The following is a 57,671-nucleotide window of genomic DNA, read 5'->3' as shown; positions in this document are numbered from 1 at the left end:
GACACGATCCAGAATCTGCGTCGCGAAGGCGCAGAAGGAACGCCGGGCAGCGGCGCCTTCTTCCCCCGCCTGCCGCGCTATCTCAATAGCGAGCAGAAGCAGGAACGGATCGGCGGATCGTTGACCCTGCAATATCAGCCGGACGACCAGACCGATATCTCCGTCGACTTCCTCTATTCGCGGTTCGAAGTGACCCGTCGCGACAATTATATCGCCGCCGTGTCCTTCGCGCGTAACGCCTCGAACCTCGGCCAGCCGATGACGTCGGTGCGCGAGATCGAATTCGACGAGAATGGATCGCTGGTCCATGGCGTGTTCGACGGCGTCGATGTGCGCTCCGAAGGGCTGGTCGATAATTTCGTCTCGACCTTCAAACAGGCCAATGTCAATTTCAAGCGCGAGCTGAACGACAGCCTGACCGTCGACGCGATCGTCGGGTTCAACCGCTCGATCTGGAACGGCAAGAAGCGCCTGCAAACCTTCATGGATGCCGTCGATGTCGATGGTTTCTCGATCGACTTCCGGGATGGCGGCAGCACGCCGGTTTTGGGCTTTGGCACGGATGTCGGCAACCCCGGCAGCTTTGCCTATGCGCCGCCGCTCGCCGATGGCACCGTGCGCGGCGGCTTCAGCTTCCAGGGCAAGCCGTCCCGCAACAAGACCGACAATCTCACCGCTGGCGCGAACCTGACGTGGAAGGCGAGCGAAACCTTCTCGATCCGGGCGGGCGGCCAGTATCGGCGCAGCGACTTCCTCTCCACCTTCCTGCGGCCCTTCAATGCCGACACGGTGGTCCGCGCCCTGCCTGCCGGCACGACGTTGGCAGACATCACGACCACCATCGGCGGCGTCGACAAGCTATGGGGCAATGGTGCGCCCAGTGGCTGGGCAGCCATAGATGCCGAAAAATGGGCTGATACGTTCGGCTTCGATGCAGTACGCTATTGCGGCGTCGAATGTGGCGGTGGCCGCAGCCGGGTCCGCGAAGAGGTGACGAGCGGCTATGTAATGGCCAATTTCGACCTTGAGGATGCCATCGGCTTCAGAGTGCGCGGCGATGCGGGCGTGCGCTATGTCAAGACCGACATGCTTTCGTCGGGCTATATCCAGATCGCCAGCGCCACCACGCCTACCGGCCTTGCCGGCCGGTTCGCTGCTGCCCGCAATGTCTATGATGATTGGCTGCCGTCCGCCAATGTCGTGATCGAGCCGATGCAAAATCTGCTGGTGCGCTTCTCCGGTGCGAAGGTGCTGGCGCGCCCGGAACTGGGCCTGCTGACCCCCACCAGCGGCGTCAACCCGGTCACCCGCGTCGGCAATATCAACAATCCCTTCCTCGACCCGATCCGTGCCAACACGTTCGACGTCGCGGTGGAATGGTATTTCCGTCCCGGCTCTTTGCTGTCCGCCGCCTTCTTCTACAAGGACATCAAGAGCTTCGTTCAGAATGTGAACAGCCTCATTCCGTTCAACCAGTTGGGCCTGCCCAATGGTCTGCTCGAAAACAGCAACACCGACCCCAGCGAACCCTTCAACGTGTCGCAGCCGTTCAATACGCCGGGCGGCCCGCTGAAGGGTATCGAGCTGAATGCGCAGATACCCTTCACCTTCTTCGACGGTTTCCTCGGCAATTTCGGCATGCTGGCGAACTTCACTCACGTTACGTCGAAGATCGACTATATCCTCGCCAGCGTGAACGGCGTGCCGACGGTGACCACCACGGCGGACCTTGTCGGCCTGTCGAAGAACACGGCGTCGGGCACCCTCTATTATGAGGATGAGAAGTTCAGCATCCGCACCACGGGCAATTTCCGCGATAAATTCATCCGCGGCATCCCCGCCTCGCCGGGCAGCGATCTGGTCGGCAATGCCAAGACCTTCTACATGGACGCATCGGCCTCCTTCGCCGTGACCGATCGTCTCAAGCTCATTGTCGAGGCCCAGAACCTGACCGATGAACAGAACCGCCTTTATACCGACAGCGTGCGGCAGGACACTTTGTTCGAAACGCGCATCGGCCGCACCTTCACCTTCGGCGTGACCTACCGGATGTAAAGACACCCTCTCCCCAACCTAAAGGGCGCGATCATCACAATGATCGCGCCCTCATTGTTTTTGCGGGGAGAGTCGCCCGTTCAGCGCGGGCCGCTATACCCCACCGCAGCGCTGATCTGCTCGGCCGACCGCATCACCTGCAGCGCCAACGTCGTGCGCAATTCGTCGGTCAGATAATGGGCGGCGCTGGCGATCGAAATAGCGATGCAGATATTGCCCTTCGCATCGCGGATCGGTGTCGCGATCGATCGGACACCGTCACCCAATTCGCTGTCATGCAGCACTTCGCCTCGCGCCTTGTGGCCTTGCATTTCGACGATGAAAGCATTGATCGCTGCGCGCGATGGCTTGCCGCCCTTGGCCGCGACATACAGCCGCTCCCAGGTCGCTTCGTCCTCGTCCAGCAACAGCGCCTTGCCGAGGCCCGTTTCCGCGATCGGCCGACGATCGCCCGGTGCCGTCGCCACGCGCAACCGCTGCGTCCCCGTCACCCGGTCGAGATGGCGGGAGAAATCCCCCTCGCGCTTGCCCACGAACACGCAAAAGCCGCTGCGCTCGGACAATAATTCCATGAATGGCCGCGCGATCCGCACAAAGTCGATCTGCTCGGTCGCCAGCACGCCTAGCTGCAGCAGCTTCGGCCCCAGCGCAAAGCCATCCCGCGTCACGGCCAGATAGTTGCGCGACTTGAGCGCCTGCACCAGCCGGTGTGCCGTGGTCTTGCTCATGCCCAGTTTACGGGCCAGGTCAGCAGCGCGAATGGGGCCGTCGATTACTTCGTCCATGATGTCGAGCGCGCGCATCAGCGTCTGCGTGCCCTTGACGCCCGGTTCCTTGCTGTCTTCGCTATCGCTCATATCATGTTCGCCATGCGTCCCAGATAAAGGAACGTCTATCCTTCAAATTGGCGCACCTGTCAGCAAATTTGTGCGGTACGCGCTCAAGCCCGATAGTCGAGCGCGCCCCGCTTTGCCAACTCCCCGCTCGCCGGATCGAAGATCATGTTGAGCACCAGCCCCCCCGCCAGCACGGCTGCAAACAGCGTCGCCAGATAGAAGCCATAAATGGCGTCGCCGAAATAATCGCCGATCAACCCCATCGCCAACGGTGCAACCACCGCACTGACGCAGGTGAAGAAGAGGATGACCCCCGAAATCGCGCCATGCTGTGGCTTTGGAAAGCAACTGATGCCCTTGGAATTGAGCGTCGGATACAGCACCGACATGAACAGGCCCGACAAGGGCAGCGTCATCACCGCCATCGGCCGCCCGCCAAAAATGGCCAGCGCAAAGCACACCAGGATGGCAATGCCGCACAAGGCCAGCACCGCCGTCCAGTTGAACCGCTCCAGCAGCCAGAAGCCGGCAAAGCGGCCGATGACGCGCAGGATGAAGAAGATCGACAGCGCATAGGCCGCCCATTGCCAGCCCGGCCCGGCATAGCCCGCCAACAATGTCGGCATCCACACATAGATGGCAGTCTCGACCCCCACGTAGAGCATGATCCCGCTGCTGAAGGCCAGCGCATAGCGATTGCGCATCATCGCCAGCATATCGGCCATCGGCGCGCTGTCCGTTTTCGCCTGCGCCGGCGGGTAGGGGACGCGCCAGGCGAGGATCATGAGCAATCCGCACAGCGCAGCCGCGATCAGATAGAGCCATTTCCACGACGCATCATGCGACAGCAAATAGGCGACGATCGCCGGCCCGATGATCGCACCGATGCCGAAAAACCCCTCGACGACATTCATGGTCGCCGTATGCGCGCGCGTCGATGTCGATATGTCGCCGATCAACGCCAGCGCCGCCGTCTTGAAAATGCCGACCGCAAGCCCGCCGACGAACAGCAGGACCAGGAACAGGCCGAAACTGCTGACCCAGGCGAACAGGGACGCGCTCAAGCCGAACAGCGCGAGGCCCACTAAAATCGTCGGCTTACGCCCGAACCGGTCCGCCATCGATCCCAGCAATACGCCACCCAGCGCGATGCCGCTCATCGTAGCATAGTGGAACGCGCCGCCCGCCGTCATGCCCAGACCGAATTCGCGGATCACCGACGGAATGATCACCCCGACCGATTCCGATGTCATCGCGAACATCAGGAACATCAAATAGGTGAGCCAACGAATGCGTGCCATTTGTCTGCGGTCCTAAACCAGCTTGTACATGCGGATGCGCACGGCGGGAGTGTCCATCTCCGGCACCGGGCCGACCGTCCCTGCAAACACGGCTTCGTTCAGCCAGGCATGCGGCCCATTGGGCACTTCGAACACGGCGCTCGTCCGCGCATAGCCCTTGCCCGCCACGCCTTTGTTGCGGATGTGGATGACGGTGCCGTCGGCCTCCCGCATCAGATAGGCGGCCTCCAATTCGGTCATGCCGTCGGGGCGGATCAATTGCCAATCCATGCCTTCGGGAAAGATGGTGCCGCTGATCCGTGGCCCCTTGAATGTGCCGCCGGTGATGGGAATGCGCACGCGCTTGCCATGGGGCGTCTCGCCAATCTCTTCGGCTGGCCCCAATGTCACGATCGCCTCATAGACGAATTCCGCCTTGGGAATGTCCTCTGCCACGGGCGCAGGCGCGGCCGCTTTCGCCATGAAGGGAACGGCCGCCAGTCCGCCAGCGGAGAGCAACAGGCTACGGCGCGTCTGCGGGTCGTTCTGGAATTGCCTGTCGGCCATGATGCTGCCCTTTCCGAAAAAATGGGACGTCCCCCACGGGACGCCCCACCCTAGCTTAGAATTGCATGCCGAGGCGCACGCCATAAGTGCGCGGCGGATCATAATTGGCGGTGGTGGAACTCCACACCGTCACCAGATTATTGGCCACGCGCTCATCCTCCAGATTGTTGACGAAGCCGGTGATGGACAATTGTCCATCTTCGGTTTCATACCGCAGGTTGAGGTCGGTCTTGGTATAGGATGCGCGGCGGCTCTGCGCATAATTTTGGATGTCGCTGAACGTCCGCGACTGGACATAGAAGTCCACGCTCGGCGTCAGGCTACCCGCACCGCCCAGGTCGAAGATATGCGCATAGCTGACCCGCGCGCTCCACTTTGGCGCATTGGGCAGTTCATTGCCCGATACGTCGCGCACGACGTTGGTGGGCAAAGGCAGGTTACCGAACGCACCGGTGACGCCGTTATAGTTGCCGCTGCCCGAGTTGAGGTTGTCCGATGCCGTCGGGAAGGACCGGATCTTCGCGTCGAGATAGGAGACGAAGCCGCTGATCCGGTCATTGCTCGTCGGTCGGACGATCGCTTCCAGTTCGATCCCGCGCAGCCGCGCCGTCGCGGCATTGGTCGTCACCGCCGACACCTGATTGGTCAGCGGATTGAGCACGATGCTCGATACCTGCAGATCCTTATAGTCCATGTTGAACGCCGTGGCGGCGAGGTAGAGCTTGCCCCCCATCAGCGAGCTGCGCACGCCGATTTCGTAGTTGGTAACGGTTTCGGGCTGATATTCCCGGAACTCCGGCGCGTTGCCGGTGGCTTCTAGGCCACCGCCACGAAAACCCGTGCCGACGCTGGCATAGGCCAGCGTTTCGGGCGTCAGCTCGTAATTCACGCCCGCCTTCCAACTGACATTGGAAAATTTCGCTTCCGGCCGGTTGGTGTCATCGGTCAGGGCATAGACAAAGGGAATGCCGGGACAGGTCGTTGGCGTGATATTCTCCAGCGTGATCGTGTCGCCGGGACAGACCAGTTCGATATTGCGCTGGTTGACCTGCTCCCAGGTCGACCGCACGCCGCCCAGGATTTTCAAACCCGGTGCCAGTTCATAGGTGCCCTGCCCGAACACCGCCTGCGACTTGGTGCCCTGACCGCGATAGGAGGTCACGACATCGACGCCGCTGATGGTCGTGATATTATTGCCCGTGCCTGCGACCTTGGCGAGTCCCGCAGCAGTGAGGATGCTGCCGAACGGCGCAGGCGCTGTATCGCCGGCGTGCAACAGGCGCGTGCCCGATGGTTGCTTATCCTGATAGAGGAAGCCGCCCAGCACCAGGTCGAACCGGCCCGCATTATAATTGACGTTCACCTCATGCGACTGGGTTTCGGTCCGACGGTTGATATTCTGCTGCGTGAACACGCCGGTCGCAGAATCCACGCCGTTATTCTTCAGCACCGAATAACCCGCCAGATAGGTGAGCGAGAGCGCGTCGGTCGCCTGCCAGGTCAGCCGCGACCGGGCGGCATAATATTTCAGGTCCATCTGATTGTCGGTGACCAGATCCTGACCCGGATTGACGACTTCATCATAGATGGTTTGGATCGGGCCGAACGTGCCTGCCGCGATATCCGCATCGGGATAGACGTTGCGGCTGCGCATATAGGTCAGCGGGATGGTGCCCTTATTTTCCCCATAGTTGAGCGAAAGGCGCCAGGTCAGGCTGTCGCCCAGACGCAGGATGCTGTTGACGCGCAAGCCCGCCTGGTCGGTCTTGTTGTAATTCTGCCGGGCGCCATATTTGCTTTCGAACCCGTCATCAACCTGACGATAGGCGGCAATGCGCAGGGCAAAGGCGTCGCTGATCGGCAGGTCGACGGCGGCACGCGCGCGCACTTCGTTGAACCGGCCATATTGGATATCGGCATTGAAGCCCAGATCCTTGCCCGGATCGGCCGTATTGATGTTGACCACGCCCGCGGTCGCGTTGCGCCCATAAACGGTGCCCTGCGGCCCACGCAGAACTTCGACAGAACCAAGGTCGAACAGGCCGAGCGTTAGCACGGCGGCAGACGGATCATAGATGCCGTCAATCTGCGTCGCGACCGTGGAATAGCCGCTGAAGCTGTTGTTGCTGCCGATGCCACGAATGGCAAAGCCGTTCTGGCTCGATTGCAGGCCCGGCACCGTGCTGGTCAGCGCTGCGGCGGAATCCACGCCCTGCCGGTTCAAACTGTCCTGCGACACGACGCTGATGGCGACCGGTGCCTTGGACAATTTCTCGGAGGTTTTTTGCGCGGTGACGATGATGTCGCCGCCATAATTATCGGCCATGTCCGTTTCAGCCTGCGGCGGCGCTACATCCTGCGCCAGCGCGGGGAAGGACAAGGCGGCGACACTGGCGCCGACGAACAGAAATGAGAAATGCTTCACGATACTCTCCCTTTTTATGGAGGCTTGGATCGTCACCCTGTTTCGATCCAAGTCATTGTTTTCATGCTATGATTTAGAAGTTGAAATGGTCCCATGCGGCCTTGGCCATGACGGCATAGCCCGCGTCCGACGGGTGGAGTTTGTCGCCGCAATCATATTGGGCGAGGATATGGTCGGGTGCGGCCGGATCGCGGACAGCGGCGTCGAAATCGATCACGCCGTCAAACTCGCCGCTGGTGCGGATCCACTGGTTGATGGCCTGGCGGATCACTTCCTTGGCGGGCGTCGCATAGCCCGGAAAGGTCGAACCCAGGAACGGCGTCAGCGTCGCGCCATGAACCTTGATCCCCTGTGCCCGCGCCCGCGCGATCATCTGGCGATAGCCCGCGATCAGGTCATCGGCGGTGATCGTGTCATGCAGCCCGTCGGTGCGCGGATTGTCCAGACCGCTCAGCCCCAGATCGTTGATCCCCTCCAGCAGGACGATGTCGGTAACGCCCGGCACAGCCAGCGCGTCCCGGTCGAACCGCGCAAGGCCGCTTGGCCCGACTTCCTCGCGCAGCACGCGATTGCCGCCGATGCCCGCATTGGCGATGCCGACATTGGCGATCCCCTTCGCGTTCAGCATCTTGGCCAACTGCCCCGGCCAACCGCGCAGCAGCGGATCCTTGGCCCCAAAGCCATCGGTAATGGAATCGCCAAAGGCGACGATCGTCCGGGCGTCCTTGTCCGACTGCACCAGGACCGACGTGACGATTTCACGCATGGATACCGATTTAGCACTACGCAGCGTCGCCGCTCCGGTCTGGTCGCCACCAACTGCCCACTCGGCGCTGTGATTGGGGTCGGCCTGCGGCACCGTGACCTTGGCGGGCAAATAGACGCTGATGACTGCGACCGAGCCCGGCTTGACCTGCAAGGGCAGCGGGTCGGACAACAGGGGCGCACCTGCGGGCAGCCGCACCATGCGCGCCCCCGAAAAGGTCAACGGTCGAACGGTGGCGTCGTCGATCCGTCCCTGCGCATCGGCCAGGGCGATGGTCGCTCCGCCAATCTGGACATCGCTGGGCTGGGCTTCACCCGACAGGCGCACCTGGATCATCGTGCCGCCAGCGCTCAGGCGCAGGCGATAGCGGATGGTCCCCTGAACCTCCGGCGCGGGCTGCCAGAAATCGAACGGCAGCTTGGCCACGGGCAGGGAAGGGCTGGATGCCCAGCTCGCCACCCACCGGCCATCGTCCGCCGCCATCGCCTGCATCGGCAGCAACGCCGCCTGCATTGCGATGACCCCAAGGGCAAGTCGACCTATCATCCTCTTACGCATTCGAAGCTTTCCTTTTTCTCGACATCGCCCTGGCCCTTATACCGGGCATAGGCGGGGTATCGGCAGATCGGCCGGGTGCGGCCCGGCCACGGACTGGCCGCCGGGGCCACGGCATTCAGTTGTTCGGGCGCACGGCCCTGTTCGACCCAATCGACCATCGCGGCAAAGGCGTCGTAGCGATCGGTCGATGGCCCGCCCTCGCAATGGTTCATGCCGGGCACAGGGAAGACGCGCACGGTGTCCGCGCCTTTGCCCGCGTAGCGGGCGTCGACCTCCCGATACCATTGCAGCGTGTCGTCCAGCGAAAAGACCGGATCGGCCGCGCCATGCGGCACGATCAGCTTGCCGCCAGCGGCCCGGAAACCATCAATATCGGGAGACCGCGCCGACATCATGTCCCAACCCGAAGCCGGGAAGGGGGCCGCCACCCGATAGATGGCGTCCGCATCGCGATCGAAATCATAGCCCATCTGCCACTGCATCATGCCCTGCGGATCGGCAGCCACCAGCTTGGGCGGCGTCTGGAAGATGGCGGAAAGGGCCGATCCGCCGACGACGATGCTCAGCGCTGGGACACCTTCCTTGGCCAGTCCGACTTTCCACACCGCCCAGCCCGGCTCGCCAACGCCTCCGTCCCAGGGAAAACGGACATAGAGGGGCGACCCATCACTCTTGCGCGGACCGGCCATGGACCGGACAAGCGCATCGATCTGCAAATTGGACAAACACTGTCCGTTTCGCTGTCCGGTACAGGCAAAACTGCGCAACACCGGCAGCACATCTTCATTGCCGCACTGGCCATAATGCGCGACCAGACCATCGGCCACGCCATCCTTGGCGTCGCACGCCTTCAGTATGGCCTGCCGAACGATCCCCAATTCGCTGGTCGAAAATGCGTTCGCCAATTGTCCGAACGGTCGCACGCCATCGGGGCTGGGGGCCACCAGGCGTCCGAATGTCTGCACGTCCCAAGCCTGCGCCAACGCCGCACGCGGCAGCGACATGCCCGGCGCCGCCGCAACGATCCCGTCGAACGCATCAGGATAGCGATGCGCGACCGCCAATCCTTCCTGGCCGCCTTTGGAACAGCCCGCAAAATAGGAATAGCGCGGTGCGCTGCCATAAAAGGTCGCGATCGCAGCCTTGGCCGCATCGGTCACCGCGCCCAATGACGCATAGGCATAGTTGCGCCGCGCTTGCGGGTCGAAGCCGAACGCCACCGCACCGCCTTTGGCCGGATCGCTGTTGACCGCATTGTCATGCCCCGAATCCTGGCTGACCACCGCATAGCCCCGGGCAAGCGCTGGCGTTACCAGACCGACACCGGCCAGCGCGCCCAACGCATTGCCAATGTCGCCATTCGTCCCACCGCCGCCCTGGAACAGAAACCGTCCATTCCACTCCATCGGCAGGCGCAGATGGAATTTGATCGCATAGCTCTGACCGTCCACGCCCTGCCGCTCGGCCATTACCGCCTGCACGTCGCAATGTGCTTTCAGCGGAACCGTGCTGTCATATTGAAAACCGCGCGCATCGGGGGCGGGCGCTGGCCCTTCCGGCACGAACACCGCGCTGGTCACCCGCGTAGAGGCGTCGGGCCAATGGCCTTGCAGTGTCGATGCAAAGGCGGCGCAGCGATCACCGACCGCTGCGGTCGGCGCGACATCGGTCAACGATGTGCAGCCGCTCAGCGCCACGATCGCGGCGGATATGCCAGAATAGCGCCATTCGTTCATGCCTGGCTCCCCCTCAACGCATTCTGCCCCACGATGATCGCCCCCAATGGCCCCGCATCGCGCCCCAAGGCAGGCGGCACGATCAACGTCTCCAGCGCAGCGAGATCCAGCCCCGCCAGATAACCGCCCAGATTGGCGGCGACCGCCACCCGTATCTTCGCAAGCAGGGTCGGACGGTAATCCAGCACCCCGCCGCCGATCACCAGTCGCTGGGGCGACACGCACAGGATCAGCATCGCCACCCATTCGCCCAGTTCGCGCGCCACCCGATCCCAAAGCGGATCGTCATCGGGCATATCCGCCAGCGCGCCGTTCGCCCGCGCCGCCAGCGCCGGACCACCGATCAGCCCCTCCAGGCAATCACCATGGGCAGGGCAGGCGCCTTCGAACATATCGCCCGGCATCCGCCGGATACGCATATGTCCTGCTTCGGGGTGAAGGCGGCCATGCACCGCCTTGCCATCGACCACCAGGCCAAGGCCAACGCCCGTCCCGATCGTCGCATAGCCATGCACCGCACATCCCATCGCCGCGCCCCATTGCCCCTCGGCCAGGGCCGCGCCCCCGACATCCGTGTCGATGCCGACGGGCAGGGCGAAGCGGCGCGCAAAATGGCCATGCACATCCGCCCCCGCCCAGCCGGGCTTGGGTGTGTTCTCCATGTGGCCAAAACGCGGACTGCTGGCGTCCAAGCAGAGCGGCCCGAAGCTGCCGATCCCGATCGCCGCGAACGGCACCTCGTCCTGCCATGCCGCCAAGGTTGCCGAAATCCGATCGAGCGTCTCCGGCCCCTCGGTCGCCCAGCGCTCCTGCCGCAGGATATCCTTGCCCCGCGCCAGCGTCGCGATACATTTGGTGCCGCCCAATTCGACGCCCGCGATCATGGTTTCCAGTGCCATCATGCCAGCCATGCCTTGTCGCCGTCGATCATAAGCCGCAATTCGGGGGCCGGGGTGCCGCCGAAATGCGCCCGCGCCTGCATGACATCGCGCGGTAGCTCCGCCAATCCGACGAGGTCGGCAAAGCTCTGCACGCATAGATCCGGCAGCACCAGCCAGCTATAGGCCTGGAACGGGGCGGAAGGTGGGTTGCCGAACACCAGCCCCGACCCATTGAGCGGTCGCCACGGGCCCAACAGCCTGTCCGCCACCATCCCGTAAAGCCCAGTCGGCCCAGCCGGGCCATCGGCCGCGAACACCTTTGTCTGCGTCGACCAGAACAGATAATAGCGCCCGTCCCGCATGATGACATGCGGCCGTTCCAGCTCATTGTTCAGCCCATCCGCCTCGACGAGCGGCGGCAAGATCTCCCATTCTTGGTCAGCGACATGGCGCGCAATGCCGACGGCCCCATTCCACGCCGAACGCGACCGGGCTATCGATCCGGCAAACAGGATATAGTCTTGATTGTCGGCCGGATCGCGGAAAAAGGCCGGATCGCGAAACGCCTTGATCGTGCCGACCGCACCGCCGCCTGCCATGTCGCGGCTATAATGAACATCGTCCGGCTCCAGAAACTCGACAGGCTCCGACCATGGCGAAAGCGCTATGGCGCCATCCTGCACGGTCAAGGCCGCGCAGGTAAAGAATAGCCGCTGGGCAAAGCTGGTTTCCACCTCGCCCCGAACGCCGGCCACAGTATAATAAAGCGTGATCGTCTCGCCGTCGGGCGAAAGGATGGCCGAACCGGACCATTCGCGACTGCCGGGCGAAAAACCGTCCGGCAAAACCTGCCCCAGATCACACCATTCACCCTCGACGCGATGCAGCAGCCGCATCCGCGCCACGGCATGTCTGGCGTCGGGGTCGGGCAGAATGGGTGCCGACAGAGCTATGAACAGCGTGCCGCCTGCAATATCGGCCGGATGACCATCGACGGTCTGCACCGGCCAATAATCCCACAGGTCCAGCGTCTCGATCACGCGACGCTGCGCCGGGATGACCGGAGCGCAAGGCGCTGTAGCGCGATCGATGCGCTCGACGTCCTTTGCAGTCCAATGGCTGGTGGCAGGCATTTCGCTCATGCGGCGAAGCTCGCCCATGTCATGACCCCCGCCAAAGCGTGCAGTCTTTGGCGGAGGTCCGACTTCGCCCCGGCGGAACGAACGGCCGGAGAAGGCGTTGAAAGAGAGCGCAGGGCAGGATGCTCGTCATGGCCAAATCGACGTGCCGAACCCGGCACAATCCTCACTTCAGCCCTCACCGATCATCCCCTATGCGCAACTATCTTGTTGCCGCCCTGATATTTCCAAAAACAAACGTTTGCAATCTTAAATGCAAACGTTTGCAAAACTTTTTGCTTATCGAGGCAATCGCTTGGTTTCGAAAGGGGTTTAGGCCGAAGCGCGCAACACGAGCGTTGGCTGAAGGGAGACGGAGGCGGCCTCCTCGCCCGCGATCCGGCGGAACAGCAAGTCGACCATCATCTGCGCGCCCAGCACGAAATTCTGCCGAATCGTCGTCAGCGGTGGCGTTGTCTGTTCGGCGATGAACACATCGTCATAGCCCACCACGGCGACATCTTCGGGCACGCGCAATCCATGGTCGGCAATTGCGCGCAGCGCATTGAGCGCAATCACGTCCGACGCAGCGACGATGCCATCCGGCGCCGCATCCTCTTTCAGATATGTCCGTACCGTCGCATAGGCGGCTTCAGCCGTGACATGCGAGGGCAGGACAGCGCCTTGCGGCACCCCAGCCCGCGCGATCGCCGCGGTGAAACCAGCAAAGCGGGCCGCGAATTCCGGCACCGCAGGATTGCCGACGAAAGTCAGCTTTTTCCGGCCTTGCGACAGAAGATGCTGCGCGGCCAGCCGTCCGCCCTCGAAATTGTCCGACCCCACGGTCAACTGGCTGTAACCGGGTATCGACGCCCCCCACACGATCAGCGGCGCATAGCTGGCGGACACTGTTTCGATCACGTCGATCTGGTCCGATTGCCCGACGATGATGACGCCATCCACCTTGCCGGATTCGACAAAGGCTTTGAGCCATTGGTCGTTCGAGGGAATGACGCGCGAGAGCAGCAGGTCATAACCGCGATCGGCCAGTGCGTCGGCCAGTGAGGCGATCAGGCTCATGAAGAAGGGATCGGTCAGATGCTGCTCGGTCTCATGGCCCAACGGCAATATCACGCCCACTGCGCCGGTCCGCTGCAGCCGAAAATTGCGCGCGGCAACATTGATCTGGAAATCATGCTCGCGCGCCAACTGCTTTATCTTGTCGCGGGTAGCGACCGCGACGAGCGGATTGTCGGCCAAGGCGCGGGACACCGTGGAGATGGACATGCCGGCAAGTGCGGACAGGTCGGCAAGGCTGGAGGCTTTCTGGCGTTTCATCCACATATCCCAAATCGACCGCACCCTTGCTTCTGGGCGTCATCGTCCCGCTACGGGCGTTTGCGCTATAGGGCGATTTGTCTGATCGGCGCAAATGGCGCTTTCCTGTCCGCTGTCGCTGGCCATGCCCGCTCAAGCCTCAGAGTCGCCAAACTGTAAGAGAGCGCCACTAGGCGCCGTCCCCGAAATGTCGGCGCGCTGGACCGCAGACATGGGTTGAGCGGACATCATGTGCTGACATCGTCGCGAGCGTCAAAGCAGAACCTGCACCGGCGAACGCCGCTGCGCGAACGGGCAGGGCGCGAAGGTCGGCTGCTCGCTTATTCCTCCGGCAATATGGGTAAGGCGCTGCTCTTTTCCGGGGCCGATCTCACCATCCTGTTTCTCCTGACCGACCTGTTGGGCCAGTCGCCGACCAGCGCGGGTTCCCTGATGCTGGTCGCGGTGCTGGGCGATCTCGTCTTCGACCTGTTGGCGGCAAAGCTGGTTATCCGTCTGCGACGCACTGGGCGAGGTTATCGCTGGATGGTCGCGGCCGCCGCCACACCCTGCGGCGCGGCCTTCGCCTTGCTCTATGCCCTGCCAGCGCTCGGCGTGCGCGATCTGTGGATCGTGGCCGCCGGGCTGCTGCTGTTTCGCGGTGCCTATGCAGTGATCGACGTGCCGCACAATGCACTCATGGCGCGGGTAACATCGGACAGCCGATCGCGGGGCCGCGTGTCGGGCTATCGCCTGTTCTTCAGCACGATCAGTTCCCTGGCGATCGCCATCATCCTCGCGCCGATGGTACAATCCGCCGGGCGGACAGGGGACTTCGATCGGCTTGCCGTGGCCGGTGTCATCGCCTGTATTCTCTTTGCCGCGACCATGATTCTTAGTGCCTTGGCATCGAACAACGGTTCGACGCCCCCACCCGACCCAGCGGTCGAGGGCGACGGCATTGCGATTCCGTTGCGCGACCCCCTGATCCTGGCGCTGGCGCTCCTCGCTTTCATCACCGGCTTTGCCATCCCGATGTTCAGCCGGATGCTGCTCTATATCGGCACCTATGTGGTCCAGCGCCCGGATCTGGTGAAGATGCTGCTGCTGGGCCTGACCACCGGCCAGTTTTTGGGCGTTCTGGCCTGGACGTCGATGACTGGCCGGTTCAGCAAAGCGACCCTGCTGGCTGCAGGCCATGCCGTCTGCATTAGCGGCATCATGCTGTTCGCCCTGTGTCTCGCATGGCCCAATGCCCTGATCGCTTGCACGCTACTGATCGGCTTCGGGTTCGCCAGCATTTTCATGCTGCCCTGGGGCTTGCTGGCCGATGCCGTGGACGTCGTCGCCTGGCGTCACCACCGCCGGTTCGAAACCGGGCTATTCGCCTTCTATCTTGTGGTGGTAAAGGCGAGCGGAGCGGCCTCCACGGCGCTGATCGGCTGGACACTGGGCTGGCTCGGCTATGTGCCCGAAACTGTCCAGCCAGCATTGGTGCAGACAGCTATGCTCAGCCTGGGACTAGCCGTACCGATCGTCGGCAGCCTATGCGCGATAGCACTGATGCGCGCCAACGACATCAGCCATGCCCGCCATGCGCGCTTGCTCACGGCCCTGACGTACAGGCGCCAGCGCGCCGCGCGGCAACAATGTCCCCAGTTGTAAGAAGATCATGCGGCAAATGCAGATATTTGGCGGTGTCGCCGCACGCCACTATGCCAACATTCTCTGATTTGCATGTTCATGATGATGATCGTCGATAGACGCCGTGATGCTCCGCGCCGACGGACGCGCGGCGCTTAGCATTGCCTCGGGTGCGAACCCCGCCATCCTGCAATGGCGGGGTTTGCCTATGCCTTATGCGTTCTGCAGCAGCTTCGCGCCGCGCTGCACGGTCATGCGGTGCGTGCCTGCAAGGTCGGTCGTGCGCGTGCGGATATCCTTCATGAAGTGCCAGGAGCCTGCGACCTGCTGCGGCGTTACCTCTAGCGAGACATAGCCGCGCTGGCTGGTATCGCAGAAGGCCATGCCCGGATTGACCGCGCGGAGGGCGCGGGCGATGTCGGCTGGCGGCACGCCCTTGGCATAGGCTTCGAAACCCGGCGAGGTAACGCTGTGCCCCGCAAATTCCACGCCGACCCTATGCTTGCTGTCGCCCTGGCCAGGGCCGCGCTCACCCAGATTATAGCCCCAGGCATTGTGGCTGTCGCCCGACAAGACGACAAGGTCGGCATCGGCCGCGAGCGCCGCGTCATAGAGGCGGTTGCGCGCCGCCGGATAGCCGTCCCAGCTATCCATATTATAGGGTAGCCCCGCCTGCGACGCGGCGACCGCACCGGCCAGCCTCGTGCGCACGATCGCCGGGGAATTGGTAGGCACCCAATCGGCCGCATTGGTTGGAAAACGGCCATAGCCCATGATCACTTGCTGGGCGAGTATCTGCCAAGCTGTGCCGTCCTTCTTGGACTTACCCAGGCCATCATAGAGCCACTTTTCCTGCTCCGCGCCCATCAGGGTGCGATCCTGCATGCTCCAGGCACCATCGCGGAAATCGGCCAGCGCCTTGGCCAGATCGCCACGCCCGGCGACCGCTTCGCCGACGCTTAATTGCTTGTTGCGCGCTGTGATCCGGGTTTCAGGACGGAAGATGGTCGCCAGCGTACCGATCTGGAAACTGTCATACATCGCATCGGAGACGGGCATCCATTCACGATAGACCTTCTGCGCCGCCGCTTTGCGCACCGCCCATTCGCCTTCCATGTCGGGCTGATGATTCTCCGCGCCATCCTTATAGGCGTCATTGGTCAGTTCATGATCGTCCCATTGGGCGATCATCGGGAAGGCGGCGTGCAGCGCCTGAAGATCAGGGTCGAGCCGGTAGGAGGCGTAGCGCAGGCGATAGTCGGCCAGCGTCACCATCTCGTTCGCCGGTTCGATGATCCGGCCGGGAACGGCGTCTTCCAGACTGGGGTAATGACCGCGATCATATTCATAGAGATAGTCGCCGCAATGGATGACCAGGTCGATATCGTCGCGCACCGCGGCATGGCCATAGGCGTTGAAGAAGCCAAAGGGCATGTTGGAGCAGGAGAAGAGGCCGATGCCGAAGCGCGACACGTCACCTTGCGGCAAGGTGCGGGTGCGACCGATCCGGCTGATCGCGCCATCGGGCGCGATGAACCGATAGAAATACCGTTGGCCGGGTTGAAGGCCAGTGACGGTGATCTTCGCTGTGTGATCGGCATCGGCGCGGGCGGTGACTTCGCCGCCCGACACGACCTTGGTAAAGGCCGGATCGGTGGCGACTTCGGCCCGCAACTTGCTGTCTCCTGACCCGACATAGCGGGTCCAGAGCAGCACGCTGTCCATGCCCGGTTCGCCGCTGGCTACGCCATGGCTAAAGCCGCGCGCGCCCAATATCTGCGCGGCGCCGGGAATGGACAGGGCCCCCAGGCCCAATATGCTGCCCTTGATGAGCAGGCGGCGATCGATGGTGAAGCGCATGATTGTTCCTTCCTCTCGCCGTTCAGAAGCGGCCGGTGAGCTGCACGCCGTAGAAGCGCGGTTCTGCGGGGATGTAGGTCGGGATGCTGAAGCCGCCGCCGGTATTGCCGGCATCGAGCAGATAGTCCTTGTTCGTGAGGTTGCGGATGAAACCTGAAATCTCGTAGCGATCATCCGCAAAGCCGATGCCTGCGCGCAGGTTCGCCAGCATGACAGCCTTCTGGCTGATGGCTTCGGTGTTCGGCACTTCGAAATAGATTTTGCTGCGATAGGTGAGGCTGGGCGTTGCGAAGACGCGCATGCCATTGCCCAGCGGCGCGTCAATGGTGAAGCCCGCCGCCGACTGGAATTTGGGCTGGAGACGGAACTGGTCGCCCGCAAAGCGGCCATTGGCTTCCTTATTGTCGATGCCGCCATCGATATAGCCGCCATTGGCGAAGATGTTCAGCCAGCTGGTGGGCTGGATCGCGACCTCCGCTTCAACGCCCAGATTGCTGGCCGTCCCGGCGCTGACTGTCCGATTGACGCCGTCGGTGCCGGTCACACTGACCTGGAAATTATCATATTTCTGATAATAGACACCCAGCGAACCGGAAATGATGCCACTATTGGCCTTCAGCCCGACTTCATAGTTCCACACATTTTCCCCCGCGATCCGATTGATGCGGGCAACGCCGCCAGCGGCCGCGTCCAGGCTGACGGTCGGTGACCGGCGGCCCTTCGACACAGTGGCAAAGCCGTTCAGATTGGGTGAGAAACGATAGAGGATATTGAAGCGTGGCAGGAAGGCGGCGAAACTGTCTTCGGCACGCAGGACGCGGCCATTGGTGTTGACCTGACCCGGAATCAGCGGCGCGCCGCTCAGCACGGAGTTGGGTACAGTCGTCACGAAGCCCGACCGGCGCTTTTCAATGAGCGCGCGGATGCCTGCCGTCAGTTCCAGCGACGGGCTGGCGAGCCAGGTGCCATCCGCGAACATCGAATAGCTGTCATTCTTGCCCTGATTTTCAAAGACCGAGTTGTAGGGAATGACTGTCGCCGCGCCTTGCGTGAGGATCGCCGTCGCCTGCGATGCCGTGACAGTGCCGTCGGCCGCTACACAGGCGAGGCCGGGGATCAGGCGTGTCGCGCACTGGATATAGGTGCCTTCTTCCGTCGAGAAAGGCACGCGCTGATTGCTTTTCTCACGGAACATATTCCAGCCGAACGCGCCACGGAAATGGTCGCCAGCATACGAAAAGCGGGTTTCATGGCTCGCCTGCCAGCCCTTCGCCTCCTCGCCAAATTCCAGATACCAGGCGGCCGAACCGTCCGCATCGAAAATCTCATTGCTGTCGAAATCGCGATAGCCGTGGACCATCGTCAGCGTCCAGTCGTCGGCGATGTCCCAGCTGAAGGTCAGGTTCGCGTCATAAACGTCGCGGCGCAGGCCCAGCTTGTCACCACGCAGAGCGGAAGACGATAGCGGCGAACCGCTCAGATTGGCCGCGCCAAAGGGGTTGCCCGGCCCCTGCGAGGTCGGCAGTGCGCGCGAGATGAAGGGCGTACCGGAATTGCGCTGACGGTCATAGGTCAGGATGAGATCGGCGGTGAAATTGTCGGTGGGCGTAAGGCGCAGCGAGCCGCGCACACCCAACTGGTCGCGGGCATAGAGATCGTCCTGCGTCGCCGACAGATTCTTCACATAGCCGTCGCGCTTCTTCCAGGCGAAGGCGATGCGGCCGGAGACTTTGTCCGACCCGCCATTGACGAAGCCGCTCAGCAACTTGGCGTCATAATTACCGTATCCGGCGGTCAGTTCGGCGGCGAAACCGGGCTTGGGCCGGGCGGAGATCATGCTGATCGCGCCCACCGCCGACGCGGTTCCGAACAAGGTCGCCTGCGGTCCTTTGATGACCTCGATCCGCTCCATATCGTAGATGTCCTGATAGGAGCCACGCGAGCGGGAAATGTCGACGCCGTTATAATAAAGGGTGACGCGCGGCGCTTGCTGGGCCGATCCGCTGTCCGACGTGATGCCGCGAATGACGATACCCGGATTGTTGGCGCTCTGTTCCTGGATGTTGAGGCCGGGGATATAGTTGGACAATTCGTCCAAGTCGGAAACGCCGATTTCCGCCATCCGCTTGCCGCTGACGGCCGATATGGTGATGGGCACGTCCATCGCCCGCTGTTCGATCTTCTGCGCGGTGACGATGATCTGCTCGCCGCCTGCTGCCTCGACTTCGGGCGCCATGGTCTGGGCCGCAACTGGGAAGGCGGTGCTGCTGGAAAGTAGGGCGACGAAAAACTGCATACGGCGTGTCATGTTGGCGAACCCCTTTTTTGAATGAGGACGCCGATGCCCCAAGGATGTGACTTGCCAGAGGCTAGGAGATGACAATCAGATGAAGCTCGAACTGGATTGATGAAACGAAATCGTCACATTGAGCCGCGCCACGGCGAAGGCTCGCGGAGACAAGCGCCACCCCGGTCTTGTCATTGACCCATCACTACGCACCGAGCCGCCAGCACCGCCGAGCGCCCCGTCAGGGCTTCCACCATCCTACCGCTGCCGGCCTTCCCCGGTTCAGACCGGCAGGACGAATTCGATCGGCGCGGTGAATTCGATCCGCTCGCCGCGCAAATCGCTGGGCGCGGGGGGATAGGGGGATGCACGCCGCATCATCGCCTCGGCCTCTTCGTCCAGCACGGCGTTGCCCGATCCTCGAATGATCGCGCCTTCCACTAACATACCGGTGCGATCGAGGATGAAACGAACCTGTACCAATCCCTCCTGCCGCCGCATCCGCGCGCGGCGGGGGTAGATTTTATGGGCATAGAGCCAGGATCGTATCTTGGCGGCATAGGTCCGGCTGGTGCCAGGCGGTGCCTTGACGTCCAGGCCATCGGCGACCCCGCTACGGGCGGCCGATGTCGTTGGCGATACCGAACCCGAAACGGGCTGGGCCGGGGGCGACGGTGCTGTAGATGGGGTGGCGACCAATACCGTGTGTTGGATCGATGGCGTAGGCGGCAGACTGGAAGCAATTGCGCTGATCGGCGGCGCGATCGAGACGGGAATGACGGGCGCAAGCGCTGGCGACGGGGGCGCGACAGGTGGTGGGTCAGCCGCAGCAGGCTGGGTAGGGGGAGCCGACGCCTCCGCTTCGTCTTTCCCCTGCTCCGTTCCCTTCAACACCGCCAGCGACACGACCGTCAGCACCGGTGAGTCTCTGCGCCGCGCGCCATGCCCCATGCCAAGGTTAAGCAGAGCCGCAATCAGCAGCCCGTTGACCAGCAGCGATGCCGCCGCTGGCCCGCCGATGCGAAAGGAAGGCGTTGCCCGTGCCATGGCGTTAGAACATATTGGCCACGGTGAACTTGAAGCTCTGCCCCTCTGCTGCAAGCGCGGAGAGATGGCGGCGATAGTGTTTGTCGAAGACATTATCCATCGCGATGCGGAACTCGAAACCTTTCGCCGCGCCGCTCTGCGGCCTGAACGCGAAGAAGAGATTATGGACGCTATAGCCCGGCGTCGGCAGGCCGGACCCGGCCGATGAGAAATTGCCCGTCGTCACCCTGTCCTGCCGTTCGGCAAATTCGCCGGACCAGCCGCCGGACAGGCCGGTGGCGGTATCGACATAGCCCAGCGTCAACCGATAGTCGTTGGCCGGAATCGTGTTGAGATAATTATCCGTTAGCCGGTCCTTGCCATCGACGAAGGACGCGTTGGCGCGGGCGAAGAAACCGCCGAGGCCATATTCCGCCTCCACCTCGATACCCTTGAAGCGTGACCGGCCGATATTCTGGAAATAGGGCGTTCCCGACGTGGCCGCCCCCTGGATGATCAGATCCTTGACGTCATTGCGAAACAGGGTCGTCTTGGCCCGAAACCGGTCATTCGAGCCTATCATGTCATCGAAGGACAGGGTGAAGCCCGCCTCGATATTATCCGATTTCTCCCGGCGAAGACCGGAATTGTTGGGACGCCCCAGGGGCGCGGGGGTCGCAGCACGCGTAAACACTTCGTCGACATTGGGCATTCGCACGGTGCGCGCCACCGATCCGAACAGGCCGATCCAGGGGGTGATGTTATAGAGCGCCGCCAGCTTGGGCGAAATGCCGCTATCCTTGACCCGCTCGGTCAGTGTCGTGCCGCCAACCACCGTGTCACCGGGTTTCAAGTCGTTCCAATCGACCCGGACACCCGGCATGATGGTCAGCTTGTCGGACCAGACGATCTCCAACTGCCCGAACAGGCCATAGCGGTCCATACTGCCTTCGGGATGGGTGCCCGCGCCCGGCGTGACCGTGCCGTCGAACGCAACGCGCGGGTTGCGCCGTTCCTGGGTACTCCACTGACCGCCTAGAATCAGGAAGGTCGTCCAGTCGCCGCCCATGGCGAACTCGCTGCTGTTCTGGACCTTGGCCTGCCAGCTTTCATAGGAAAAATCGGAATAGGCGAGGGGGCCAAGGAAAGTGGTTTCGGTCTGATGCACCTTCGATAGGGAATAGGCGATCTGCGCTTCGATATTGAAAATCTTGCTGCCGTCGAAGTCGTTTACATAGCCGAGCACCGCCGTCTTGTCGTGAACGCGGCGGCGCATCAGCGCCGCGCCTGTCGCTGCGGATATCTGATCATAGACCTGCGGCGCATCGCTCACCCAGTCCTGGTAGCTGGCCCAGATCGCATGTTTCTTGTTGCCGCCGATTGCTACCCGGCCCTTGACCAGCCAACTATCCGACAAGGTGGCGGAAGCCGCTACCGTTTCACCATTGCCGCTCTTATAATCGTCGCTGCGCCGGTAATTATAGCTGCCCAGCAGTTCGACCCCCTCGACCGGCTGCACCGCGACGATCCCCGACAGGGTATGCGCCTGCGCGTTGGTTTCGGTCGCAGCCTTCAGCCGCACCGCCAGCGGATCGCCATCGGCCAGAAAGTCGGACGCATCCTTGGTCGTGAAATTGATGACGCCCGCCAACGCGCCCGCGCCATAGAGGGTTGAAGAGGCTGGGCCGCGCAGCACTTCCACCCGCTTGTAGAGTTCCGGTTCGCTGAACAGCGCCCCCATGCGATATTGTTCGTAGAATTTGGTCACGCCATCGACGGTCAGCAGGATGCGATTGTCGCTGTCGCCGATCGCCGTGCCGAGGCCGCGAATGTTGAACCCCTGACCCAGCTGGCCGACGCCGCCCTGGACATTGACGCCCGGCATGGCCTCCAGCAAGTCACCAATCGTCGTTGCCTGGATCTGGTCGATATCGTCCTGATCGAGCGTGCTGACCGCCTGCGGCGTGTCGATCGCGACCTTTTCCGTGCCCGCGGATATCACCATCCGATCGAGCGTCATGCGCGTCGTTTGCGGCGCATCGGCGGCGGTGTCCTGCGCCCATGCCTGGATCGGCGTGACGATCAGCGCGGTCCCCAATGCCAGCTTCATTTTGGTCTTCAACATCATATGCGGCCCCCTTCGGCAGTAGGCGGGCGTTGACCCGCCCGGTCCAGCCAGCACCTAGCAGCAATGAATGATATTGCAAGTGAGTCGCATTAGATATAGTGCTGAGGCTAGAAAGGGGATTTATGAAGATATCGCGATTCCATTCCGCTGCGCTGGGCCTGACATTGTTCTGCACCACCATGGCGCAGGCCCATATGCCCTATATGTTGCCGACCACATTCGACCTGGGGGCCAAGGGCGACCATGTCACTGTCCAGGCGGCCTTTGCCGAGGACGCCTTCCTGCCCGAAGTCGCCATGCGCGACGCACCCTTCCATCTGGTCGCGCCCGATGGCCGGGACGTGCCGACCGGCCCCGTCACCCATTTGCGCGACCTGACTGTCTTTGAAGCGGCGATTCCCGCCGACGGCACCTATCGGGTGACCAGCGGCCAGCGTGCCGGGCGCAAGGGCAAGATGTTCCGGCAAGGCGACAAATGGGCGATGCGCGGTGAAGGCGGGACGCCGCCCGCTAATGTCGAGCAGGTCGATGTGCAGAGCATGACCCTCGCCGAAGCCTATGTGACGCGCGGCCAACCGACCGACACGACGCTCAAGCCATCGGGGCGGGCGCTGGAAATCCAGGCGATCACCCACCCCAACGCCATCGTTGCCGGATCCGGCGCCAGCTTTGCCTTGCTGTTCGAGGGGAAGCCGCTTCCTCAGGCCGACATCAGCCTGTTCCGCAGCGCTGGTCTTTATGACGGGCGCAAGGTCGTCGCGCAGATCAAAAGCGGAACCGATGGGCGCTTCGCCCTGACGCCGCCGGATGCGGGCACCTATCTCATCCTTGTACGCCATCGCGGCGCAGCCCCGGCAGGGTCCGAAACACCCTATCGCAGCTACACCTATACGCTGACCTTCGACGCGGCCTGATCGCCCCGTTCTTCCTTCATCGGAGATAGTATGAAAATCCAAATTTCTCTCGCTGCTGCCTTGCTCGCCATCGCCGGGAATGCCGCAGCCGCCCCACATGAAGGTTCCGCCTTCATCCGCGACTATGATGCCGAGAAGGACGGGCAGGTGACCCGCGCCGAATTCGACGCCGGGCGACTGGTCCGCTTCCAGGCGACCGACACCAACAGCGATGGCTGGGTGTCGGAGGCCGAATATGTCGCGGAATATCGCGCCCGGCTGGAACAGCAACTCGCCAGATCGGACCGCAGCGAGGAAAAAAAGACAGAGGAACGGCAACGTCAGATTCGCCAAACCTATGTCCGCTTCGCTGTACTGGACAAGGATAAGGACGCAAAGATGACCCAGGCCGAATATGACGCCTCCGGCACCCGTGCCTTCGCTGAGCAGGATAATGACAGGGACGACATAGTGACTGCCGCTGACGCGACGGCAACGGCTGCTCGCCAATTGGCGGCCCGTCAGGCTGCGGACAAAGCGGATCGTTGATGGCTGATGGGGGGGGCAGGTTGCGACCGCGAACCTGCCTCCAACGGCATAACCGAAAACGCTCTTCCACTCCAACCGTGCCGCACTAAAACTAACTCGCCACTCCAGTAGTTTTTTATCGCTGATCCATGGGTGATGGCGCTGCTATCTCATCCATAAGCCAATGGCGAAAGCGGCGCATCGCATCACTTTCCGGGCGTGAGATCAGACGAGTGAGCCAGTAACGGCCGACGTCGACCGTGATTGCAAAAGGCTGCATCAGTTGTTCCGAGGCCAGTTCGCGGGTGAACATCGCGAGCGGCACCAGCGCGACACCATGTCCAGCGGCAGCGGCCGAGGCCATCAGCGCTGAACTATCGAAAACGGGACCGCGCAGCATCGGGACAGGTACGGCTGCAGCCTCGAACCACAGCGCCCATTCATCGGGTCGGTACGACCGCAACATTTGTTCATGGAAAAGGTCGATGGGGGCCTTCAACCGCGCGGCAATGACCGGCGCACAGACGGGTGCCATGGGTGCAGCCAGCAATGGCTCGGCATGCGTACCATGCCACGCACCGTCGCCAAAGCGGATCGCGAAATCGAGCGCTTCGCCCGCCAGATCGACACGATTGTTGTTGGTCGAGATGCGCAGATCAATCGAAGGATGCAAACGGGCAAAGGCGTCCAGGCGCGCAATCAGCCAACCGGTGGCGAACGTGCCGACGACCCCGACCTTGAGCGCCTCTCGGAACCGGCCATCAGCATATTGGTCGAGCGTCGCGCCGACACGATCAAAGGCTTCGGCAAGTACGGGCACAAGCGCATGCCCCTCGTCGGTGAGCGCGAGGCCGCGCGGCAGCCTGAGGAAGAGGCGCGTGCCAAGGCGACGTTCGAGCTGCGCGACCTGATGGCTGACCGCGCCCTGACTGACGCACAATTCTATCGCTGCGCGGGTGAAATTGAGATGACGCGCTGCCGCCTCGAAAGCGCGCAGGGCGTTGAGCGGAAGTTGGGCGCGATCCATGGCCTTGCCATCGATTATTCTCATGGCTTTGTCGAGAAATCATGCTTTGTAACGTGCGACGTCGGCGGGCATCCCAGCGGTGAATGGGAGACAGGATATGATCGCAATACTGACAATCGCCGCCCTGGTTTCAGGTCCGCAACCAACCATCGGGCACGGGGCACCGTCTTTGGTCGCTGCCAAGGCCAGCGTCCCCGCACGAGGCCAGATCGATCCATTGACCCGCCCGATGGCCACAGAGCGGGCCAAGGAATGGCTTGCGCCAGTGCCGCCGGAAAAAATCTTCGGGAACACCTATCTCGTCGGCTTTGGGGGACTGAGTATCGCATTGATCGACACAGGTGCAGGGCTGATATTGATCGATGGCGCACTTCCGCAAGCGGCACCGGCGATAATGAATAATGTCCTCGCGCTTGGCTTCGACCCTAAAGACATCAAATTTATTCTGAGTACGGAACCGCATTTTGATCATAGCGGCGGACTTGCCGCGCTCGCCCGCGACACCGGTGCAACCATCGTTGCAAGCGCGCGCGGGGCTGAAGGCTTGCGGTTAGGGGCGCATATGAAAGATGATCCACAACTGGGTTATGGCGGCCGCTGGCCGCGTGTGACGCGCCTGCGCGCCGTCAAGGACCGCGAAGTGCTGAGGCTTGGGCGCACGGCGATCACCGCACACGCAACATCCGGTCATACGATGGGCAGCATGAGTTGGAACTGGAAAGCCTGTGAAGGCAAGGTCTGCAAGGCGATCGTCTTCGCCGCCAGCCTCAATCCGGTGTCAGCCGATGGCTATCGCTACATAGCGCCCTCAAGCGCTGCGATCATCAGGGGTTTTGCGGCGAGCTACGAGCGGATGGACAGATTGCCATGTGACATACTGATCTCGGCACATCCGGATAATGCAGGCCAAGGTCGATATAATGATACGCCTGGGGCCTGCCGCCGCTATGCTGCCCGATCGCGTGAATTGCTTGCGAAGCGCCTCACTCGCGAACGTGCCGGGATCGAGCCATGATGCGCGCTTCCTAAGCCAGGCTGGCTGGCAACGTCGCGCGTAAAGCGAGCGGCTTCGCCGTCTCTTCCCTAGGGCCGTTCACCGGTACGGGGATGACCAAAAGAGGGATATCGTCAGCAGTTTGGTCAAACCCCCTTGAATATTCGCACGCGCCGATTTATCGCGAATAATTCGCATTACTAAGCAAGGGGCGCTCTATAATGACCCGCGGCACAATCCGCGTGTGGTATCTCGTTCATAAATGGACCAGCCTCATCTGCACGCTGTTCCTGCTGATGCTTTGCGTCACCGGACTGCCGCTGATCTTTCACGATGAAATCGACGCGCTGTCAGGCGAACCCGACAGCATGGCGGTAGCGGGACCGCCTTCATCCAGCGATGCGCCCGGCTTGAAATCGCTTGATGCTTTGCTGGGGACGGTTTTGGCAAATGCACCGGGCCAAGTTCCGGTATTCATGGCGTTCGACAATGACACGCCACTGATGACCATCACCACGGCCCCGCAGCCGGACAGCAGTGGTGCGGACATGACCATTCACGTTCTTGATCGCGCGACCGGGGAAGTGACGGGTCGGGAGAGCGAGGAAGGCGTGATGCATTTTCTGCTCCAACTGCATACCGACATGTTTATGGGTCTGCCCGGCATGCTTTTCCTGGGTGCCATGGGCTTCCTGTTTTTCATCGCGCTGCTGTCAGGGACGGTTCTCTACGCGCCCTTCATGCGCAAGCTGGACTTCGGCACCCTGCGCGTGAGCCGTAGTCGGCGGCTGCGGCAGATCGACTATCATAATCTGTTGGGCATCGTTGCCCTGGCGTGGATGGGCGTCGTCGGGCTGACCGGCGTGATCAATGCCGCCGCGACGCCGCTGCGCCAGATGTGGCAGATGGGCGAACTTGCCGAAATGACCCTAGCCTATGCGGGCCAGCCGCCATTGCCACCGTCGCGATACGGGTCGATCGACAAAGCCATGGCGGCGGTACGGGCGGCGCGCCCTGGCAATAACCCGCAATTCATCGCCTTCCCTGGGGGTGGGTTCAGCAGCAAGCATCATTATGCCGTTTTCCTGCAGGGCACGACGAAGCTGACCGAACATGTGCTGACGCCAGCGCTGGTCGATGGCGAAAGCGGCGTGCTGACCGACATCCGCCAAATGCCCTGGTACATGGTTGCGCTATCCTATTCGCAACCCCTGCATTTTGGCGACTATGGTGCGCTGCCGCTCAAGATCCTCTGGGCGATCCTTGACCTTTTCACCCTCTATGTCCTGTGGACCGGCTTGCTGCTGTGGCTGGGCAAGCGGCGTGCGGGTGCTGACGCGCACGTCCGAGAGGTCGAGAGCGGTGGTCTCGTGGCGGCAGCGGAATGACTGGCAAGTCCCGAAATCATGTCCGGTCGCTTCGCCATATTTTCGCGGCGCCGCTGATCATCGCGCTACTGAGTCTGGTCGGGCTGGTGTCTGCGCTGGCCGGTGACGGCGCGGCGGATTGGTTGTCTTGGGCGGCTCTCCTGGTCCCGCCTCTCGCGGTCGTCTGGGCGATGCGGAAACATAGACGCTGATTCAGCCCATCTTTCGATCTTTTATCCTGGGGGATACCATTGTGACGTCCAAATTTTCGCGCCTGATGATCGGCGCATCGCTCGCGACCTTCGCTGTGCCCGCCTTCGCGCAGGACAGTGCCATCATCGTTACCGCGCAGAAGCAGAACCAGACGGCTGTGTTGCGCGGAGGTAATGTCGGCATATTCGGCGACAAGGCTGCGCAAGACACGCCGTTCAGCATCAAGACCTATAATGAGGCGCTGATCCTTAACCAGCAGCCGCAGACACTCGGCCAGGTCTTGGAAAATGATCCCTCGATCCGCACGACGCTGGGCTTTGGGATTGCGGGCGAACTGTTCGTCATCCGCGGCTTTGCTCTGAGCGGAGACGATGTCGGGTTCGGTGGCCTTTATGGCATAGCGCCGCGCCAGTTGGTCGCGCCCGAACTCGCCCAGTCGGTTCAGGTGCTGAACGGCTCCAGCGCCTTCATCAACGGTGCCGCGCCGGGCGGCAGCGGCATCGGCGGCAGCGTCAACCTGATGCCCAAGCGTGCGGGCGCGCGTGATCTCAATCGGCTGACCGTCAACTATACCGGGCCAGAGCATATTGGCGGTGCGTTCGACGTCAGCCGTCGCTATGGGGCGAACGACGAATGGGGCGTGCGGATCAACGGCACGGCGCGACGGGGCGATGTGGCAATCGACGATGAATTTCGCAGCTCCTACCTGTTGGGCGGCGCCATCGACTATGACAATGGCCCGCTGCGGCTCGCGCTCGACATCGTCTACCAGCGTGTAAGGGTGGCGCACCAGCGGCCCAAGCTGGTGGTCGGCAATATCATTCCTGCCGTGCCGGGGTCATCGACCAATTATGGTCAGCCATGGCAGAATAGCACGCTGCGCGATATCTTCGGGCAATTTAGGGCCGAATATGACATTGCCGACAATGCGCTGCTCTATGCATCATTCGGCGCGCGCGACGGGTCGGAGCGCGGCTTCTACCAGACCATAAGACTGACCGACGCAGCAACCGGCGCGGCCACGGCACAGGGTTCCTATATCCCGCGCACGGATAACAACGAGGCGGCTACCGTAGGTCTGCGCGCCAAGCTGGCATCGCGCCTCTGGACGCATGAGGTCAATGTCGGCGGATCGATCAACTGGCTGGTCAACCGCAATGCCTATTTATTCTATGCGGCCTCGCCGGTGGCGACCAATATCTATGATCCGGTCGCTGTCCCGCGTCCCGATGTGGTCACCTTCGCAGGCGGCGATATTGACGATCCGTTCCCGATCAACCGGCAGAAATTGAGCAGTCTGTTCGTGTCCGACACCATCGGTTTCTGGAACGACCGGCTGCAGATCACCGCCGGACTGCGGCTGCAGATGATCGGCAGCAAATCCTATGCCGCAAACGCCACGGGACCAATCGCTGCCGGTGGCTTGACCGGCCGCTATGATGAAGATGCCGTGACGCCGGTCCTCGGTCTCGTCTTCAAGCCCGTCAACGGCGTGTCATTCTACGCCAACCGGATAGAGGCGTTGGTGCCCGGCGCCACTGCAGCGGTCAGCGCCAATACCGGCACCGGCGTCCTGCCCGTCAGCAATGGCGGTGAGACGCTTCCCCCCTTTCTATCCAGGCAATATGAATTGGGTGGCAAGGTTGCGCTTGGCAAGCTGAACGCCAGCCTAGCCTTATTCCAGATCGATCGCGACATCGCTATCTATACGCTCGACACGGCGCAGCCGGGCTTTCTTGTCTATGGCCCGTTCGGTACGCAGCGGCACCGCGGTATAGAATTAAGCATCGACGCGGAGCCGGTAGACGGCCTGCGCCTGATCGCTGGCGGATCGGTGATCGACGCCGAGCTGCGTCGGACCCAAGGTGGGGTCAATGAAGGCAATAAACCGACCGGCGTTCCCGAATATATGCTCAATGCCAATGTCGAATGGGATCTGCCGTTCGCCCCGGCGTTCACCGTTACGGGCCGGGCGGTGCATACGGGAAAGCAGGCCGCCAACCTTGATAACACGCTGTTCCTGCCTAGCTGGACACGGTTTGACCTCGGCCTGCGCCATGTCTCGCTGCTGGGCGACAGCCCGCTAACGCTGCGCGCGGGCGTCGATAACATAGCCAACCGGCGCTATTGGGCGTCCGCGTTCGACAGCTTCCGTCCCGACCTGTTGCAGGGCATGCCCCGCACCTTCAAAGCGTCGGCATCGATTGAATTTTGAAAATTCTGCCCGACCCAATCTATAGGTCGGGCAGAATCTGATCAGCTCTGCCCCAATGGGCCAGATCCTTCGAAGCCGCGCGTTTCACCATCTCGCTTGCATCCCCGATATGCCAATGGTCTGGGCCATCGAGCGTGCGCAGTTCCTCCCAGCTGATCGGCACGGCGATCGGTGCGAACGGCCGCGATCGCGCGCTATAGGGCATGACGGCCGTCGCGCCGCGCTGGTTGCGCAAATAGTCGATGAAAATCTTGCCCGTCCGCTTCGCCTTGGCGAGTGCGGCGGTGAACCGGTCGGGGTCAGCCTGCGACAAAGCGGTGGCAAACCGATGCGCGAAATCCTTGACCTGCGGCCATTCCGCGCTGGGGGTCAGCGGCGCGATCACATGCACCCCCTTGCCACCCGTCACCATCGGGAAGGTCACGAGGCCCATCTGCGCCAGCATATCCTGCAGGTGGAAGGCCGCCGACACCACATCCTTGAACGCCAACCCCTCATCGGGATCAAGATCGAACACAAGCCGGTCGGGCTTCTCGACATCCTCGATCCTAGCGCCCCAGCCGTGAAATTCGATCGTCCCCATCTGAACGCAGGTCAGCAGCCCCGCAGGCGCATCGACGAAGAGATAGGGTTCTTCATGGCTGTCCTTTTCGAGGATACCCACCTGCTTGACGTCGTTGCCGAAACTGCCAGCATCATGCTTCTGGAAGAAGCATTTCTTGTCGCGGCCCTGCGGACAGCGCACGAGGCTGATCGGCCGACTACCTGCCCAGGGCAGCATGATATCCGCCACCGTCTCATAATAGTCGGCCAGTTCGCCCTTGGTGAGCTTGCCTTCCGGGAAGATCACCCGATCGCGATTGCTGATCTTGACCCCGCTGGTCGCGGCGGGCTGCGTCGCCTGTTCGACCGGTGCTTCGACCTCCAGCACGACGGCTTCCGGCTTCTTGTCCTCACGTAGACCCAGATAGCTTGAATGGCGCAGCACGCCTTCGTCGGTAAATTCGGCAAAGGCGACCTCGGCGACCAGTTTCGGTGTGATCCAGCGCGCCTCGCGCACCGCCGCGCGCGGGGCCTCGACCGTCGGCGTCTTCCGGGCCAGCGGTGCCATCAAGGCCAGCAGCCGCGCCATCTCATCTGCCGAAAAGCCCGTGCCGACCTTCCCGGCGAACCGCAGCGCGCCATTTTCATGGACGCCCAGCAGCAGCGACCGGAACCCGCGTCGCTTGTCTGAGGGCAACCAGCCTACAATCACGAATTCCTGTCGCCGGATGCACTTGGTCTTGACCCAATTGCCCGATCGCGCGCCGGAATAGCGCGCATCCATCTGCTTGGAGATGACGCCTTCAAGTCCCGCGCCGCAAAAACGCTCGAACAGTTGCTCGCCGCGCCCAACAATGTGGTCGGAATAACGAATATGCCCCACCCCGTCGCCGATCAGCGTGGCGAGCATCGCCTTGCGTTCAAGCAACGGCCGCCCGGTCAGATCCTCGCCATTCAATGCCAGCAGGTCGAACGCCATATAGTCGATCCGACCTGGATCGTCCTTGAGGGCGGCCTGCAAACCCTGAAAGCTGGTGCGGCCATCGGGCAGGATCACAACGGCCTCGCCGTCGAGCAAAGCGCTGGATGCGTCCAATTTTGTCGCGTCGGCGATTAACCCGGCAAAGCGATCGGACCAGTCGAGGCCTGATCGGGTGTAGGCGCGGCCATTGTCGCCGCCGATGGCCAACAGCGTGCGATAGCCATCATATTTCAGCTCATGGAGCCAATGATTGCCCGCTGGCACATGATCGACCAGCGTCGCCAACTGTACCGGCTGAAACGGCGGCGGAGCATCGCCCTTCGCTTTTCCGCGTACAGCCGCTTTCGCCTTTGCGACTTTGCGCTTGGGAACGGTTTTTCCGGCGGCGATTTCCTCCATCGTGCGGCCGCTGTCGATACTGGTGAGATGGTGACTGACCAGATCGTCCGACCCACCGGCGAAGCCGTCATTGACCTTGCGCAATATCCAGTTTTCGCCGCGCTCCTTCCCCCGTGGCTTAAGCCGGAACAAGATCCATTCGCCCTGCATCCGGCGGCCGTGGAGGACGAAATGGAGATGCCCTTCGGGCAGCGTCTTGCGGGGGTCTTTACCCGCCACAGCTTCCCATGTGCCATTGTCCCACAGCATGACGGTGCCGCCGCCATATTCGCCTTTGGGGATCAGGCCTTCGAACCGCGCATAATCAAGCGGGTGATCTTCGGTCCGCACGGCCAGACGCTTGTCGTCGGGATTGGCGCTCGGCCCACGGGTGACGGCCCAGCTGACCAGCACGCCATCCAGTTCCAGTCGGAAATCATAATGCAGCCGCGACGCTGCATGTTTCTGGACGACAAAGCCGTTGCCGGTCGTCGGAAACGCCGCGCCCGCAGGCTCGGCCGTGCGCGCAAAATCGCGCTTCGCCCGATAAAGGGCCAGGCTGTCCTTCGGAGATTTATCCTGCGCCTTGGCCATGCCGGTTTGATCCGTCCCTTTGCCCGTCAATCCGCAGACGTGGCGACTCGTTCCGAGGGTATCTCAATCGGGTCATGCCCGCTTCTTGGCGGATGTTTTGCCTGCCGACTTCGCGCCGCTTTTGGCCGCTGCCTTGCCCGCTGGTTTCTTCGCGGTCGTCTTGGCCTTGCTCGCCGGGCCTATGGATTTCTTGAGCGCCGCCATAAGATCCACGACATTGCTGCCGCGTGGATCGGCGCTGGCGTCATCATCGCTATCGATGTTGAGCGTCTTCCCCTTCTTCTTATGCTCGATCAGCTCTTTCAACGCATCGACATAGCGATCGTGAAAATCGTTCGCGTCGAATTTGCCTGTTTTCTTGTCGATCAAGGTCGTGGCGAGTTCGAGCAATTCATCGTCCGGCTCGTCATCGCCAATCTCGCGGAAATAGCTGGCGGCCTTGTTGACTTCATCGGCGTAGCGCAACGTCTCCATCACCATGCCGCGCCCGCACGCCTTAATGCTGACGACATATTCCCGGCCACGCATCGCCAGTTGGCCAAGGCCAACCTTCCGACTGCGCCGCAGCGCTTCCCGCAGGACGATGAAGGCTTCCTCCGCCAGGTCGTCGGCGGGCACGACATAATAGGGCTTTTCGAAATAGATCATGTCGATGTCGTGTGCATCGACAAACTGGGTCAACTCAAGCGTCTTCTTGCTCTCCAGCTTGACGCCTTCGATGTCCTTCTCGTCCAACAGCACATATTCGCCCTTGGCATATTCAAAGCCTTTAACGATGTCGTCGAGATCGATCGGCCCGATGCCGGGCACGACCTTTTCATATTTGATCCGCTTGCCCGATGGCTCGTGGATCTGGTTGAAGGCGATCGTCGCGCCACTTCTGGTCGCGGAATAGATTTCGACAGGGATGGACACAAGCGCGAGTCGGATCTGGCCTTTCCAATAGGGTCGTGCAGCCATCGTCATCTCCTGTCGATCCATAGCATAACCCGCTGCGCATGGCCCCGTTCCGTCGCATGAAACGCAACCGCTCGCCGCTCATCCGCAGGGACTTCTATGCCCTCGGCGCGAAACCATTTTTCCGGTCAGACCTGGAGAACGAATTCGGTCGGCGCAATGACGCGGCCATATAGAAAGCGCGGAAGCGTTATATCCATCCTCCAGTGCTACGGGACATCGAAGCGCACCTCCTGACTGTTGCCATCATAAGAAATCGTCTGTCTGGCTGGGGTTGCAGTGGCTGCGGAAGGATCGGCATGTCCTATGACGGTAATTTTAAGCCGACGCTGCTTTATCAGCGCAGGGAAAGACCCGCGCCGTTGACTGATTGTCAGCGTCCGTTTCGCATCATCCCAGTCGAGATCAAAGCGTGCCGACTGCCCCTTTTCATAGGCATAAGTCTCGTTGTCGTCCTCATAGAGCGTGAAATGCCCACTTGCCCCCGCATAAATGCGCACATCATAGGGCGCGTCCGGCTTTTCCGTCGCATATTGCATCACCGGCCCCATCGGCACGATTGATCCAGCCCGGACGTAGAGTGGCATGATGTCGAGCGGCGCTTCGCGCGACACCGTTTCGCCCCCGCCATGACGTTGGTTGATCCAGAAATCATACCAGTCCGTCCCTGCTGGCAGATAGGTCCGCATCGTCAGGTCACGCGGCGCATTAATTGCGGCTTTGTCGCGCTGCAGTTCGCTCGGCTTCCGCCATATGAAGCGGAACACCCGCCCACCTTCGGGATGGAAAAACTCCAGCCGCACGGGAAGCGCCTCGCCCTTCTTCAGCGTCTGCTTCACCGTCCGCGTGCGCGTCGCGCTGCGGTTCCATTCGTCGATCACCACCTTGCCGCCCAGATATAGCCGCATCCCGTCATTGCCGTTCAGCCCGATCTCATACTCGCCATCCTCCGGCGCGATCAGTGTGCCGTTCCACCGGGCGGAAAAATGGCTGAGCGATGTGAGGCCCGGCGGCATTTCGGCCAGCGGTGGGTCGGGCCATGTATGGTCGATCTTCGCGTCCACGCCCTTGCCACGCGGCGTCTCGAAATTCTCGCCCGCGAAATATTGGACATCCAGCCCCGGTTTGCCATCAGCCGAGCGCAAATGCTGCGCTGGCACCATCGTCGGTAGCGACGGCAGGATATTATACATCGCCCGCGTCACGGGATGCACCAGCAACGATGATCCGAACATGAAACTGTCGTTGATGTTACGCACCGCCGGATCGTCGGGGAAATCCATCGCCAGCGGCCGCATCAAGGTGGAGCGATCCGCCGTCACCTGCGCGCTCAGGCTATAGATATAGGGCAACAACCGATAGCGCAGGTTCACCGTGTCGAGCAGCGTCTTGTACACCGGCGGGTCCAGCGTCTTGAAGATATAGGGTTCGCGCTCCACGTTCGTCCCATGCACACGCATGATCGGGTTGAACGCGGCATATTGGAACCAGCGCGCAAACAGTTCGCGCCATGCCGGATTCTTCTCGCCACCGGGAAAGTCGCTGACGAAGAACCCGCCGGTATCCTGCGTCCAATAGGGATTGCCCGTGACCGTCACATTGACGCCGCCTGCCACCTGCTGCGCGAATGTCTGCCAACTGGCATAGATGTCGCCCGACCATGACACCGCGCCCGTGCGCTGCGCCCCCGCCCAGGCCGATCGCGTCAGCGTGAAGACGCGCTTGTCGCTAATAGCGCGCTGCCCCTCATAGGTGCCTTGCGTCGTCAACAGCGAATAGGGGTTCAGGTAACGAGTGAAATCGCCCATCGCATTATGGCCCAGCGCCTTGGTGTCGCGCACATTGTCGACCGGGTTCCACATGGCGGAACTCACCTCGACCTCCGTCCCGTCCATCCACAGCGCGTCCACGCCCTTGTCGAGCAGGCCGGACTTGATATGTTTGAAATAAATCTCCCGGCCCTTGGCGCTATAGGCGTCATAGACCCGCGCCTTTTTGGAAATCCAGTGCAGCGGTTTGAAGCGCAGGCCATATTGGTCGAGTTCGCGCGCCAGCGCCGTGTCATTGCCCACCGATGGCCAGATCGACACCATCAGCTTCATGTTGAGATCATGGATCGTCCGGTTCATCCCCGCCGGGTCGGGAAAGCGTTCGGGGTTCCAGATCATGCCTGACCATGTGCCGTCGCGGTCGCTGCCCCAATATTGCCAGTCCTGCACGATATAATCGAGCGGGAAGCCTTCCTTGCGAAAGGTCTTGGCAACCTCAACGATGCGGTCCTGCGTGGGGTAACGCTCCTTGCTCATGAACAGGCCGAACGCCTGTTTGGGAACCATCGGCGCGTCCCCGGTCAGCCAACGATAGGCGCCCACGACGCTATCGAGCGTGTCTTTGGCCGCCGGATCGCCCGCCATGAAATAATAATCCACGCCGCCCGGCGCGCTTTCCGCCCACAACCGCGCGCCCTGTGCATCATCCTTGAACCGCATCTGGGAATAGGCGTCCCACAAAATGCCGTATCGCTGTGTCGATACCATCACCGGGATGATAATGCCGACATTGGTCTGGACCAGCAGCAATTCCTTGTTCCGGCGATTGACCTCATCATCAGCGGTGAAGCCGAACCCGTAAATCCCCTCATCGGGTTGCAGCGTGAAGCTATTTTCCACCTCATAGGTCGGCGCGTCGGAGATAGTGCGCTTCTCGATCGACTGCGGTGCCTCTGCCTTTTCGCGCGTCAGCAATCGTCCCGACGGATCATGATAGGTCAGCGCGCCGCTGCCTTTGTCGATGCTCACGCGCAATTTCTGCCCGACCAGTTCCAGCGTGTCGGCCGTCTCGCGTACGGTAAAGGGCACCGCTTCAGGCTCGCGAATGACGACCAGGCTGCGCTGGGTCCAATAGGATGCGCCCAGATTGGCGTTCACCCGCACGACCGTTGGGGAATAGAAGATCACCGACTTGGTGACGCCGTTCAGCCGAAACTGAACCCCGCTGCGCAGCTTTTGAAAGTGGAACGCCGCATCATCCGCCGGAACAAGCGCCTGCATCTGTCCCAACTCGTCCAGTCCGGTCGGCGGCGGCGCGGCCCGTGCCGATACCGGCGCCAATGCCAATATGGCCGCAACCGTACCCATCCAATATGGCGACATCAGCCCTCTCCTCATTTCGTTCGTCATTATGCGACCGTTCATCGTGCGAAACGCCAATAGTCGAAATCGAGCAGCGAGCGTTCGTCATCGCCCTTGCCCTTGAACAGGATGAACAGGTCGCGGACGCCAGTCGCGCCGGCTACCAGGGTCGATTGCTCCTGCCAATGCCCCGCCGCGCCGGTCGTCCCAACCGCCAGCGTGCCGATCACCGGCCCGGTCAGGCCGTCCACCCGCAATTCGATTTGCGCGCCGGGCAGCGCGTTGGCGACCTTGGCCACGAACGTTCTAGCCCCGTCCGTGCCAAAATCCACGCCCGCCACCTTGATATAGCTGCGGTTCGTGGTGCGCGTGACGATCATCCCGCCTGCATCCCCGGCCTCCGTCAGCACCCCCGGTGCCCAATCATAGGGCCGGTCCCGGTCGCGCTTGATCCGTGACGTCCAGGCAATCGTCTCCGCCTCCACTCTACTGTACGGATCGACCGGAGCAATCTGCGCTGCGCCCTTCGTGTCCCACCAGGGCTGTTTGGGGATGGTGCCGTCGGCATTATAGGTGAAGCTGGTGACGTTGATCGCCCGCCGCTCATGATGGATCGGCGTCATGTCGAAATTCAGCTCATAATGAAATCCGAACAGATAGGATTTGCCCTTATAGTCGACGATGCCGGGGTGGTTGCCGGTCGAGCGCGGGCTGGGGTCCATGAGCTTGCCCTTGTGGACCCACGGCCCGGTCGGCCCCTTGCTCATCGCATAGCCGATCCCTTCGGGGCAGCAGGTCGATGCATAGGCCATGTAATAATGACCCGCCCGTTTATAGAACCACGGCCCTTCTTGATAATCGGCTGGCTGGGCAACCTTCTGAATTTCACCGGAATAGGACACCATGTCCTTGTTCAGCTTGACATACCACAGGCTGGGATTGCCCCAGTAGAGATAGGCCTGCCCGTCATTGTCGATCCACACGGTCGGGTCGATATAGCCATTGCCAGGCGCGATCAGCGGCTTGCCGATAGCATCCTTGAACGGACCTTCCGGTCTGTCCGCTACGGCGACGGCGATCACATTCTTGGGCGATCCGGCCACGCTGATCGGCGCATAAAGGTAGAATTTGCCATCGCGTTCGATCACCTGCGGCGCCCAGGCATCATTGCTCTGCACGGCCCAGGGAAATGTCTTGAGCGAAGCGACGACGCCCCGGTCGGTCCAGTTGACCATGTCGGTCGAACTATATAGCCGCCAGTCGAGCATCTTGAACCCGTCGGCATCATCCTCGTCATGGCTGGCGTAGAGATACACCACGCCATCATGCACGAACGGAGCCGGGTCCGCGGTAAAGCGGGTCTGGATGATAGGATTGTCGGCCTGTGCAGCAGACCAGGGCAATATCACCGCCAGAGACATGATAGCGAGAAATGGGCGAACTGATTGCATGGATAAGGAACCCATTTGCAGAAGCGAAGAAGCAGTCCTGATCGACCTGGGCTGGCGCATCGTTTCAAGCGTCAAAGAAGCCAGTATCCCCGCGTTATCATGGCGTAACCGACAACACAGTGACCGACTTTGGCGGCAGCGTTACCTGTAGGCGTCCCCCATTTACCCGTGCGGAGATCGGTCGCGGCACGACAGTGTCAGGCTTGTCAAAGCTGTTGATCGCATCAACCCGATCGGCAGTCAGCACTGTCCCCGATGCAGCGCCGACACGAATACCCGCTATCTGCGCATCTATCTCGGCAGGCTTGGAGGGATCGACGTTCGTCAGCGCGATCCAAAGCTTCCCGTCCGTGCCCCGCGCTGCAATCGCGTCTATGCGCGGAACACGCACATCCCCGAAGCTGTAAGTCCCGGCATCGAAGTCTATCGGCAGTCGCGTCGCGTTCTGGAAGGGCACATACATTTTGAAGAGATGATAGGTGGGCGTCAGCACCATCTTGGGCCCATCGGTCAAGATCATGGCCTGGAGAACATTCACCATCTGGGCGATCGCCGTCATGCGAACGCGGTCTGCGTGGCGCGTGAACATGTTGAGGTTGATCGACGCTATGATGGCATCGCGGATCGAGTTCTGCTGATGCAGGAAACCGTCCCGGCTACCGGGCAGCTTGGCAAGCCATACGCCCCATTCATCGATGACAAGCGGGACTTTTTTGGCCGGATCATATTTGTCCATGACAGCCGAATGGACCCGGATCATATCCTCCATTTTCAGCGTATCCTTGATGAGCATGGCATATTCACGCTCGCCAAAGTCGATGCTTGAAAAGGACGGAGGCCAACTCATCCAAGTGTAGTTATGCATCGAGAGACCTTCGATGCTCCAACTCCAGTCATGGCCTTTCCATGCCTTCATGACGGCTTCGGTATAGGCCGTATCCATCGATCCTGGGCCAACGGCTATACGCTGCATCGGATCTGTGCCCGCGACCGAGCCGCCAGCGGGGTTGTCCGTGCCTTGCTGCTGTATATTGAGGTTGCGCGTGAAGCGAGCGTAGCGCTTCATCTCATCGACATAATAGTCCGCGCTATAGGCGCCGCCGCAACTCCAGCTTTCATTGCCGATACCCAGAAACTTGACGCGGTACGGTTCGCGGTGCCCGTTGGCCGCACGCTCCGCACCTGCCGTCGTACCCGGATCAGCGGTCATATAGGCCATCCAATCGGCCGCTTCCTTGACACTGCCTGATCCCATATTGACGGAAATATAGGCTTCCGATTCGATCTGATTGAGAAAGTCGAAAAATTCGTCGGTGCCGAAGTCGTTCTTTTCCAGGGCATTGCCCCAACTGCCGTTTACCGTGACTGCGCGCTTGGCCCGTGGCCCTACGCCATCGCGCCAGTGATACTCGTCGGCGAAGCAGCCTCCAGGCCAGCGAACGCTTGGGACTTTCAAGGCCTTTAGCGCGCTCACGACATCGCTACGCATGCCCCGAACATTGGGGATCGACGAATCCTCACCGACCCAGACGCCGCCATAAATGCCGGTCCCCAAATTTTCGGCAAACTGGCCAAAGATGTTGCGATCGATCTTCGGACCAGTGCCATCCGCCGCGATACTCATCTTTATCGGAGTAGGCTGAGCCAGAAGCGGAGAAGCTACGACGGAAATGGCCAACGCTATTGCATGTTTGACGATCATATTTCGCATACCCTCCAAGTCGCTCATCCTGTTTTGACCTTCGATTTCGCCACACAGGATATAACTCAGACAATTGCTATCAATTTTCCTTTCGGTAATCAAATGCGTAGGCGTTGATCGCCGTAATAGTGTGGTTAGGCTGGAACATAGGATCAGGACTCTGCTCAGACGGTATTTTCTTTCTGAGCGGGCAAAGGTCGCCGTGGACGAAAAAACCTTGATCTTAGATGGTTTTGTTCGCCTTATCGTCCAGCATCAACCCTTGGCCTTGCTTCTCGACAAGGGCGGAGATCGCGCCTGACATCAGGCTCAGCATGCCAGGAAGATGCAAAATGACTCGCAATCGATTGTCTTCCGCATCGATGGTACATGGTACCTCGACACCCATCGTAGCGACTGTCAATGCAAGACGGTCAGCACCTTGAGCCGAAGCTGACGGTTCCGGAGTAGCCACCATCAGCGGTCCGTATCTTTCTGACTGCCCACGCTTACGATAGAAGTTAACAATCCAAACGGTGGGTGGCATGGTGGCTTCGTAAATAGTCGAAAGTACGGTGATAATGTCGGGCATTCATGTCAATCGAGCGATGTTTGCAGGCATATTCAAAATATGATTGATCCTCGCGCTATCCGAACTTTCCTTGCGGTTGTCCGCAGCAATTCGATCAGCGGTGGGGCGCGATCGCTCAATATCTCGCAGCCGTCGGTTTCCAACGCGATCGCGCAGCTGGAACAGGCGCTGGGGGTGTCGCTCTTCGAGCGGTCGCGTAGCGGCATTCTGCTGACGGCGGAGGGGGAGGCGTTGCTACGCCGGGCAGAGTCAATCGACAGCCTATTGCGAGACGCTGAGGCAGAGGTGAAGCTGGCGAGCACGGGTGTGTTGGGGCCGTTGCGCGTCGGCGGCACGCCTGGCGCGCTGGTCAGTCTGCTGCCCGATGCAGTGCGATCGTTGGAGGCGCGGATCGGTCGATTTACCCTGCATGTGGTGGAACGGCCGGATCATGATCTGGCGGCAATGCTGCACCGGGGCGAGATCGAACTCGCCTTTGTCACCACCGGCATCGAGCAGCCACCAGAGGGTATAGAGGAACGCACATTTTCGCGCGATCCCTTTGCCCTTATCGTCGGGCGGCAGAACGATCATCTTCCGGCCAGGCTATCGCTCAAGACAATGATGGCAACGCGCTGGGTTCTGCCCGAAGCGCGCGGCGCTTTCCGACGTCAGATCGATGCGCTGTTCATGGCGGCTGACATTCCAGTGCCGCAGGACATTATCCGGTGCGACTCCCTGCTTACGACCAAGGCGATCGTCCGTGGCAGCCAGCGCGTCACGATATTGCCGATGCAGGTCGCCTCGGCGGAACTGTCGATCGGCGTGCTGCGCGCGATCACGATTGAGGAAGCGGAATTTTCCCGCAGTATCGGTGTGCGCCGATTGGCGGGTGGCAGACTTTCACGCCTGGCGGCCGAGATGTTGGAAACGCTCATCCATAGCTCCAGCCTATGATGTAGGAAAAAATCATTATTTTTGTTCCTGATCAAACTTGCCCATAGAGAGCGCAACAAGAGTGGAATGCAGGAGAGACGGCATGCGACGGTTTATTCGCAATGTTCGCATATTTGACGGGCAAGGCACCGCGCCATTTGCCGGAGCCGTCCTGATCGAGCAGGATCGCATCGCCGCCGTGTTGCGTGATGAAGCGATGATCGCCGCCACGACAGCAGATCAGGTGATCGATGGGCAAGGCGGCACGTTGATGCCGGGCATGGTGGATTCCCACACGCATTTGACCTGGGGCAGCTCGGTCGAAAAAATCTATCACCAGTTCATCCTGCCTGCCGATGAGCTGAAGGTCGCAGCGTGGCGCAACGCGCGTGTGTTGCTGGACCATGGTTTCACGAGCGCCTATTCGGCTGGCGCGCTGGGCGATCATATCGAACCGGAACTGGCCCGCGCCATCGCAGCGGGTGAAACGCCCGGTCCGCGCCTTGTCCCCTCTACGCTGGAACGCAGCCCTGAAGGCGAAGAGGGCGTCGAGACCGGCGATGTATTCAATGGCCGTGGTGCCCAGTCGATGCGGGATTTCGTCGCTTATTGCGCGCAGGAGGGCGTCCAGTCGCTCAAGCTGGTAATTTCGGGTGAAGATGCGTTGAAGCCCGGCTCGTCGGGGGACATCCTCTACACCGATGAAGAGATGCAGGCAGCGGGCGATGCCGCAAATGAAGCAGGCCTGTGGATTGCCACCCATGCTTATTCACCCCGCGCCATCCAACTGGCGCTCGAAGCAGGTGCGCGCATCCTCTATCATTGCTCCTTCGCCGACGAAGCGGCGATGGACGCGATGGTCGCGCACAAGGACCAGATTTTCTATGCCCCCGGTCCGGGCGTTTCCGTCGCCGCGCTGGAAGCAACCCCTCCTCCGCACATCAACATGGCGTCGATGAAGGCAAGTGCGGCAGAGCGGTTGGAACTGGAAGCGGTGCTGGTGCCGGAGTTGAAGCGGCGTGGTGTGCGCGTGCTGATCGGCGGCGATTATGGTTTTCCGTTCAACCCCAATGGCCGCAATGCCCGCGATCTGGAGCATTTCGTGACCCGCTTCGGCTTCACCCCGGCCGAAGCGCTGAGCGCCGCGACGATGCTGGGCGGTCAGTTGATGGGACTGGATGTCGGGCAAGTGAAGGTCGGCTATCTCGCTGACCTGCTGCTGGTCGATGGCGACCCGACGCAGGATGTGACGATCATGCAGGATGCCAGCCGTCTCAAAATGATCATGCAGGGCGGTAAATTGCACAAAGCGCCCGTGACCGAGCCGGTAACGGCCTGATACCGCTACAAGAAAGACGATCATGTTTGATGTTGCGATTATCGGCTGCGGGCCGGTAGGGGCCTTTGCGGCCAATTTACTGGGCAAGAGCGGCCTGTCAGTCCTAGTGATCGAGAAGGAAGCCACCCCCTATCCGCTGCCCCGTGCGGTGCATCTGGACCATGAGATGATGCGCCTGTTCCAGTCGGCGGGTGTGATCAACGCAGTGGCGGGCGACATGCGCGATACCGAAGGGCATCTGCATGTCGGCGCCGACCATGGCGTCATCAGATATATGGGGACGGTGGGCCGGGCGCGGCCATTCAGCTGGTCCAACGACTATTTCTTCTACCAGCCCGAACTGGAGCAGCATCTGCGCGATGCGCTGGCGGGCCATGCTACGGTTGAACTGCGGCTGGGTGTCGGGTTCGAGGGGCTGGAGCAGGACGGAAATGGCGTGACATTGCGCCTGTCGGGCGGCGACACGGCGCAGGCGCGCTATGTCATAGCGTGCGACGGATCGCGCAGTGCCGTGCGCAAGGCGTTGAGCATAAAGCTCGATGATCTGGATTTCGAGGAACCCTGGCTGGTGGTCGATGCCGAAGTCGACGGTCCGGTACGCTTCCCCGACCTTTGGGGCGTGCCGGAAGCGGCCGATCTGCAAAAACTGTCGGTGATGATGTGCGATCCCAAACGCCCGGCGACCATCGTGCCGGGGCGTGGCAATCACCGCCGCTGGGAATTCATGCTGCTGCCCGGTGAAGATGACCAGACGATGATGGAACCGCATAATGTCGCTGCCCTTGTGGCACCCTACCTCTCCGAGGTGCCACACAGGATCGTGCGCGCAGCGACTTATCGCTTTCACGGCCTGATCGCCGAGCGGTGGCAGCAGGGCGGCGTCTTTCTGGCGGGTGATGCCGCGCACCAGACGCCGCCCTTTTTCGGGCAGGGCATGTGCCATGGGATGCGCGACGCGGCCAATCTGGCGTGGAAGATTGCCGCAGTGGTGCAGGGCGACGCGCCTGACACGCTGCTCGACACCTATCAGCCCGAACGTGACCCGCATGTCCGCGCGGTGATCTCCGCCGCCGTGGGCGCAGGCCGCTATATCTGTGTGCTGGACCCGGCTGCTGCAGCCGTCCGTGACGCAGAAATGCGCGAAGCGGCCAAAGTAACGCAGCAAAGCACCGCGGCTGATCTGATCCCCCCCATTTCGACCGGCATCGTGGCGTTGGGCAGGGTAGGAGCGGGCGAACGCTTCATCCAGCCGCGTGTGGGTGACCAGTTACTGGACGATGTTACGGGCGGAGGCTGGCGGCTGTTCGCACGGCACGCCGTGGCAGCGCCTAACGATGTCACTGTCGTAGCGCTCGACACGCTGGACGATGGCGGTGCGATCGCCGCTTGGCTCGATGCACGCAGGGCCGATGCGCTCCTGCTGCGCCCCGACCATTATGTTTTCGGCACGGGTGAACCGGCGGACCTGATTGCACTGCGCGACGCGCTGATCGTCGGAAGTGTTTCTCAGGAGATTGCGGCATGACCCTTACCCTTACCCTTGCCCAGGCACGGACCATCATCGACACCGCCTTGGCGCAGCTGCGCGGCGACAATGCCCCGGCGCTGGCCGTCGTCGTGCTAGACGCAGGCGCGCACCCGGTTGCTTTCGCACGGGAAGATGGCGCCAGCCTGTTCCGCTTCGACATTGCCAGGGCCAAGGCGACGGGCGCGTTAGGCATGGGCGCGGACACGCGCGTCATTGCCGGCCGCGCCGCGAACAACCCGGCTTTCTTTCAGAGCGTGGTGGCCGTCACCGGCGGTCAGCTGGCTCTGTCGCCCGGCGGCGTCCTGATCCGTGAGTTGGAAGGTGCGGTGATTGGCGCCGTCGGGATCAGCGGCGACACCGGCGATTGCGACGAAGCTTGCGCCATTGCGGGCATATTGGCCGCCGGTCTGACCCATGGAGACGCCAAATGAAGTTGCGCAGCATCGAATTGTCGCTGCCCGGCGCGGCAGAAGCGGCGACGTTCCTGACCGATATCTGGGGAATGGCACCGGCGGCGGTCGAAGGGGCTACGCATTATCTGCGCGGATCAGGCAGTTTCCCCTATCTGATCGCGCTGGAAGAATCGGCGGATTGCTATGTTCGCTCGACCACCTTCGTCTGCACCGCTGACCGGCTGGAGCAGCTCAAGGCGTCGGTCAGCGCTGCGGGTCTGAACGCCGCGCCCGTCGTGTCGCAGGATCCGGGCGGCGGTCATGGCATCATCGTCGAGCTGGCCGAGGGCGAATTGCTCCGCTTTCTGGTCGATGCGCAGGAAGTTGCGCCGATCGAAGGAGCAGATCTGCCGGTCAAGCTGACCCATGTGGTGTTCAACAGCATCGACGCGGAAAGGACCGGCCATCTGGTCGAAGATGCGCTGGGTTTCCGCGTGTCCGACCGGACGAAGGGCATGGTGTTCGTGCGCTGCAATGACTCGCATCATTCGACGGCCTTTGCCCGCGCAGGCATTTCCAGCCTGAACCATATCGCGTTCGAAATGGAAGATCTGGACGCGGTGATGCGCGGCATCGGCCGCCTGCGCGATCAGGATATGGCCCCGGCATGGGGGCCGGGTCGCCATGGTCCAGGGGCCAACGTGTTTGCCTATTTCATCGCCCCCTTCGGCCCGGTGATCGAATTTTCGACGGCTGTGAACAAGGTGTCCGACGACTATCCCGTGGGTGCGCCGGAAGACTGGACCTGGCCTGCCAGGCGGATCGACCAATGGGGCATTTCGACCAAGGATTTCGACGGCCTGCGCGCCGCCGAAGAGAAATTTCGCCACCGCCGCGACTGGGAACCGCAGTCGCTGGCCGTTCTGACCGAGGACAATATCTAATGCGTTATGTCAGCTTCCGCCGTCCCGACGGCACCGCCAGCTTCGGCCGCCTGAATGGCGAAACCATCGTCGAATTGGCAAACGACGCCGTGCCAAGCCTCAAGGCCGCGCTGACCGACGGCAGCCTTGCGACGCTGGCCGATGGCGCGACCTTCGCCGTTGCCGATGTCGTGCCTCTGCCGGTCATTCCCGACCCTGCCAAGATACTGTGCGTCGGCCTCAACTATGCTGAGCATGTCAAGGAAACCGGTCGCGAGCAGAAGGCGCATCCCGCCATATTCGTGCGCTATGCCGATAGCCTGGTCGCCGATGGCCAGCCGATGGTGAAGCCGACCGTGACCGAGCGCTTCGATTATGAAGGCGAATTGGCGGTCGTTATCGGCAAGCCGTGTCATAAAATCGCGGCTGCCGACGCCATGGCTTATGTTGCGGGCTATAGCGCATTCAACGACGGTTCCGCGCGCGACTGGCAGCGCCACAATATCCAGTTCACGCCGGGCAAGACCTTCCCCGGCACCGGCGGGTTCGGCCCCGCGCTGGTGACGGCGGACGAGATTGACGATCTGGGCGCTTTGCGCGTGCAGACGCGGCTCAATGGCGAACTGGTACAGGATCAGCCGGTCGGCGACATGATCTGGGATATTCCCACGGTCATCGAATATATCAGCGCTTTCACGCCCCTCGCGCCCGGCGATGTCATCGCTACCGGCACGCCCGGCGGCGTCGGCGATAAGCGCACCCCGCCACTCTACATGAATGCCGGGGACAAGGTGGAAGTCTCGATCGGCACCATCGGCACGCTGACGAACCGTATCATCGACGAAGCATAATCAACCAATAAACGACCCAATGATAAGAAGGGGAGGAGTTACCATGCGTAAGTTCAACATCACCATCGCGGCGCTCGCCAGCGCGAGCGCCATCGCGCTGTCCGCACCGGCCATCGCGCAGGACGCAGCACCACAGGTCGCAGCCGATACGCCAGTTGAAGGTGGTGCCGACATCGTCGTCACCGCCACGCGCCGCGCAGAACGCTTGCAGGATGTACCGCTTGCCGTGTCGGCGATCGGTGGCGAGCAACTGGCCGAAGGCGGCTTCCAACGTCTGACCGACATCCAGTATCAGTTTTCCGGTGTTCAGTTCGGCACATCGCCCAACGACAGCGGCTTCCGCCTGCGCGGCGTAGGCACGGCAGGCGGCTTTTCCAGCTCATCGGAGCAGAATGTCGGCACCGTTGTCGACAATGTCGTCATCCCCTTCGGCAACCCGATCAACAGCCTGGGCGATCTGGAACGGGTTGAAGTGCTGAAAGGGCCGCAAGGAACGCAGTTCGGCAAAAACGCTTCGTCAGGCGTCGTCAACATTACGACCAAGAAACCGACCTTTGACAAGATGGGCGGCAAGATTTTCGCCTCCTATGGTGAACTCGATGAAGTGAACGTCAACGGCAGCCTCAACCTGCCGGTCAGTGCCAACACGGCGCTTGGCCTGTTCGGCTTCTACCGCCGCAACGACGGTTTCCTTTACAACGCAACCCAGAAGAAGGACTGGGGCGGCGAGGAAAGCTATGGCGCACGCGCCAAGCTGCTATTCGAGCCGAGCGATACGCTCAGCTTCTATCTGATCGGCGACTATTCCAAGATCGACCGCACCGGTCCCGGCCAGCTCTGGTCGATCGCCCGCCTGCCCAGTTTCGCTAACCCGCTAATGGCGGCGCGGTACGGCAATCTGAGGTCGCTGGGCATCGTGCCGGGCTTTGACAATAGCAAGTCGGCCGAGGAATATGACAGCTACAGCAGCGAGCAGAATTATGGCGCATCGCTGGAGATAAATCTGGGGCTGGGCGATTATAACCTGACCTCCATCACGGCCTGGCGGCGGCTGGATGAAGGCCCGCAGCGCTTCGCCATCGACGGCAGCAGCGTTCCGATCTTCACGGCGCAGCCTACGGGTGTTGATCAGACATTCCTGTCGCAGGAATTGCGCATCACATCGCCCGCCGGCAGCGCGCTGGAGTTCACCTCCGGCATCTATGGATCGCGCCGCAAAGTGGGTGATGACAATGACTTCAACCGTGCCCAGTTGCGCCCGGCCGCGCCGTTCAATCCGTTCATCGTCAACATTTCGGCGGGGCAGAGCAATACCCAGACCCGGTCGGATTCGCTCGCTGCCTTCTTCGACGGCAAGTTCAATGTTAGCGAGCAGTTCGCGGTGATCGGCGGCCTCCGCTATCAATATGACTGGGTGGACTCGTCCAGTTTCTCGATCATCGACCCGGCTGCTCCGCCCAGCCCTCCCGGACCGCCGGTCGCCGGACGCGTGAACTTCTACACAGCCCGCCCCCTCACAACGGGTTCTACCAAGAAGGGGGATTGGTCCGGCCGCGTCGGTTTCCAGTTCAAGCCAGACCGCGATCTCATGTTCTATGGCACGATAGCCCGCGGCTATTTGGGGCCGACGGTGACCTTTTCAGGCTTGACCGGCCAGCGGGTCGAGGTTGCGCCGCAAACGGTGCGCGACATCACCTTTGGCGTGAAGTCGCAATTGTTTGACCGTGCGGTGACGCTGAACGCCAACGTCTTCTTTGACAAATATAACAATCTTCAGACATCGGTGTTCAATGGGCTGGAATTCCTGACCGAAAATGCTGGCGGCTTTGAAGCCAACGGGTTCGAGGTCGAGGGCAACTGGCGGGTGACCCCCATATTCTCGCTCAATGCGTCCTTCACCTATTCGGACACCAAATTCACCGACTATGTCACGGCCTGCCCGGACATCGTCAAGGCGGGCTACACCTGCTACCTGCAAGGCACCACCAGCTTGGTGCAGGCGAAGGGCGAGCCGCTTTCGGGAGCACCCAAATATAGCGCCACGGCCGGTGCGGACGTGCGATTGCCGATCAATGACACAGTCACGTTCGACGCATCGGCGAATTTCTATTACCGCAGCCGGGTGCAATATGCAGCGGTGCAGGCCTTCACTTCGCAACCGGGATATGGGACGATCGGCCTCAACTCCGGCATCGGCCATCCCGATGGCGATTGGCGCGTTGGCCTGTTCGTGCGCAATTTGCTCGACCAGCGGTTCCAGTCGGCGGTCATCGGCCTGCCGTTCAGCGATCCGGGTGGCCGGGTGAACTGGCTGACACGTGAAGGCCGCCGCACGGTCGGCGTCTCGGCGGAAATGAAGTTCTGATTAAAAGGGGCGGTCGTTTGTACCGCCCCTTTTAACGAAGGCAAATGAACCCGCCACGCTAAAGGACGATGTTTATGGCATTGCGACATATCATTTCATGTGCCGTGACAATAGCGCTCGGACTGACGAGCGGAGCAGCTTTCGCGGCCTCAATTTGCCCGCCAATGCGGTGGACGACACTGGGCACTGCAGGTGGGCCTGTGCCGACGGCCGACCGCGCCGAACCGTCAAACCTGCTGTTGGCCGGGGATCAGTCGATCTTGGTTGATACTGGCGATGGGACAGTCAATCAACTGGCGCGAGCCGGGTTGGATATGCGGTCGATCCAAACCATTTTCATCAGCCATCTGCATCTCGACCATAGCGGCGGACTTGCAGCGGTGATCGGGCTACGCTGGATGAACCAGTTTCCAGGTCAATTGATCGTATATGGCCCTCCGGGCATCAAGGAGGTTGTTGACGGTATCCTGGCCTCCATGGCTCCGTCGGGGCGAATCGGTTTTGGACTTGGCGCTTTGCCGCCCACACCAAGTGGGTCGGTGCGTGCAGTTGAACTACGTGGTGGGCAAAGGATCGCTCTGGGCGACGGTCTTTCGGTCAGCACGGCGGCCAACAGTCATTTCGACCATGATGGAAAAGCTGATACAGCAAATGTTTCGCTCAGCTTTCGGTTCAGTATCGGAGAGCGCAGCATCACCTACACCGGCGATACGGGGCCTAGCGACGCAGTCGCAAGCCTATCGGCTGGTACCGATATGTTGGTTAGCGAAGTGATTGATCTGGAAAGATTGTTGAAGGAGATTCGCCAGCGTCGCATTGATGCGTCCGCCGAAATGCTCACGTCGATGCAAAAGCACCTGTCTACTCATCATCTGCTTGCGACGGATATCGGGAAAATAGCAGCGCAGGCTAAGGTCAAACGGGTAGTCTTGACCCATTACGCGATACCGGGTTCGCTTAGCGAGTCCGAGCCATCGTTGCGTGGGGATATTGCTAAATCCTATGCCGGTTCGTTGGACTTGGCGCGCGATCTTTCCAGCTTCGACTTGGGATGCCCGTGACACACCGCACGATCGCCGCGATGGGGACAGGCCTTGGTCCTGACGTTCTGGCGCAATGCCGCGCGCTGTTCGACGCTGAACAGTCCGCTCTTCAGGCGGCTGTTCCGGTCACGCAGGGCGACCTCGCCTATGGTCCGCATGAGCGGCACCGGCTGGATATCTACGCGCCGGTGGACATCATCGGCCCCGCGCCGGTATTGGTCTTTGTCCACGGTGGAGGGTTCCTGAAAGGCAATAAGGGCGGAGCCGATGCCTGGCCCAACGCCAATGTCGGGCGGATGGCGGCGCAGGCGGGGTTTGTCGGCGTGGTCATCAACTACCGCCTAGCCCCCGACCATATGTGGCCCGCAGGCGCACAGGATGTTGCGGCAGTGGTAGCCTGGCTGAAAGCCAATGCTGCGCAGCATGGCGGCGATCCGGACCGGATCGTGCTGGCGGGAACATCCGCCGGGGCGGTGCATGTCGCGGGCTATCTGAAGCTGATGGGGGACGCGGACATTTGCGGCGCGGTGCTGCTGTCGGGCCTCTATGGCTATACCCCGCTGGATCAGCGCGATCTGGCTTATTATGGCGACGCGGCGCTCTATGACGACCGCATGCCGATGGATGCGGTGGCCGCGACCACGCTGCCGCTGCTGATCGCCTGCGCGCAATATGACCCGCCACGCTTTCAGGCGGAGTTCGTCGGGCTGATGCAGGATCGTCTGGCGCGGCATGGCGCACTGCCGCGCGCGGTGATCATGACCGGGCATAATCATTACACGATGCCGATGCACCTTGGCACCGCCGACCGGCGGCTGGCCGACGAGATATGCGCCTTCGTGCGCGACATAAGCAATTGAATAGGGGAGATGATGTGATGCTTGATCGCAGGACGATGCTGGCGGCCGGAATGGCCGCGGCAGGCACATTGGCCGCGCCAGCGATTGCCGCGCGCAAGGCAGCGGCCAATCCGGCCTTCCCCAAGGGTTTCCTGTGGGGCGTGGCCACCGCGCCGCACCAGATCGAAGGCAATAATGTCGCCAGCGACCTGTGGTTTCTGGAAAATCAGCAGCCCACCATTTTCGCCGAACCTTCACGCGACGCCTGCAACAGCTTTGCGTTGTGGGAAACCGATCTGGACATCGTCAAGAATCTGGGCCTGACCTGTTATCGCTTCGGCATCGAATGGGCGCGGATCGAGCCGGAAAAGGGCTTGTTCAGCCAGGCGATGCTGGACCATTATAAAGCGGTGATCGAAGGGTGCCGGGCACGCGGGCTGGCCCCGGTGGTGACGATGAGTCACTTTACCGCGCCACGCTGGTTCAGTGCGCAGGGTGGCTGGACCAACCCGGAAAGCGCGGAATTGTTTGCGCGCTATTGCGACCGGGCGATGCGGGTGCTGGGCGCGGGCATCCATAGCGTCATCACCTTCAATGAACCCAATATCCTCTTGCTGCTGAAACCCATGTTGCCGCCGCAGGTGTGGGACATCCAGAAATTGACGCTGGAAACGGCGGCCAAGCGGTTGGGTGTGCCGAAATTCGTATCCGCCAATGTCGCCGGGGTGGAGGATCTGCCCGCGTTGCAAAAGGGGATGCTCGTCGCGCACAAGGCTGGCAAGGCCGCGATCAAGGCGGTGCGCCCGGACCTACCCGTCGGTTTTTCGCTGGCAATGATGGACGATCAGGCCGTGGGCAAGAACAGCATCCGCGACGCGATGCGGCAGGAACTCTATGGCGCATGGCTCGAAGTCGCCAAGACCGACGATTTCCTGGGCGTGCAAAATTATGAGCGCGCGCTGTGGACGGACAAGGATCGGCTGCCCGCCCCCAAGGGGTCGGTGGTCAACTGGGGCGGCACCGAAGTCTGGGCGCCGTCACTGGCGGGTGCCGTGCGCTATGCCCATCAGGCGACCGGGGCGCCGATCCTGGTATCCGAACATGGCGTCGGCACGACCGACGACAGCGTGCGTCAGGCCTTCATTCCAGCCGCACTCGCCGACCTGAAAAAAGTGATGGACGATGGCGTCCCGGTGCAGGGCTATTGCCACTGGTCGCTGCTCGACAATTTCGAATGGATTTTCGGTTATAAACCCAAATTCGGCCTGCACAGCGTCGATCCAGTGACGTTCGCACGGACGGCCAAGCCGAGCGCAGCAATCTATGGCGCGATCGCGCGTCGCAATGCCCTGTAAGCGCGCATGATGGCAACCGCCAAGCTCTCAATCCGGCGCGAAGCAGGTGTCAGTTTCACGATCAATGCCGCACTGAGCCTTGCCTTCTTTCTGGCGGTGTTCGGCATAGCGGTTCGTCTGCTGGAATGGGCCGCGCCCGATGCGCTGGGGCTGGATTTTGTGCCGCAGAGCATTGCGGTGTCGCTGATGAGTGCGCTGGTCCCCGCCTTGATCACGCGCAGGCGATTGTCGCTGGCGGTGCCGGTCCGGGTGATCGTCCTGCGCGCGTTCACCTGTGCGCTGGCCGGCGGTGCCTTAGGGGCGGGGCTTGCCATTGCGACGACGCAGGCGGGCCTTTCTTCCATCGGCTGGGGCGCGGCGCTGGGCCTTAAACTGCTGTATGGCGGGACATTTGGCGCATTGATAACAAGCCTGATATTGCAGAGGATGACCCGATGAAGTTGCTTTCCCTGGCTTTGGCGCTGGCCATCGCTACCCCTGTCTTGGCACAGCCCAACGTGAAGATGGACGCCGTGCCAGCACCCGACCAGAGCGCAGCGGTCCCGCTTTACCCCGACCAGCCAGCGGTAAAGGCGGGACAGGATGAACAATGGTCGCGGATGCAGGTGACGATCGGCACCAACGCCATCGACAATGTGATGGTTCGCAACGTCGTGCGCCCGACCATCACCCCCTATCTGCCCGATCCGGCCAAGGCGACCGGCGCGGCCGTCATCGTCGCGCCGGGCGGCGCTTTCCTGTCATTATCAATGACGGGGGAGGGAAGCGACGTTGCGCGCTGGCTGGCCGATCATGGCGTTGCTGCTTTCGTCCTGAAATATCGGCTGAACGAAACGCCGCGCGATGATCGCGCATTTCTGGGCATGATGGGCGCGCGTTTCGCCGACGCGGCAAAGCCCGGCGCGGTCCGCACGATCGAGGAACCGCGCGCAACGCAGGACGCGCTCAAGGCGCTGGCGATCGTGCGCAGCCGCGCGGCAAGCTATGGCATCGACCCGGCCCGCACCGGCATGATCGGATTTTCGGCAGGGGCGATGACGACGCTGAACGCCACGCTGGAAGGAAAGGGCGATCAGCGGCCTGCCTTCATCGGCTACATTTACGGCCCGATGACGGACATCGCCGTGCCTGCCGATGCGCCGCCCATGTTCAATGCGATCGCCATGGACGATGGCCTGTTCAAGCGGCAGGGCTTTGCCATTGTCGAAGCATGGCGCGAGGCGGGGCGCCCGGTCGAACTCCATGCCTATGAGCGGGGCGATCATGGCTTTGGCGCGGGCAAGCCCGGCACCACCACCATGGGCCTGATGCCGCAATTTTATGCCTGGATGGAGGCACGCGGCCTTCTGTCCAAGCGCCCCTGACCGCAAGGATCATGCCCATGCCCAAAACCGTTCGCCTTGTGGCCCTGCTGGCTTGCGTCGCCTTTGCCTCGCCATCGCTGGCCGACGATCTGGCCGATGGCTTCGCCAACCCGCCCCAATCGGCGCGTCCGCGCGTCTGGTGGCACTGGATGAACGGCAACGTGACGAAGGACGGGATCGACAAGGATCTCGACTGGATGGCGCGCATGGGCATTGGCGGGGTCCAGAATTTCGATGCCAATCTGATGACGCCGCAAATCGTGGCGGACCGGCTGACCTATATGACGGACGGATGGAAGGATGCGTTCCGCCATGCGGTAAAGACCGCTGACGCCAAGGGACTGGAATTCGCCATCGCTGCATCGCCTGGCTGGAGCGAGACGGGCGGACCATGGGTGGAGCCGCAAGACGGTATGAAGAAGCTGGTCTGGGCGGAGGCCGATTTGCGCGGTGGTGCGCGGTTTGCGGGCCCGTTGCCCTTGCCGCCTTCGGTCATCGGCACGTTTCAAAGTGCCCGGTCCCATGAAGCCCAGGATGGCTTCCTCGCAAAAGGCAAGCCGATCGAGCCGCTCTATCGCGATGCGAAAGTGCTGGCCTATCCCATGGCAGCGGCATCGCTACCGCGCCCAGCCGCGATGCAGGGCGATGGCAGGGCAGTTGCGCTCGACGCGCTGACTGACGCCAACATGGAAAGCACGGCTGCGCTGTCGGTCGGCTCCGATGCACAAGCGGGCACGCTGATATTGGATTATGGCAAACCCGTCACGGTGCGCGCTGCGACCCTCTACATTCCCAACGCGAAGCCCCCCTTTCGTGATCCGCTGTATCAACCGGTGCTGGAAGTTGAGCAGGACGGCAGATGGCATCGACTGGGCGATTTCCCGTTGGGGGAAGCCAGCACGACGATCGGCTTCGACGCCGTCACCGCGCGCCGTTTCCGCTTGATCCTCAGCCTCAACACCGGCCCCAAAACGCCTGCCCTGGATGAAGGCGCGCCCGGCGCGATCAAGATCGATATCTTCGCTCAGGAGAAGACGCCGACCTTGGCGATCGGCGATTTCCGGCTGCATGGGGAAGCGAAACTGGACCGCTTCGAGGCGAAGGCAGGCTATACTATCCTGCCCGATTATGGCGTGCTGAAGCCAGTGGGCAATGGCGACGCGATCGATCCAGCCAAAGTGATCGATCTGACCGACAAGCTGCGCGCCGATGGCACGCTCGACTGGATCGCGCCAAAGGGAGAGGATTGGCGGATCGTGCGGATGGGCTGGTCGTTAACCGGCAAGACCAATCACCCCGCCACGCCCGAAGCCACGGGGCTGGAGGTCGACAAATATGATGCCGCCGCCGTGCGCCGCTATCTTGAAACCTATCTTGGCATGTATCGAGACACGGTAGGTGCGGAATGGATCGGCAAGAAGGGCATCCGGGCGCTGCTCACCGACAGCATCGAGGTGGGCGCGGCGAACTGGACCCCGCGCATGGTCGAGGAATTTCAGGCGCGGCGCGGCTATGACCCGGTGCCGTTCCTGCCCGCGCTGACCGGCGCAATCGTGGGATCAACCGCTAAGAGCGACGCCTTCCTCCATGATTTCCGCCAGACTCTGGCCGACCTGATGGCCGACGCCCATTATGGCACGGTGGCCAAGGTCGCGCACGAACATGGCCTGACCGTCTATGGTGAGGCACTGGAAAATGGTCGCCCGGTGCTGGGTGACGACTTGGCGATGCGCGCCCATGCCGATGTGCCGATGGCGGCCATGTGGACCTTCAACCGCGGCGGAAATCCCCGGCCGACGCTCATCGGCGACATGAAGGGCGCGGCCTCGGTCGCCCATATTTATGGCCAGAATATCGTATCGGCCGAAAGCATGACATCGGCCTTCGCGCCCTGGGCGTTCGCGCCTTCGGACCTCAAGCGCGTCATCGATCTGGAATTCGCGTCGGGGATCAACCGGCCGATCGTCCACACCTCCGTCCATCAGCCGGTGGATGACAAGGTGCCCGGCCTCAGCCTCATGATCTTCGGTCAATATTTCAACCGGCATGAAAGCTGGGCAGAAATGGCCAAGCCCTGGGTCGATTATATGGCGCGTACCGGATATCTGCTACAGCAGGGCCGCGACAGCGCGGATATCGCCTATTTCTATGGCGAGGATCAGCCGATCACCTCGCTGTTCGAACATGGCGTGCCGGGCGACCTGCCGACGCGCTACGCCTATGACTTCGTAAATGCCGACATATTGACAAAGCAGCTGACCGTCGAAAATGGCGAACTGGTCGCCAGAAGCGGCGCGCGCTATCGCGCCTTGTATCTGGGCTCGTCGAGTAAGGTGATGACCCTACCCACATTGCGTCGGATCGCTGCGCTGGTCGATGACGGCGCGACGGTGATTGGCATGGCACCGCAGCGCGCGCCGGGGCTGTTGGACGACGCTTCAGCGTTCAAGGCACTGGCGGACCGGCTGTGGAGCGGGTCGCTGAACGCCAAGGGGCGCGTGATCGCCAATACCGATGTCGAAGCGGCATTGGCAGGAATCGGTCTCGACCCTGACTTTCATGTGACGGCTGGCGCAACGGACGCCGACTATCGGTTCGTTCATCGCAAACTTGCCGATGGCGACCTCTATTTCGTCAACAACCGCACCGACAAGGCAGCCCGGATAGAAGCGAGATTCCGCGTGACGGGACGGCAGCCAGAAATCTGGCGCGCGATCGACGGTAGTGCTGCGCCCATTGCGTACAGCATTGATGGCAGTGAAACTGTGATCCCGCTTGACGTGGACGCAGAGGACGCCTTCTTCATCCTGTTCCGCAAGCCAACCACCCATAGGGCGATGAGCCTGCCTACCAAAATCCAGCTTAGGATCGCGACGCTCGACCGTCCCTGGAGCGTCAGCTTCCAGCCCGGTCGCGGTGCCCCGGAACGGCTTGAAATGAGAACCCTCGCACCATTGGAAACAACCCATGATGAGGGTGTCAAATATTTTTCGGGCGTTGCCACGTACCAGACAGGGTTCACCTTGCCTAAAGGCGTGCAATCTGGCGCGCCGCTGTGGCTCGACCTCGGCAAAGTCGGCGATGTGGCGGAGGTGCGGGTCAACGGACAGGTGGCTGGTACCGTCTGGCTCGCACCGTATCGCATCGACATCGGCAAGTTGATCAAGGCGGGTGAAAACCGTTTGGAAGTGAAGGTGGCCAATCTTTGGGTCAATCGGCTCATTGGCGACCAACAGCCTGGCGCGCGGAAGGTGACTTTTACCGCAGCACCCACCTACATGCCCGACGCACCGCTGCGGCTCTCGGGTCTGGCCGGACCCGTTACGCTATCGACCGAGGCAGTTGCCGTCCCAAGTTTGCAATGAAAGCTTGGCGTTGGGCGATAGCCTTGCGGAATAGAAGCGAGATTTCGCCCGTGTGGCTGCGGTATCGCTATCGCGCAATTTTGTAAGTTGAATGCGCCCGGCCTGCCGCGTAGGGTCGTTACGAGAATGGCAGACAATTCCAAATCGAACATCACGGCCGGGCAACTCGAAAATCCGATTGCCGCGATTGAAGCAGCGCCAAAGCGTCGCCGGAAATATACCAGCGCCATCATGACTGAGCGGCGCCAGCGCATCATTGACTGCGCGCACCGTATTCTGGGGGAGGGGGGTACGACGGGCCTGACCATCGACCGTCTAAGCCGGGAAGCAGAGGTCGCACCTAGAACGCTTTACAGGCTGTTCGACGACAAAGAGGGCGTAATTCTGGCAACCGTGTCAGACCGGTTGCGCGAGGTCCGTGCCTCCATCGCCCGTCGCCAGCGCGATTATACCATAGACGTCGTTTTCGATGAACTCGACTGGATGGTGTCGGAAATGCAGCGTGATGCGGAATATGCGCGGGTCGTGATCGGTTTCTATTTTTCCATGGAGCCGCGTGTCGATGCGATCCGCGAATTACGATCCGTGGCGTATAACCGCTTTCGCAACTGGATGGACCGCGAAATACGGCAAGGGCATACGCGCGAAGATCTCGACCTCGAACGCATCGCACAAGAATTCGTAGCGACCGAATTTCTGGTCTATCATCGCTGGGCGGTGGGCGCCGTCGATGAAGATCACTGCCGTATCGAACTCCATGCCAATTTTCTCAAGACCGCCGGTCTCGTCCTGATCGATCCTGTTCGTAGTAGCTATATCGCCATGCTGGCGGACAAGCAGATGTCATTGGGACTGAGCGACATCGGGTCGCGCGCGTCTACCAACCGCGCGCAACGCGACGAAGGCGATCATTTCATCGGCAAGGCGTAGGCCACGATCTCATCCGATCGCTTGGTTTGAAACCACATATGCTGGCCCGACGCGACGACCACGAATTGCCGCCCGCCCGCCATATAGCTCATCGGTGTCGTCTGGCTGCCACCGGGTAGGGCGTCGCGCCATAATTCCTTCCCCGTGGCCATTTCGATCGCCCGCAGATAGCCGTCCATGGTTGCGGCGATGAACAGGACGCCGCCCTTCGTTGCGATCGGCCCGCCGATATTGGGCGTGCCCAAGGAGAGATCGAAGGGCAGCGGTACGGCGACCTTGTCGTTGATGGTGCCCAGCGGCACGTCCCAAAGCGTGCGGCCCGATCGCAGGTCGATCGCGGTCAGTCCGCCCCATGGCGGCTTGGTACAGGGGGCGCCCAACGGCGACAGCAACCATTCGCGCTTCACTTCATAAGGGGTGCCCGCCATCGGG

General features: G+C 61.6%; 42 protein-coding genes (2 of these 42 cut by a window edge). 21 read left to right on the top strand and 21 right to left on the bottom strand.

Annotation, left to right across the window (positions count from 1 at the left end):
• Positions 1 to 2,055 carry the 3' portion of a TonB-dependent receptor gene (locus OVY48_RS05070; RefSeq protein WP_313921984.1) on the top strand. 888 nt of this gene lie to the left of the window's left edge, so the window shows 2,055 of its 2,943 coding nt (coding positions 889-2,943); its start codon lies off the left edge, out of view; the stop codon is at positions 2,053 to 2,055.
• A gap of 80 nt (positions 2,056 to 2,135) precedes the next feature.
• On the opposite strand, the gene OVY48_RS05065 is transcribed toward OVY48_RS05070, so the two are convergent.
• The 9 genes from OVY48_RS05065 to OVY48_RS05025 form a co-directional block, all read right to left on the bottom strand.
• Entirely contained in the window at positions 2,136 to 2,912 is a 777-nt protein-coding gene (locus OVY48_RS05065) for an IclR family transcriptional regulator (RefSeq protein ID WP_313921983.1), read from the bottom strand.
• Between the two features lie 83 nt (positions 2,913 to 2,995).
• Positions 2,996 to 4,192, bottom strand: a complete 1,197-nt coding sequence (locus OVY48_RS05060) for an MFS transporter (RefSeq protein WP_313921982.1) — start codon at positions 4,190 to 4,192, stop codon at positions 2,996 to 2,998.
• 12 nt (positions 4,193 to 4,204) lie between these two features.
• Positions 4,205 to 4,738: a DUF3237 domain-containing protein gene (locus OVY48_RS05055; protein ID WP_313921981.1), complete on the bottom strand. Its 534-nt coding sequence runs from the start codon at positions 4,736 to 4,738 to the stop codon at positions 4,205 to 4,207.
• A 55-nt stretch (positions 4,739 to 4,793) separates the two neighbouring features.
• Positions 4,794 to 7,163: a TonB-dependent receptor gene (locus OVY48_RS05050; RefSeq protein WP_313921980.1), complete on the bottom strand. Its 2,370-nt coding sequence runs from the start codon at positions 7,161 to 7,163 to the stop codon at positions 4,794 to 4,796.
• 73 nt (positions 7,164 to 7,236) lie between these two features.
• Positions 7,237 to 8,487: an SGNH/GDSL hydrolase family protein gene (locus OVY48_RS05045; protein WP_313921979.1), complete on the bottom strand. Its 1,251-nt coding sequence runs from the start codon at positions 8,485 to 8,487 to the stop codon at positions 7,237 to 7,239.
• Positions 8,472 to 10,223, bottom strand: a complete 1,752-nt coding sequence (locus OVY48_RS05040; RefSeq protein WP_313921978.1) for a tannase/feruloyl esterase family alpha/beta hydrolase — start codon at positions 10,221 to 10,223, stop codon at positions 8,472 to 8,474. The genes OVY48_RS05045 and OVY48_RS05040 overlap by 16 nt, the downstream gene beginning before the upstream one ends.
• The gene (locus tag OVY48_RS05035; RefSeq protein ID WP_313921977.1) at positions 10,220 to 11,134 is read right to left on the bottom strand and encodes an ROK family protein; all 915 of its coding nucleotides are present in this window, start codon (positions 11,132 to 11,134) and stop codon (positions 10,220 to 10,222) included. Before OVY48_RS05035 ends, OVY48_RS05040 begins: the two co-directional genes overlap by 4 nt.
• Positions 11,122 to 12,264, bottom strand: a complete 1,143-nt coding sequence (locus OVY48_RS05030; RefSeq protein ID WP_313921976.1) for a glycoside hydrolase family 68 protein — start codon at positions 12,262 to 12,264, stop codon at positions 11,122 to 11,124. The genes OVY48_RS05035 and OVY48_RS05030 overlap by 13 nt, the downstream gene beginning before the upstream one ends.
• 291 nt (positions 12,265 to 12,555) lie before the next feature.
• The gene (locus OVY48_RS05025; protein ID WP_313921975.1) at positions 12,556 to 13,560 is read right to left on the bottom strand and encodes a LacI family DNA-binding transcriptional regulator; all 1,005 of its coding nucleotides are present in this window, start codon (positions 13,558 to 13,560) and stop codon (positions 12,556 to 12,558) included.
• Between the two features lie 216 nt (positions 13,561 to 13,776).
• Between OVY48_RS05025 and OVY48_RS05020 the strand changes: the two genes are divergently transcribed.
• Positions 13,777 to 15,204 carry an MFS transporter gene (locus tag OVY48_RS05020; RefSeq protein ID WP_313921974.1) on the top strand — a complete coding sequence of 476 codons (1,428 nt, stop codon included), beginning with the start codon at positions 13,777 to 13,779 and terminating at the stop codon, positions 15,202 to 15,204.
• A 192-nt stretch (positions 15,205 to 15,396) separates the two neighbouring features.
• Here the strand turns inward: OVY48_RS05020 and OVY48_RS05015 are convergent, their stop codons facing one another.
• From OVY48_RS05015 to OVY48_RS05000, 4 genes are all read right to left on the bottom strand, one after another.
• On the bottom strand, positions 15,397 to 17,043 hold the full coding sequence (locus OVY48_RS05015; protein WP_313921973.1) for an alkaline phosphatase D family protein: 1,647 nt from the start codon (positions 17,041 to 17,043) through the stop codon (positions 15,397 to 15,399).
• A gap of 22 nt (positions 17,044 to 17,065) precedes the next feature.
• Complete coding sequence (locus OVY48_RS05010) at positions 17,066 to 19,339, bottom strand: TonB-dependent receptor (RefSeq protein ID WP_313922061.1); 2,274 nt, start codon at positions 19,337 to 19,339, stop codon at positions 17,066 to 17,068.
• Positions 19,340 to 19,612: 273 nt separating this feature from the next.
• Complete coding sequence (locus OVY48_RS05005) at positions 19,613 to 20,377, bottom strand: energy transducer TonB (RefSeq protein WP_069063844.1); 765 nt, start codon at positions 20,375 to 20,377, stop codon at positions 19,613 to 19,615.
• Between the two features lie 4 nt (positions 20,378 to 20,381).
• Complete coding sequence (locus tag OVY48_RS05000) at positions 20,382 to 22,484, bottom strand: TonB-dependent receptor domain-containing protein (protein ID WP_313921972.1); 2,103 nt, start codon at positions 22,482 to 22,484, stop codon at positions 20,382 to 20,384.
• 122 nt (positions 22,485 to 22,606) lie between these two features.
• On the opposite strand from OVY48_RS05000, the gene OVY48_RS04995 reads away from it, so the two are divergent.
• Together OVY48_RS04995 and OVY48_RS04990 are read left to right on the top strand one after the other, a co-directional pair.
• A complete protein-coding gene (locus tag OVY48_RS04995; RefSeq protein WP_037474733.1) occupies positions 22,607 to 23,398 on the top strand; it encodes a DUF4198 domain-containing protein in 792 nt (263 codons plus the stop codon).
• A 30-nt stretch (positions 23,399 to 23,428) separates the two neighbouring features.
• Entirely contained in the window at positions 23,429 to 23,926 is a 498-nt protein-coding gene (locus tag OVY48_RS04990) for a hypothetical protein (RefSeq protein ID WP_313921971.1), read from the top strand.
• A gap of 115 nt (positions 23,927 to 24,041) precedes the next feature.
• Here OVY48_RS04990 and OVY48_RS04985 read toward each other — a convergent pair whose 3' ends face one another.
• The gene (locus OVY48_RS04985) at positions 24,042 to 24,932 is read right to left on the bottom strand and encodes a LysR family transcriptional regulator (protein WP_037478139.1); all 891 of its coding nucleotides are present in this window, start codon (positions 24,930 to 24,932) and stop codon (positions 24,042 to 24,044) included.
• A gap of 97 nt (positions 24,933 to 25,029) precedes the next feature.
• On the opposite strand from OVY48_RS04985, the gene bla reads away from it, so the two are divergent.
• From bla to OVY48_RS04970, 3 genes are all read left to right on the top strand, one after another.
• Positions 25,030 to 25,947 carry a subclass B3 metallo-beta-lactamase gene (bla, locus tag OVY48_RS04980; RefSeq protein ID WP_313921970.1) on the top strand — a complete coding sequence of 306 codons (918 nt, stop codon included), beginning with the start codon at positions 25,030 to 25,032 and terminating at the stop codon, positions 25,945 to 25,947.
• Between the two features lie 200 nt (positions 25,948 to 26,147).
• Positions 26,148 to 27,314 carry a PepSY-associated TM helix domain-containing protein gene (locus OVY48_RS04975; protein ID WP_313921969.1) on the top strand — a complete coding sequence of 389 codons (1,167 nt, stop codon included), beginning with the start codon at positions 26,148 to 26,150 and terminating at the stop codon, positions 27,312 to 27,314.
• 232 nt (positions 27,315 to 27,546) lie between these two features.
• Positions 27,547 to 29,721 carry a TonB-dependent siderophore receptor gene (locus OVY48_RS04970; RefSeq protein WP_313921968.1) on the top strand — a complete coding sequence of 725 codons (2,175 nt, stop codon included), beginning with the start codon at positions 27,547 to 27,549 and terminating at the stop codon, positions 29,719 to 29,721.
• A gap of 19 nt (positions 29,722 to 29,740) precedes the next feature.
• Here the strand turns inward: OVY48_RS04970 and ligD are convergent, their stop codons facing one another.
• The 6 genes from ligD to OVY48_RS04940 all read right to left on the bottom strand — a co-directional run bounded on the left by ligD (position 29,741) and on the right by OVY48_RS04940 (position 40,030).
• Positions 29,741 to 32,218 carry a DNA ligase D gene (gene ligD, locus OVY48_RS04965; RefSeq protein ID WP_313921967.1) on the bottom strand — a complete coding sequence of 826 codons (2,478 nt, stop codon included), beginning with the start codon at positions 32,216 to 32,218 and terminating at the stop codon, positions 29,741 to 29,743.
• Positions 32,219 to 32,290: 72 nt separating this feature from the next.
• The gene (locus OVY48_RS04960; protein WP_037478141.1) at positions 32,291 to 33,178 is read right to left on the bottom strand and encodes a Ku protein; all 888 of its coding nucleotides are present in this window, start codon (positions 33,176 to 33,178) and stop codon (positions 32,291 to 32,293) included.
• A gap of 206 nt (positions 33,179 to 33,384) precedes the next feature.
• Complete coding sequence (locus tag OVY48_RS04955; RefSeq protein WP_052027607.1) at positions 33,385 to 36,327, bottom strand: TIM-barrel domain-containing protein; 2,943 nt, start codon at positions 36,325 to 36,327, stop codon at positions 33,385 to 33,387.
• Positions 36,328 to 36,365: 38 nt separating this feature from the next.
• Positions 36,366 to 37,757 (bottom strand): glycoside hydrolase family 43 protein, encoded by a 1,392-nt coding sequence (locus OVY48_RS04950; protein ID WP_313921966.1) that lies wholly within the window; start codon positions 37,755 to 37,757, stop codon positions 36,366 to 36,368.
• A 97-nt stretch (positions 37,758 to 37,854) separates the two neighbouring features.
• Positions 37,855 to 39,468, bottom strand: coding sequence for an alpha-L-arabinofuranosidase C-terminal domain-containing protein (locus OVY48_RS04945; protein WP_037480521.1), 1,614 nt, complete (start codon positions 39,466 to 39,468; stop codon positions 37,855 to 37,857).
• 214 nt (positions 39,469 to 39,682) lie between these two features.
• Positions 39,683 to 40,030: a hypothetical protein gene (locus OVY48_RS04940; protein ID WP_150125669.1), complete on the bottom strand. Its 348-nt coding sequence runs from the start codon at positions 40,028 to 40,030 to the stop codon at positions 39,683 to 39,685.
• Positions 40,031 to 40,069: 39 nt separating this feature from the next.
• On the opposite strand from OVY48_RS04940, the gene OVY48_RS04935 reads away from it, so the two are divergent.
• The 14 genes from OVY48_RS04935 to OVY48_RS04870 all read left to right on the top strand — a co-directional run bounded on the left by OVY48_RS04935 (position 40,070) and on the right by OVY48_RS04870 (position 57,239).
• On the top strand, positions 40,070 to 40,966 hold the full coding sequence (locus tag OVY48_RS04935) for a LysR family transcriptional regulator (protein ID WP_037479757.1): 897 nt from the start codon (positions 40,070 to 40,072) through the stop codon (positions 40,964 to 40,966).
• Between the two features lie 82 nt (positions 40,967 to 41,048).
• Entirely contained in the window at positions 41,049 to 42,284 is a 1,236-nt protein-coding gene (locus OVY48_RS04930) for an amidohydrolase family protein (RefSeq protein ID WP_313921964.1), read from the top strand.
• A 22-nt stretch (positions 42,285 to 42,306) separates the two neighbouring features.
• Positions 42,307 to 43,809: a bifunctional 3-(3-hydroxy-phenyl)propionate/3-hydroxycinnamic acid hydroxylase gene (locus tag OVY48_RS04925; RefSeq protein WP_313921963.1), complete on the top strand. Its 1,503-nt coding sequence runs from the start codon at positions 42,307 to 42,309 to the stop codon at positions 43,807 to 43,809.
• Positions 43,806 to 44,243, top strand: a complete 438-nt coding sequence (locus OVY48_RS04920; RefSeq protein ID WP_313921962.1) for a GlcG/HbpS family heme-binding protein — start codon at positions 43,806 to 43,808, stop codon at positions 44,241 to 44,243. The genes OVY48_RS04925 and OVY48_RS04920 overlap by 4 nt, the downstream gene beginning before the upstream one ends.
• The gene (locus OVY48_RS04915; protein WP_313921961.1) at positions 44,240 to 45,148 is read left to right on the top strand and encodes a VOC family protein; all 909 of its coding nucleotides are present in this window, start codon (positions 44,240 to 44,242) and stop codon (positions 45,146 to 45,148) included. The genes OVY48_RS04920 and OVY48_RS04915 overlap by 4 nt, the downstream gene beginning before the upstream one ends.
• Complete coding sequence (locus OVY48_RS04910; RefSeq protein ID WP_313921960.1) at positions 45,148 to 45,978, top strand: fumarylacetoacetate hydrolase family protein; 831 nt, start codon at positions 45,148 to 45,150, stop codon at positions 45,976 to 45,978. Before OVY48_RS04915 ends, OVY48_RS04910 begins: the two co-directional genes overlap by 1 nt.
• Positions 45,979 to 46,021: 43 nt before the next feature.
• Positions 46,022 to 48,343, top strand: a complete 2,322-nt coding sequence (locus tag OVY48_RS04905; protein ID WP_313921959.1) for a TonB-dependent receptor — start codon at positions 46,022 to 46,024, stop codon at positions 48,341 to 48,343.
• Positions 48,344 to 48,543: 200 nt separating this feature from the next.
• Entirely contained in the window at positions 48,544 to 49,404 is an 861-nt protein-coding gene (locus OVY48_RS04900) for an MBL fold metallo-hydrolase (protein WP_313921958.1), read from the top strand.
• 20 nt (positions 49,405 to 49,424) lie between these two features.
• Positions 49,425 to 50,246: an alpha/beta hydrolase gene (locus tag OVY48_RS04895; RefSeq protein ID WP_313922060.1), complete on the top strand. Its 822-nt coding sequence runs from the start codon at positions 49,425 to 49,427 to the stop codon at positions 50,244 to 50,246.
• Between the two features lie 17 nt (positions 50,247 to 50,263).
• The gene (locus tag OVY48_RS04890) at positions 50,264 to 51,580 is read left to right on the top strand and encodes a family 1 glycosylhydrolase (RefSeq protein WP_313921957.1); all 1,317 of its coding nucleotides are present in this window, start codon (positions 50,264 to 50,266) and stop codon (positions 51,578 to 51,580) included.
• 6 nt (positions 51,581 to 51,586) lie between these two features.
• Positions 51,587 to 52,018 (top strand): hypothetical protein, encoded by a 432-nt coding sequence (locus OVY48_RS04885; RefSeq protein WP_313921956.1) that lies wholly within the window; start codon positions 51,587 to 51,589, stop codon positions 52,016 to 52,018.
• Entirely contained in the window at positions 52,015 to 52,944 is a 930-nt protein-coding gene (locus tag OVY48_RS04880; protein ID WP_313921955.1) for an alpha/beta hydrolase, read from the top strand. Before OVY48_RS04885 ends, OVY48_RS04880 begins: the two co-directional genes overlap by 4 nt.
• A 17-nt stretch (positions 52,945 to 52,961) precedes the next feature.
• Positions 52,962 to 56,309 carry a glycosyl hydrolase gene (locus OVY48_RS04875; RefSeq protein WP_313921954.1) on the top strand — a complete coding sequence of 1,116 codons (3,348 nt, stop codon included), beginning with the start codon at positions 52,962 to 52,964 and terminating at the stop codon, positions 56,307 to 56,309.
• Between the two features lie 126 nt (positions 56,310 to 56,435).
• Positions 56,436 to 57,239 (top strand): TetR/AcrR family transcriptional regulator, encoded by an 804-nt coding sequence (locus tag OVY48_RS04870; protein WP_313921953.1) that lies wholly within the window; start codon positions 56,436 to 56,438, stop codon positions 57,237 to 57,239.
• Here OVY48_RS04870 and OVY48_RS04865 read toward each other — a convergent pair.
• Positions 57,218 to 57,671 carry the 3' end of a pyrroloquinoline quinone-dependent dehydrogenase gene (locus OVY48_RS04865; RefSeq protein ID WP_313921952.1) on the bottom strand. It continues 1,556 nt past the right edge of the window, so only the last 454 of its 2,010 coding nucleotides appear in the window; its start codon lies off the right edge, out of view; the stop codon is at positions 57,218 to 57,220. The genes OVY48_RS04870 and OVY48_RS04865 overlap by 22 nt on opposite strands.

The organism is Sphingobium sp. SA2 (assembly GCF_032227065.1).
GTDB lineage: Bacteria > Pseudomonadota > Alphaproteobacteria > Sphingomonadales > Sphingomonadaceae > Sphingobium.
Note: the sequence above shows the minus strand (reverse complement) of the source record. Positions and strands in the feature narration are given on the sequence as shown.

Excerpts from the sequence above, each read along its gene's own strand:
- OVY48_RS05065 (WP_313921983.1), bottom strand. The coding sequence starts at position 2,912 with ATGAGCGATAGCGAAGACAGCAAGGAACCGGGCGTCAAGGGCACGCAG.
- OVY48_RS05060 (WP_313921982.1), bottom strand. The coding sequence starts at position 4,192 with ATGGCACGCATTCGTTGGCTCACCTATTTGATGTTCCTGATGTTCGCG.
- OVY48_RS05055 (WP_313921981.1), bottom strand. The coding sequence starts at position 4,738 with ATGGCCGACAGGCAATTCCAGAACGACCCGCAGACGCGCCGTAGCCTG.
- OVY48_RS05045 (WP_313921979.1), bottom strand. The coding sequence starts at position 8,487 with ATGCGTAAGAGGATGATAGGTCGACTTGCCCTTGGGGTCATCGCAATG.
- OVY48_RS05040 (WP_313921978.1), bottom strand. The coding sequence starts at position 10,223 with ATGAACGAATGGCGCTATTCTGGCATATCCGCCGCGATCGTGGCGCTG.
- OVY48_RS05035 (WP_313921977.1), bottom strand. The coding sequence starts at position 11,134 with ATGGCTGGCATGATGGCACTGGAAACCATGATCGCGGGCGTCGAATTG.
- OVY48_RS05030 (WP_313921976.1), bottom strand. The coding sequence starts at position 12,264 with ATGGGCGAGCTTCGCCGCATGAGCGAAATGCCTGCCACCAGCCATTGG.
- OVY48_RS05025 (WP_313921975.1), bottom strand. The coding sequence starts at position 13,560 with ATGAAACGCCAGAAAGCCTCCAGCCTTGCCGACCTGTCCGCACTTGCC.
- OVY48_RS05015 (WP_313921973.1), bottom strand. The coding sequence starts at position 17,043 with ATGCGCTTCACCATCGATCGCCGCCTGCTCATCAAGGGCAGCATATTG.
- OVY48_RS05010 (WP_313922061.1), bottom strand. The coding sequence starts at position 19,339 with ATGCAGTTTTTCGTCGCCCTACTTTCCAGCAGCACCGCCTTCCCAGTT.
- OVY48_RS05005 (WP_069063844.1), bottom strand. The coding sequence starts at position 20,377 with ATGGCACGGGCAACGCCTTCCTTTCGCATCGGCGGGCCAGCGGCGGCA.
- OVY48_RS05000 (WP_313921972.1), bottom strand. The coding sequence starts at position 22,484 with ATGATGTTGAAGACCAAAATGAAGCTGGCATTGGGGACCGCGCTGATC.
- OVY48_RS04995 (WP_037474733.1), top strand. The coding sequence starts at position 22,607 with ATGAAGATATCGCGATTCCATTCCGCTGCGCTGGGCCTGACATTGTTC.
- OVY48_RS04990 (WP_313921971.1), top strand. The coding sequence starts at position 23,429 with ATGAAAATCCAAATTTCTCTCGCTGCTGCCTTGCTCGCCATCGCCGGG.
- OVY48_RS04985 (WP_037478139.1), bottom strand. The coding sequence starts at position 24,932 with ATGGATCGCGCCCAACTTCCGCTCAACGCCCTGCGCGCTTTCGAGGCG.
- bla (WP_313921970.1), top strand. The coding sequence starts at position 25,030 with ATGATCGCAATACTGACAATCGCCGCCCTGGTTTCAGGTCCGCAACCA.
- OVY48_RS04975 (WP_313921969.1), top strand. The coding sequence starts at position 26,148 with ATGACCCGCGGCACAATCCGCGTGTGGTATCTCGTTCATAAATGGACC.
- ligD (WP_313921967.1), bottom strand. The coding sequence starts at position 32,218 with ATGGCCAAGGCGCAGGATAAATCTCCGAAGGACAGCCTGGCCCTTTAT.
- OVY48_RS04960 (WP_037478141.1), bottom strand. The coding sequence starts at position 33,178 with ATGGCTGCACGACCCTATTGGAAAGGCCAGATCCGACTCGCGCTTGTG.
- OVY48_RS04955 (WP_052027607.1), bottom strand. The coding sequence starts at position 36,327 with ATGTCGCCATATTGGATGGGTACGGTTGCGGCCATATTGGCATTGGCG.
- OVY48_RS04950 (WP_313921966.1), bottom strand. The coding sequence starts at position 37,757 with ATGCAATCAGTTCGCCCATTTCTCGCTATCATGTCTCTGGCGGTGATA.
- OVY48_RS04945 (WP_037480521.1), bottom strand. The coding sequence starts at position 39,468 with ATGCGAAATATGATCGTCAAACATGCAATAGCGTTGGCCATTTCCGTC.
- OVY48_RS04940 (WP_150125669.1), bottom strand. The coding sequence starts at position 40,030 with ATGCCCGACATTATCACCGTACTTTCGACTATTTACGAAGCCACCATG.
- OVY48_RS04935 (WP_037479757.1), top strand. The coding sequence starts at position 40,070 with ATGATTGATCCTCGCGCTATCCGAACTTTCCTTGCGGTTGTCCGCAGC.
- OVY48_RS04930 (WP_313921964.1), top strand. The coding sequence starts at position 41,049 with ATGCGACGGTTTATTCGCAATGTTCGCATATTTGACGGGCAAGGCACC.
- OVY48_RS04925 (WP_313921963.1), top strand. The coding sequence starts at position 42,307 with ATGTTTGATGTTGCGATTATCGGCTGCGGGCCGGTAGGGGCCTTTGCG.
- OVY48_RS04920 (WP_313921962.1), top strand. The coding sequence starts at position 43,806 with ATGACCCTTACCCTTACCCTTGCCCAGGCACGGACCATCATCGACACC.
- OVY48_RS04915 (WP_313921961.1), top strand. The coding sequence starts at position 44,240 with ATGAAGTTGCGCAGCATCGAATTGTCGCTGCCCGGCGCGGCAGAAGCG.
- OVY48_RS04910 (WP_313921960.1), top strand. The coding sequence starts at position 45,148 with ATGCGTTATGTCAGCTTCCGCCGTCCCGACGGCACCGCCAGCTTCGGC.
- OVY48_RS04905 (WP_313921959.1), top strand. The coding sequence starts at position 46,022 with ATGCGTAAGTTCAACATCACCATCGCGGCGCTCGCCAGCGCGAGCGCC.
- OVY48_RS04895 (WP_313922060.1), top strand. The coding sequence starts at position 49,425 with ATGGGGACAGGCCTTGGTCCTGACGTTCTGGCGCAATGCCGCGCGCTG.
- OVY48_RS04890 (WP_313921957.1), top strand. The coding sequence starts at position 50,264 with ATGCTTGATCGCAGGACGATGCTGGCGGCCGGAATGGCCGCGGCAGGC.
- OVY48_RS04885 (WP_313921956.1), top strand. The coding sequence starts at position 51,587 with ATGATGGCAACCGCCAAGCTCTCAATCCGGCGCGAAGCAGGTGTCAGT.
- OVY48_RS04880 (WP_313921955.1), top strand. The coding sequence starts at position 52,015 with ATGAAGTTGCTTTCCCTGGCTTTGGCGCTGGCCATCGCTACCCCTGTC.
- OVY48_RS04875 (WP_313921954.1), top strand. The coding sequence starts at position 52,962 with ATGCCCAAAACCGTTCGCCTTGTGGCCCTGCTGGCTTGCGTCGCCTTT.
- OVY48_RS04870 (WP_313921953.1), top strand. The coding sequence starts at position 56,436 with ATGGCAGACAATTCCAAATCGAACATCACGGCCGGGCAACTCGAAAAT.